Source organism: Hydrogenophilus islandicus, from assembly GCF_054657095.1.
In genome coordinates this window covers 1-41,696 of the sequence record NZ_BAAHXE010000018.1, presented here as the reverse complement: position 1 = coordinate 41,696, position 41,696 = coordinate 1, and the positions used below count along the sequence as shown (strand labels likewise).

Sequence of the window (41,696 nt, the reverse complement as noted above, 5' to 3'; positions counted from 1 at the left end):
TAGCGTGATCGACAGCATTAGCGATGTGCTGGTCGTTTGCGACCTCGAGTGGCGGATTGAAGCGGTCAACGAATCTCTCTGTAAGCTGGTTGGCCAGCCGTGCGAGGCGCTGACCGGTCAGCCGTTCTTTCATTTGCTGGCCGAGAAAGATCGTGCGCTCTTCTGTGGTCGAGGCACGATGCCGCCTCAGGAAAAAAACGATTGCGAGTGCCAGATGGTGACGGCCGACGGCACTCTTACTCCGGTTTCATTCAATTGCACCGTGCGGCGCGACGCTTCCGGGCGGATTTCCGGTGTGGTGATTACCGGGCGTCCCGTTGGGGAGCTGCGCCGGGCGTATGAACAGCTGCGGCAAGCGCACGAGCAGCTCCAGCGCACGCAGCGACAACTTGTCCATTCTGAAAAAATGGCGTCACTTGGCCGTTTGGTCGCGGGGGTTGCCCATGAGCTCAACAATCCGATCAGTTTTGTGCTCGGCAACGTCTATGCGCTGAAGCGCTACGCGGAGCGGTTTCGTCGCTTCTTCGCTACCTGCGATGAATACGGCGCATTGCCCGAGGAGTTGCAACGGTTACGCGAGGATCTCAAACTCGACCGGACGCTGGCTGACCTGCCCCGGCTCATCGCCGGGCTTGAGGAGGGCGCGCAACGCAGCCGTGACATTGTCGACGCTTTGAAACGTTTCTCTGCCGTCGACGGAGGAGAGCGGCACGAGGTTGATTTTGGCGAGGTCATCCGGCGATCGGTTCATTGGGTACAGTCGGCAGTGCGCGGCAATTTCCGAGTCACGCTCGACTTGCCCGACGGTTTGCGGGTCTGGGGCAACAGTGGCCAGTTGCAGCAGGTGGTGATGAATCTAGTGCAGAACGCTGCTGACGCAACTGCCGGCCAACCGGACGGGCGGCTCACAATTACCGCGGCGGTGGAAGGAGATGGGTGGCGAATCGATTTCGTCGACAACGGGCCGGGCATCGCGCCGGAACATCTCCCTCATATTTTCGAGCCGTTTTTCACGACGAAACCGGTTGGACAAGGGATGGGACTTGGGCTGGCAATTAGCTACGGTTTGGTCGAGAAGATGGGCGGGAGGTTGTCGGCAGAAAACAACCATGAAGGTGGTGCGATATTTACTTTGTGGTTACCTATGGTAACCGAGTAATCAAGAATGCCTTGACATTAGTGTTGTTTCTTGATTTATCTTTTTGATTGATCGACATTTTTTGTCGGGATCTTTTCTGGCACACTTTTTGCTCTAGCCTTCGTGTGGATCAACACGGAGGAAGACCATGCACAGCAGCAAAAGGTGGTTTGTCGCATTTTTCTTTTCCCCAGCTTTAGCTTGGGCCCACGTTGGGGCGCATCCGGTTTCCGGCTTTTTTTCCGGACTTATCCATCCGCTGACTGGTCTGGACCATCTTCTGGCAATGGTTGCAGTCGGGCTGTGGGCGGGGTTGATGGGCGGTAGCGCCTGGTGGCGTCTGCCCATTGCCTTCGTTGCCGCATTGGTGGCCGGTTTCTGGGTTGCGCTTGAGGGCTTGGTTATTCCAGCCGCAGAGACGGGGGTGCAGCTGACACTCCTCGGGCTCGGGCTTCTTTTGGCTGCCGCAGTTCGCTTTCCACAGGTGGTCGCGATATTGGTAGTCGCCTTTTTTGGACTTTTTCACGGCTACGTTCATGGGTTGGAGGTTCCCGGAAGCGAGGTGGCGGTGGTCTATACCATGGGAATGGGGGTAACGAGCTTGGCGCTTCACCTCTCAGGAGTCGCTCTCGCGCACGGGCTCGTGCAACTCACCCGCGGGAAATTTTGGGCAGTGCGCACAGCTGGCATGGCAATCGCCGGGGTTGGTGCAGTTCTTCTTGCCTCTTGAGCGAAGAAAAGGAGAAAGGTGGTGGAAACATTCTACGAAGTGATGCGCCGTCAAGGGATCACGCGGCGCAGCTTTCTCAAATTCTGCAGTCTGACCGCTACCGCGTTGGGGTTGGGGCCAAGCGCGGTGCCGCGGATTGTCCATGCGATGGAGACGAAACCGCGCACGCCAGTGATCTGGGTCCATGGGTTGGAGTGCACCTGCTGTTCGGAGTCGTTCATCCGTTCGGCCCATCCGCTCACCCGTGACGTGGTGCTTTCAATGCTGTCGCTCGATTTTGACAATACGCTGATGGCAGCGGCCGGACATCAAGCGCTCGCGATCATCGAAGAGGTGCGGCAGAAGTATAAGGGACGCTACATTGTGGCCGTCGAGGGCAATCCTCCCCTCAACGAGGATGGTGTCTTCTGCATTCACGGTGGCCGACCTTTCATTGAGGAGCTCAGAGAGGTATGCGCCGACGCTAAGGCGATCATCTCCTGGGGAGCGTGCGCCTCGTTCGGGTGTGTCCAGGCCGCGAAACCCAATCCGACACAGGCTACACCGGTCCACAAGGTGATCACCGGCAAGCCGATCATCAATGTGCCGGGGTGTCCGCCGATTGCCGAGGTGATGACTGGTGTGGTCACCTACATGTTGACCTTCGACCGAATCCCTGAACTCGACCGCCAGTTGCGTCCAAAAATGTTCTATGGGCAGCGGATCCACGACAAGTGTTACCGCCGCGGCCATTTCGACGCCGGACAGTTCGTCGAGGCGTGGGACGACGAAGGTGCACGCAAAGGGTATTGTCTTTACAAGATGGGGTGCAAAGGGCCCACGACCTACAATGCTTGTTCCTCGATCCAGTGGAATGGGGGGGTGAGCTGGCCTGTGCGCTCCGGTCACGGTTGTATCGGTTGCTCGGAGGATGGTTTCTGGGATAAAGGGAGTTTCTACGATCGCGTCACCCAGATTCAGCCCTTCGGCGTCGAGGCGAACGCTGATCGTGTCGGCAAGATGGCTGCCGGTGCTGTCGGCGCGGCGGTGGCAGCCCATGCGGCGGTCTCTGTCCTCACGCGTCTGCGCAAGCAACCCGAGACAACGGAAACGGAATGAGTAGGGAGGACCCACAATGGCACAGATGACCACTCCACAAGGCTTTCAGCTCAACGACTCGGGGCGGCGGATTGTCGTCGATCCAGTGACGCGGATCGAAGGGCATATGCGGGTCGAAGTCAATATCGACGAGAACGGCGTGATCCGCAACGCGGTATCGACAGGAACAATGTGGCGCGGGCTCGAAGTGATCCTCAAGGGGCGCGACCCGCGTGACGCCTGGGCCTTTACTGAGCGAATCTGCGGGGTATGTACCGGCACCCATGCGCTCACTTCGGTGCGGGCAGTGGAGGATGCGCTGGGCATTACGATTCCGGAGAATGCCAACACCATCCGCAACCTGATGCAGCTTAACCTCCAAGTTCATGACCAACTGGTGCACTTCTACCACCTGCACGCACTCGACTGGGTCGACGTGGTTTCGGCTCTCTCTGCCGATCCGAAGGCCACTTCGGAGATCGCCCAGAAGATCTCCTCTTGGCCGCTCTCCTCTCCCGGCTATTTCCGTGACATTCAAAACCGATTGAAGCGTTTTGTCGAGTCGGGGCAGTTGGGGCCGTTCATGAACGGTTACTGGGGCCATCCGGCTTACCGTTTGCCGCCGGAAGTCAATCTCCTGGCGGTGACCCACTACCTGGAGGCGCTTGATTTTCAGAAAGAGATCGTGAAGATCCATACGATCTTCGGAGGCAAGAACCCCCACCCGAACTGGCTCGTTGGCGGGGTACCTTGCGCAATCAGCCTTGAACAGACGGGAGCGGTTGGCGCGGTCAATATGGAACGCCTCAATTTGGTGCAATCGATCATTGACCGTGCGGCTGAATTTATTGAAAAAGTTTATATTCCTGACCTGCTGGCGATCGCTTCTTTCTACAAAGATTGGCTCTTCGGTGGGGGGCTATCGTCGAAGAACCTCCTCTCTTACGGTGATATCCCGCACCGCGCGAACGATACCCGAAGTGAGAACCTACAGTTGCCGCGCGGTGCTGTGATCAATGGTGACTTTACCAAAATCCATTCCGTCGACCTGCGCGATCCCGAGGAGATCCAGGAGTTTGTTGCCCATAGCTGGTACACCTATCCGGACGAATCGAAGGGACTCCATCCGTGGGACGGCGTGACCGAGCACCACTTCGAACTTGGCCCGCGCACCAAGGGATCGCGCACGCGAATCGAGCAGATTGACGAAAACGGCAAGTATTCCTGGATCAAATCCCCGCGCTGGCGTGGCCATCCGATGGAGGTTGGACCATTGGCCAGGATGGTGCTCGGTTACCTCCAGCCGAAACAGTATCCCGAGATCCACGGATTGGTGGACATGGCGCTCAAACAACTCGATCTGCCGGTGCAGGCGATTTTCTCGACACTCGGCCGGACCGCAGCTCGCGGACTCGAGGCGCTCTACTGCGCCCATCTGCAGCAGCGTGAGTTCGCCAAGTTGATGGCTAACCTGAAGGCGGGCGATCTCACCACCGCGAATGTCGAGAAATGGGATCCGAGTACGTGGCCGCGTGAGGCGAAAGGGGTGGGATTCACCGAGGCGCCGCGTGGTGCCCTGGGTCACTGGATCCGCATCCGCGACGGCAAGATTGAGAACTACCAGTGCGTGGTGCCGACCACCTGGAACGGCGGACCGCGGGATCCGAAGGGGCAGATCGGGGCGTTCGAAGCGTCGCTCCTCGACACACCGATGCTGGTTCCCGATCAGCCACTTGAAATCTTGCGTACGCTCCACTCATTCGACCCGTGTCTGGCTTGTTCTACCCATGTGATCAGCCCCGATGAGCGCGAACTGATCACAGTCACCGTGCGCTAGGAGGTGCGCCATGTTGGCCAACGAAGACCAGCTCGAGATCGAACGGCGGGGCCGCCAGGTCAAGAGTGTCTATGTGTATGAGGCGCCGGTACGGTTATGGCACTGGATCAACGCAGCCGCGATCGTGGTGCTCGCTACTACCGGCTATTTCATTGGCCTGCCGCTTCCTTCAGTACCCGGGGAGGCGGCGACCAATTTCCTGATGGGCTATGTGCGGTTTGCCCACTTTGCTGCCGGCTACGTGTTCGCCATCGGCCTGCTCGGTCGCATCTACTGGGCGTTCGTCGGCAACCACCACGCGCGGCAGCTATTCATCCTGCCAGTGTGGAAGCGCGAGTGGTGGCGCGAGGTCGGGTACGAACTGCGCTGGTACCTCTTCCTTGAACGCCAGCCGAAAAAATACGTCGGCCACAACCCCTTAGCGCAGTTGGCGATGTTCTTCCTCTTCTTTTTGCTTGCGCTCTTCATGATCACCACCGGTTTCGCCCTTTACAGTGAGGGTGCTGGTCAAGGCCACTGGAGCGATACCCTCTTCGGCTGGGTGATTCCAGCTTTCGGCGGTTCGCTGCAGGTCCATATGTTGCACAGGACAGGAATGTGGCTGATGGTGATCTTCGTGATGGTGCATGTCTATGCAGCAATCCGCGAGGACATCATGAGTCGGCAGTCGCTCATCTCGACGATGGTGAGCGGTTGGCGGATGTACAAGGAGTGACGACAGTGGGCGAAAAGAGCCTCGATGCGTTGCTCCTTGGGATCGGCAACGTGCTCTGGGCCGATGAAGGTTTTGGCGTACGCTGCATCGAACACCTCCTTACCCGATGGATGTTGCCGGAGAGGGTGCAGGCGATGGACGGCGGGACGCAAGGGCTCTACATGCTTCCCTATGTTCAGCAAGCCGAGCGGTTGCTTGTCTTTGATGCAGTCGATTTCGGTGATGCCCCAGGGGCGTTGCGTGTCGTGGTGGGCGACGAAGTGCCCCGTTTTCTCGGCGCGAACAAGATGAGCTTGCACCAGGCGGGGTTCCAGGAGGTGCTTTTCGCTGCTGAGATGACCAACTCCTATCCCAGGGAGGTGGTGCTCATCGGGGTGCAACCTGCCGAGCTCGAAGACTACGGCGGCAGCCTCACGCCAGCTGTCAAGATGCAGGTACCGCGTGCAGTGGAGCTAGGGGTGACCTGGCTCGAGCGGTGGGGTTTGACGCCACAGCCGCGCACCGACGGGGAGATACCGCTGCCGTTTGACGCGGCGCTCGCGCTCGAAGCCTACGAGGTTGGGCGCCCGTCCCCGGAGGCGGCATGCCGTTTCGGTGACGAACGCTTTCTCGCGCTCGCTCTGCGGAGGTAACAGGGATGTGCCTGGGTGTGCCGATGGAGGTGATCGAGGCCGAAGGGTGGAGGGCGCTCTGCCGAGGAGATAACGGTACCATCGAGTGGATCGACTGCGCACTAGTCGGCCCGCAACGGGTTGGGACCTGGTTACTGGTCCACTTGGGAGTGGCGCGGGAGGTGCTTGAACCGGAGCGCGCCGCGCTGGTTCGCCAGGCGTTGGCGGCGCTCTCTGCTGCTCAGGCGGGTGCGTCGATCGATGTAGCCGCATTCTTTCCTGACCTCAATCGGGAACCGCAACTTCCTGAATTCCTCAGAGAGACAAGATCATGAATGAAATCTTGCTGGCACCTATTGATTCACGGGCTAAATTGGCCAAGGTGCTCACCCGGATGGAAAAAGGGGGGGCACGAATCGTCGCTGAAAATGATTACAGATGGCCCAATGGGCTATGCTGGGTACTCCTAACCGGTGACCCAACCAAGCAGCCCGAAGTCTTCGATGCGTGCGTGATTGTGCCTGAGGTGCTCGCTTCGCTCTTTTCTGGTGGAAGTGAGCCGCTTTTTGTTGTTAGCCCTGAATTTTCGGCTTATTGGCAGAAAGAGTGGGGCATCATGCGGGTACCAGCGTTGCTCCTCCTTCAGGACGGTAGGGAACAGAAGCGAATCGAAGGACTGCGTGATTGGGCCGAATATTGTGCTGAGGTGGCCGAGGCATGGCGTCACTTGGAACGTGACCCAGTCCCAGGAGAAAAGGTATGACGGCTTCCCATCCCTCTACTTCTCTGGTTTCCTTGGGGGGGCGGCGCCGTACTTTTCCGATCCCGGTGGTGGCGGTTGGACCCAGCACACAAAATGACGAAGCGCCAGACTTCCCCTTGCTCCCCAAAGAGATGCACACCTTTTCCGCCCCGCGAGGTTGGGAGTTGGGGCGAGAGGGATCCGCGGTCTCTTGGATGGAACGGTTCGTCGCAGCGATTGCGGCAAACCCCGGGGGACCAGTCGTTGCCTCAGTGATGACGGAGACACCCGAAGCTCGGCGTTGGATCGAGGACGCCTTTGGTGTCGGCGAAGTGATTGCCCAGGCAGCGGCGCCTATGACCTTGCGCGTTCGCGAAAGTGCCTTTCCTGGAATCTGGCACGAGATGGTTCTGGGCGAGGGTGGTGTTGTCCTTTGCGACGAGTGGCGCTATGCGCCAGAGGTGGAGTCGCTGATAGCGGCAATGGTGGCGACGTCGCTTACCGATATGCCTCCGCCCCGCTACCCTGAGGGATGTATGAATGCTCCCGCACTGGTCGAGGAGTTACGCTACTGGGCAGGTCGCGGCGTACTCGGGCGGGCTGTTCACGTCCTCAACCTGACGTTGCTGCCACTTACTGCTACCGACTTGAAGGTGATTGACGAGTGGCTTGGACCACCAATGGTTGCGGTGTCGATCCGCAGTTATGGTCAGTGTCGGGTCTCGAATACGCGGTTGCGCGATGTTTGGCGGGTGCGTTATTTCAACAGCATGGACGCCCTGATTCTCGACACCATCGAGGTGACCGCTCTCCCGGAGGTGGTTCGTGCAGCGCCAGAGGATTTGGCGCTGTCGCGCGAGAGGTTGGCCGATTATCTGGTGGAGTTGAGGTCATGACCCGTGAACCCATTTTCGAAGGGAGCTTTCGAGATGCTTCTGCCGGTGCAGTGTTGGAGTGTGGGGTCTGTTGGTGGCAGTATCGGCCCGAAGTAGGCGACCCGGAGCACGGGGTCCAGCCTGGCACTCCTTTTTCTGCTCTGCCGGAGGATTGGCGATGCCCCGAGTGTCAGGCACCAAAAATGAAATTCATGGTGACTTGCGAGTGACCTTGTGGCGCGAATCACCCGAATCAGCACTGGTGGCGGCGTGGCGTGCCACGGCGCAGCGGATGGCGGACGTGCCGATCTGCAATCCGGCGCTGATGGTCGAGGTGGTAGGGTTGCAACGCAGCGCGGTGGTGGACGATCACTGGGTGGCGGTGGTGATTGCACCGTGGACGGTGAGCATAGTGATCGTGCCGGCGCATGATCGGTGGCCGCAAGTCGCTCCAGGGGATCGCCACTTATGGCGTTTCCCGGCCGGTGCTTACGAATTTTTGGCCGCTGAGATGACCGGTGTGGGGATCTATCACACCTGTTCGCTCTTTTCTCCCCCAGTGGAATTCCCCGATCAAGATCAGGCGCGGCTTACCGCGTGGGCAGTACTCGCAGCGTTAACTCGCCCCCCAATTTCGTTGCCAGATGGTGTTTCAGAAGGGCAAAGATGATTGAGGTCGGTTTTTTTCGCCTCTCTCTGGCCTGGCAGCAGGCCTCGCACACCGTTGCAGTGGCTGAGAGCCGCCTGGTTCGTCCGCCGGTGGCGCGCCGCTTCGTTGGTCAGACGCCCGAATCGGTTGTCGAATGGGTCGGGTTGCTTTACGGCGTCTGTCGAACCGCGCAGCAATTGGCGGCAGAGGTCGTGCTCACTGCTGCCACGGGGCGTCAGGTGACGGTTCTGCCTGCGCGCGTTTCTGAGGTCTGGAAAGAGGCGGCGCGCGAACATTTGATACACTTGCTTCACCGCTGGCCGGAAGTTTCTGGGGAATCCCCCCAGTGGCACTTGTGGCATGAGTGGAGGGATGTTGAATCCTCAGACGAGACGCATCGGCGTCGCTGGGTCGAATCCTGTTTGGTGCCAGTGATTGCACCCTACCTGGCGCACTGGAAGAAAGCCGCCCCAAGGATTGGAGCGCGCCTTCGCTGCCGCTGGCAGCGGATCGTACACGATCTCGTTTTGCCAGCGGAGGCGCTCGTCGAGTGGCTGGCACTGAGCATCCGCCAGGAAGCCGGGGAGGCGGAGGTAGCGCTTACCACCGCGCGCGGGAAGCTGATCCATCGTGCTCGAGTGTGTGACGATCGGGTGGCGTGCTACGCGGTCGATGCTCCCACCGACCGTCTCTGTTTCGATGCGGCGGTTGTGCGCGAACTGATTGAACCTGTGGCCTGTTCTCGCCGCGAAGAGGTCGTTGAACTGGGACGGGCGGCTCTCGCGGCACTCGATCCGTGCGTCCCTTGCGAGCTGGAGGTGCGCGATGCATGAGATGGCGCTTGCCGAGAGCGTGGTTCGCTTGGCCGAAGAGAGTGCGCTGGCCGAAGGGGCGGCGCGGATTCGCAGCGTCATTCTGGAGATCGGCGCCCTGTCGTGCGTTGCACCCGAAGCGCTCCAGTTCTGTTTTGACGCCGTTTGCCGTGGCACCCTGGCGGAAGGGGCGGAACTTCGCATCGAGCGGGTGGAGGGTGCCGCCTACTGTTGGGATTGTCAAAAGCAGGTAGCGATCGCCGACCGCACCGATTCGTGTCCTCACTGCGGCGGCTATCGCCTGCAACCCACTGCCGGTACCGAAATGCGGGTGCTGGCAATCGAAATCGAATAGGGAGAGCAAAGATGTGCACTGTTTGCGGCTGTGGCTCCACCACGATCCAACCCCATACGCATGGCGGCGATGAGCATGAGGCTCTTTTGCACGAGCACCATCACGGGGATGATCACCCTCACCATCACCACCACCATGATCATCACCACCATCATCATCACGATGACGTTGATCACTCCCACGCTCATTACCCTCACCCCCTCGATTTCGGTGCGGGAGCGGCGCGGGCTCATGCGCCAGGGATGAGCCAGGCACGGATGGTCCAGGTGGAACAAGATATCCTGGCGTACAACAACCGCTTTGCGAAGGAAAATCGGCGCTATCTTGCTGAGCGGCGGATCCTTGCGCTCAATCTCGTCTCCAGTCCCGGTTCTGGGAAGACGACGCTCCTGGTGAAGACGATAGAAGCGCTCAAAGGGCGCTACCCGATCGCGGTGATCGAAGGGGACCAGCAGACGTCGAACGACGCGGAACGGATCCGCGCCACCGGCGTGCCGGCAATCCAGATCAACACCGGCAAGGGGTGCCACCTCGACGCCCACCAGGTGAGCCACGCGATCGAGGCGCTCGCCCCCCTTGAGGGGTCGATCCTCTTTATCGAGAACGTAGGGAACTTGGTCTGTCCGGCGGCGTTTGACCTCGGCGAGCACGCCAAGGTGGTTCTCCTCGCGGTCACCGAAGGGGAGGATAAGCCCCTCAAATACCCCGACATCTTCGCCGCTTCCGAACTGATGTTGGTCAATAAGAGCGATCTCCTTCCCTATGTGCCGTTCGACGTCGCGAAAGCGTGCGCCTACGCGGCGCGCGTCCGTCCGGGGATCGAAGCGATTCCGCTCTCGGCTTTGACAGGGGAAGGATTCGAGCAGTGGCTGACGTGGATCGAGACGCGTTGCGCGGCGCTCGCCGCTTCCTGATCCGCGGGCGGGTGCAGGGGGTTGGCTTTCGCCCCTTCGTCGTCCGTTTGGCGCAGGCGCTCGGGGTGCGCGGGTGGGTTCGCAACGTCGGTTGGGGGGTGGAAGTGGCGCTGACTGACGGCGATCCCCTCCGGTTCCTTGCTGAGCTCCGGCAAAAGGCTCCCCCATCGGCCGAGATCGAAGCGATCGAACCGTTCCCGGACACCAGCGCGATCGACCCTGCTCCGCTCGGTGCAGGGCGTGAGGATGATGCCCCTTTCGCGATTTTGCCTAACGTATCGGCAGGGGGAGTGGCGCTCGTCCCCGACCGCGCTGTTTGCCCCGACTGCCTTGCTGAGCTCTTTGATCCCAACGACCGGCGGTGGCGTTACCCTTTTCTCGCCTGCACCCAGTGCGGACCGCGCTACACGGTGAGCAGGTCTCTTCCCTACGAGCGAGCAGGGACGACGCTTGCCGCCTTTCCCCTCTGTGCCGCTTGTCATGCGGAATTCACCGATTGGAGCAACCGCCGTTTCCACGCCGAGACGACCGCGTGCCCGAGGTGCGGACCGAAACTCACCTTCCTCGACGGCGCGGGCGAGCCGCTTGCGGGGGACCCGATCGCAGGCGCGCTGGAGGTGGTGCGTGCAGGCGGCATCGTCGCGCTCAAAGGGTTGGGTGGCTTTCAATTGATGTGCGACGCCAACAACCCTGAGGCGGTGGCGCGGTTGCGGGCGCGCAAGCGCCGCCCAAACAAACCCTTCGCGGTCATGGCGCTCAACGTGGCGTCGCTTGAAGAGTGGCTGGCGTGGGATGAGGCGGCGCGCCGTTCCTTCGAAAGTGTGGTAGCGCCGATCGTCCTTGTCCCCCTGCGCCGAGAACTTCCTCCCTTGGCCGACCCAGCGCTCATGCAGCTTGCCCCGGGGCTTGCCTGGTTGGGGGTGATGCGGCCGACAACGCCACTCCACTATCTCCTGTGGCACGAGGCAGCAGGGCGGCCGACGGGGACCGCGTGGCTCAATGAGCCGCACCCGCTCCGTTTGGTGATGACGAGCGGCAACCGCAGTAGCGAGCCGATTGCCGCGGACGACGCCGAGGCGATTGCGATGTTGCGCGCCATCGTCGACGGCTACCTCACCCATGACCGTGCGATCGCCCAGCGGGCCGACGACTCGGTGGTACGCTTGACTGCCACGGGAGCACCCCTCATGATTCGGCGGGCGCGCGGTTTTGTCCCCGAGCCGGTTCCCTTCCCCGAAGATGGGGAGCCGGGTGTGGCGCTGGGCAGCGACCTCAAGATGGCGGCGGCGTTTGTCGTCGATCGCGCCGCCTACCTGACCCCTTACCTTGGCGAGCTTTCAAACCGCGCGACCTTCGACCATGCGTGGCGGACACTGACCTACTGGCAGCAGTGGCTGGGGGTGACGCCCCGCTGGATCGCACACGATGCCCACCCCGACGCGCTCTCACGCCGCTTAGCTGAGCTGCTCGCTGACCATTGGCGCGCAAAGCTCGTTCCGGTGTGGCACCACCCTGCCCATCTCGCGGCAGCAGTGGCCGAAAAGGGAGCAGTGACTCCGGGTCCGTGGCACGGTTGGACCCTCGACGGTTTTGGTTTTGGCGCTGACGGGAGCGCATGGGGGGGCGAATTGCTCCGCCTGGAAGCAGACGGATCGTGGCAACGTCTTGCCCACTTGCCGAGGTTGCCGTTGCCGGGAGGGGATCGCGCGACACGCGAACCGTGGCGGCTCGCGGTGGCGGTGCTCCATCGATTAGGCTACAGCGAAACAGCGGTAAGGCAGTGGTGGGAGCGGCGGGGCGAAGCGGTGGCGCAGCGGGGGTACCGGTGGCCGCAATGGGGTGAGGTGGTCCGGTTGTGGCAGTGGTTGCGCTCGGGAGGAGCGGTGGCCGAGACGACAAGCATGGGCCGTTGGTTTGACGCGATCGCCGCGCTTCTGGGGCTTTGTGGCTACAACACCTTTGAGAGTGAAGCGGCGATGCGCCTGGAGAGCGCCGCGTTTGCCGCTACAGGAGACGAGAAGGCGGTGGCTGCACGCGTTGCGTGCGCTCGAGATCGGCAAAGCGGGAATGGTTCCGTGCTCGACGAGGCCAACTGGTGGCACTGGGTGGCAGAGTTTGTGCTCGCCGAACCGATTGCCGCTGCCGTGGCCTTTCACCGCGGGGTCGCTGAACGGTTGGTTGCGGCGGCGCTTCCCCATCTCGGGTCTCAGTCGGTGCTCTTTGGCGGCGGCGGCTGCTGGCAAAACCGGCAGCTGGTGAGTGAAATGGCGGCGGTAAGCGCCCGCTATGGCGTGGTGCTCACGCTTCCCGAGCGCCTTCCGGCGAACGATGGCGGCATTGCGCTTGGGCAGGCGTGGTTGGCGCATCGTGCGCTTGAGCGATCGGGTAAAACGGAAAAGGAGCGAAGCGATGTGTCTGGCAATCCCTGCCGAAGTGGTTGCGCTCTTGCCTGAGAATCAGGCCGAAGTGGTCGTGGGCGGTACGAAACAGGTGGTGAGTACGGTGCTCTTGGATGAGGTGGCGGTGGGGGACTATGTGATCGTCCACGTCGGTTTTGCTCTGACCCGACTCGACCCCCAAGAGGCTGCGCGTACGCTCGCACTCATGGCGGAATGGGAAGAGGGGGAGGCGTGATGGCGGGGCTACGCTACATCCGGGAGTTTCGCGACCCGGCGCTGGCAAGACAGCTCGCGCGCGCCATCGCCGCCGAGGTCGACCCCGCCCGGACCTACCGCTTCATGGAGTTTTGCGGCGGTCACACTCATGCGATCGCCCGCTACGGTATTCCAGCGTTGCTGCCCGCGAACGTGCGCATGATCCATGGCCCCGGATGCCCGGTCTGTGTCTTGCCGCCGGGGCGGGTAGCGCAGGCTATCGCGATCGCTACACTGCCCAATACAACCCTGTGCGCCTACGGCGACGTGCTGCGGGTCCCCGCAGGCAAAGGGGAGTCGTTGCTTGCAGCAAAAACGCGCGGCGCCGACGTGCGGATGGTCGGATCGGCGCTGGAGGCTGTGGCGCTTGCAGAAGCGGAACCGGCGCGCGAGGTGGTCTTCTTCGCAATCGGCTTTGAGACCACGACGCCGCCCACTGCGGCCGCGATTCTTGCCGCCGAGGCGAAGGGGTTGCGCAACTTTTCGGTGCTCTGTTGCCATGTTTTGACGCCGTCAGCAATTATGAGCATTCTCGAATCGAGTGAGGCTCGGCGATGGGGAAGTGCGCGGCTCGATGGCTTTGTTGGGCCGGCCCACGTATCGGTGGTGATCGGGTCTCGTCCCTACGAATTTTTTGCCGAAGAGTACCAGAAACCGGTAGTGATTGCTGGCTTCGAACCGCTTGACGTTCTCCAGGCTCTCCATATGCTGGTGCGGCAGGTCAATGCGGGGCGCGCCGAAGTGGAGAACCAGTACACGCGGGCGGTAACCCGCGACGGGAACCAGAAGGCGCAGGCGCTTGTTGCTGAAGTCTTCGAATTGCGTAAGACATTCGAGTGGCGCGGCCTCGGGGTGTTGCCTTACTCGGCATTGCGGATTCGTTCTTGCTATGCCCAGTTCGACGCCGAAGTGCGCTTTGGCGTCGCAGCGCCGTCTATCCCTGACCACCCGGCGTGCGAGTGCGGCGCAATCCTGCGCGGCCATAAGGAGCCTCGCGACTGTAAGCTCTTTGCTAAAGCGTGTACCCCTGAGCGGCCGCTCGGTTCATGCATGGTCTCGTCCGAGGGGGCTTGCGCCGCCTACTACCACTATGGTCGTTTCCACGAGCGGGCGACACATGCCGAAGCGGAGACCGTCTAATGCGTATCCTCATGCTCGTTCACGCCTTCAACAGTCTGAGTCAGCGAATCTTCGCCGAACTGCGCCGCGATGGTCATGAGGTGAGCATCGAGTTCGACATCAGCGATGCGGTCACCGAAGAGGCGGTGGCGCTGTGGCAGCCGGAGGTCATCGTTGCGCCATTTCTCAAACACAAAGTGCCGGAGTCGGTATGGCGGGCGGTACCAACGCTGATCCTCCATCCTGGCCCTCCGGGCGACCGCGGTCCGAATGCGCTTGACCACGCCATCCTCCGCAACGAGGCGCAGTGGGGGGTGACAGTCTTGCAAGCGGTGGCAGAGTACGATGCCGGGCCAATCTGGGCGGCACTCAGCTTCCCGATGCGCCAAGCGCGCAAAGCCGATCTCTACCGTCGCGAAGTGACCGAAGCTGCGGTAACTGCATTCCGTGAAGCGCTGGCACGCCTGGCGCGTGGCGACCACCCGGAGCCGTCTCCCCCCGGTATCTTTCGGCCGGCACTTTCTGCAGCCCAGCGTACGATCGACTGGGCCGCAATGACAACCGACGAGATCTTGCGTATTGCCTGCGCCTCCGACAATGCACCCGGTGCGATTACCTCCCTTTTCGGCGAACAATGCCGGATCTTCGACCTTCATCCCGAAGAGGGGGGGGGCGGTAAGGGGAAGCCCGGCGAGGTGGTGGCGCGGCGTGACGAAGCCCTTCTCGTTGCCACCCGAGACGGTGCGGTTTGGGTTGGGCAGGTGCGGCGCACCGGTGGTCTCAAACTCCCTGCGCTGGTGGCTTTTCCCGAAGCAGCCGAACTTCCGCAATGGTCCCTCAACGGTTATTGGGAAGCAACTGTTCCTACTTGGCAGGAGATCGCCTATCGCGAAACAGGGGCGGTGGGGTTCTTGCGTTTTTCATTCGCTAACGGCGCCATGAGCACAGCGCAGTGCCGTCGGTTGCTCGCGGCGCTCGAATGGGCATTTTCTCGCCCCACGCGGGTATTGGTGCTGGAAGGGGGCGAGGGGTTCTGGAGCAATGGCATCCATCTGCATGTCATCGAGGCGGCTGAGCGGCCTGCCGATGCGTCGATGGCCAACATCGAGGCGATCGACGACCTTGCCGAGGCGCTGATCCGTCACACTGGCCAAATCACTATTGCCGCGCTCGCCGGGAACGCCGCGGCGGGTGGCTGTTTCCTCGCCCGGGCATGCGATATCGTTTGGGTGCGCCGTGGTGTGGTCCTCAACCCCCACTACAAGAACATGGGCAACCTTTACGGCTCAGAATTCTGGACTTACCTTTTGCCCAGCCGATTGGGTAATGACGGCGCAAAGCGCCTCATGGCCCACCGTCTGCCGATCCTCGGCGAAGAGGCGGTGGAATTGGGTTTCTATGACGCAGTTTTACCTTCTGAGGGATTTTCTGAGGGGGTAGCGGCCCGCGCCGCGGCGTTGGCAGCAGACGAAACAGCGGTGACTACTTTTCTTGCACGCAAGGTGGCGCAACGCGCCGCTGACGAGGCGGCGAGACCCCTTGCCGATTACCGCCGCGAAGAGCTCGAAGCCATGGCGCGCAACTTTTACGGCTTCGACCCGGCTTACCATGTGGCCCGTTACCACTTCGTCCACAGAACCCCCCACTCGTGGACACCACTTCATCTCGCCCGCCACCGCCAAGGAAATCGCATCGCAGTGAGGCAACTCAACGCTCACCTTGCTTGAAATCTTGAGGAAATAGAACAATGCCGACCAAACGGTGGTCAAGAACGCTCGATCGGGAAAAAGGCTTGGTGTCGCTCGCCCACGGGGCGGGGGGACGTGCGACGGCGGAGCTCATCGCCGAACTCTTCGTCCGCTACTGGCACAATGAGTGGCTTGCCCAGGCGGAAGATGCGACCCGTCTTCCGCCGCTTCCGCTAGGGCAAGTGCCGGTGGTGAGTACCGACCTCCACGTGGTGACGCCGCTCTTTTTTCCCGGCGGAGACATCGGGACGCTTGCCGTCAATGGCACGGTGAACGACCTCGCGGTGCGCGGGGCGATTCCCCTCTATTTGACTATTGGCGTACTTCTTGAGGAGGGGTTTCCGCTCGCGACGCTCGAAGAGGTTGTCGCGAGCGTTGCCCGGGCGGCGCAAACGGCGAACGTCGCGATCGTTGCTGGCGACACCAAAGTGGTCGAACGGGGCAAGGGGGACGGAGTTTACCTTGCGGTGACTGGGATCGGGAGCGCACCTGCAGCGTCCGAATGGCGGGCGCGGCAGATCCGTCCAGGTGACCACGTGATCGTTTCAGGTACGTTGGGCGACCACGGCATCGCGATCATGGCAGCGCGCCAGGCGGTATCGTTAGAGGCGCCCGTTTGCTCCGATTGCGCGGCGCTCACTCCGCTCATTGCCGCGATGCGGGCCAGTGGCGCTGCGATACGGGCGATGCGCGACCTCACCCGTGGGGGGCTAGCGGCGGCGGCCAACGAGATTGCGCAGCTTGCCGGGGTCGGGTTTGTCTTCGACGAAGCGGCGATTCCCGTTCGCGACGCGGTAGCCGGCGCTTGCGAACTCTTGGGCATCGAACCGTGGCACCTCGCCAACGAGGGCAAACTCCTCGTGATTTGCGCGCCGGAGTCGAGCGAAGCGCTGCTGGCGGCGATGCGCGCTCATCCCTTGGGGCGCGAGGCGACGCTGATCGGCGAAGTCGTGGCGGACGAGCACTGTTTCGTTCAGTTGCGCACCCCTTTTGGCGGGTTGCGACTGCTCGACTGGCTCCACGCCGACCCCCTCCCCCGGATCTGCTGACCCGCTCCGTGTTAGCCGTTCGCGCGAAGTGCCGCGAGCTTCTTGTCGCGAAACTCGGTAAGCCAAGCGGAATTTCCGCTAAAATCCGGCTATTTGTGTTGAATGAACGACGATGAGCGAATCGATCTGGGAAGCGCTCCTTCTGGGGCTTCTGGAAGGGGCAACTGAGTTTTTGCCGATCTCCTCGACGGGCCATCTGATTCTGGCACAGGCGTGGCTGGAGAAAACGAGCGACGCCGACAAGAGTTTCGCGATCGCGATCCAGCTCGGGGCGATCCTCGCCGTCTGCTGGCACTACCGGGGGAGAATCGCCGCGGTGGTGCGCGGCTGGTTCGTGCGTGAGCCGGCGGCGGTGCGCTTGACGGTGAATCTTCTCCTCGCGTTTCTGCCTGCAGCTGTCGTCGGTCTGCTTGCCGGCAAGGCGATCAAAAATTATCTCTTTTCCCCTGCGGTCGTCGCGACGACGCTGGCGTTGGGGGGCGTGGCGATCCTGCTCATCGAGCGCTTTCGCCCGCAGCCGAGGATTTCGACCGTCGACGAGATGGATTGGCGGGACGCCCTCAAGGTGGGGTGCGCACAGACGCTCGCGCTGATTCCGGGGACGAGCCGTTCGGGGGCGACGATTCTCGGGGGGCTGCTCTTTGGCCTGTCGCGTACGGCGGCGACCGAGTTCTCCTTCTACCTCGCGATTCCGACGATGTTCGCAGCGACCCTCTATACGCTCGCGAAGGATTGGTCTGCGCTCTCAACAGCACAGCTCGGTGAGATCGCGGTGGGGTTTGTCGCAGCCTTTCTCTCTGGACTCGTCGCGGTGCGTTGGCTGTTGCGCTACATCAGCCACCACTCGTTTGCCCTCTTTGCCTGGTATCGCATCGCGCTCGCCGCGGTGGTGTGGTGGGTCCTCATTCGGTAAAGGAGCAGGAGATGCGTGAAAGCATGCGCGGTGTTGAGAAAGCGCTTGAACATACCCTCTTTGCCTCCCGTTGGTTGCTCGCGCCGGTCTATTTGGGGCTCGTGGGGGCGCTTCTCGTGATGCTCTACAAATTTGCGAAGCAGGGGTGGGGGATCGTCGCGATTCTGCCGACGGCATCCTCGTCGGAAGTAATCGTCGGGGTGTTGTCGCTCGTGGACGCGGCGTTGGTGATGAACCTGATCCTCATCATCATCTTTAGCGGCTACGAGAACTTCGTCTCAAAGATGGACGACCTCCACAACCACGAAGACCGCCCCGACTGGATGGGGCATATCGGTTTTGCCGATATCAAGATCAAACTGATCGGGTCGATCGTCGCGATCTCGGCGATTGAGCTCCTCAAGTCCTTTCTCAACGTCCAGCAGCTCGAAGACCGCGTATTGATGTGGCAGACGGGGTTGCACCTCGTCTTTGTTGTTTCAGCGCTCCTCTACGCGATCATGGATCGGGTACAGCGCGGGGGGGAGAGCGGTCACTGAGCTTCACCCAGCCGCTCGAGCACGCGGGTAAGGGCCTGCACGATCGCGTTTTGCCGTTCGGGTCGTTCAAGGCCCGGACCGCTCACAACGAAGGCGTCCTCGATCCGCTCGCCAGCGGTATGAATCCGGGCGAGGTGGATCGAGACGTCCCAGTGGGCGAGTGCGGTGACGAGCGCAAGAAGCGTCCCGGGGCGGTCGAGTGCGACCACCGTGAGGACAAAGCGGTTGCCGCTCTCATCAGGTGCAAGCGTAATTTGCGGCGGAAAGCCGAAGTGGCGCACCAAGCGCGGTAACCGCCGCGGGGCGCAGCGTATCGGCGTGAGCGGCTGGTTGCGGTCGAGCGCTGCGAGCAGTTCGTATTCGAGGAGTGCGAGCGACTCGCGTGGGGCGTGGTCCGGGGGGAAGTCGAGCACGAAGGTGTCGAGCGCCCAATGGTCGGGCGTCGTGTAGATGCGCGCTTCCCAGATGTCGGCGTTGAGGCAGTAGAAGACGTCGAGGAGCCGCACGAGGAGCTGGGGCGCGTCGGGGGCGAAGACCATCACCTGCACGCCGCTGCCGTCGGGGAGGAGCCGCGCCCGCACCACCGGTTCGCGTTGGCAATGACGCCAGTAGAGGAGACGGGTGTGCCACGCGATCGTCTCGGGGTGGTGGCGGAGGAAGTAGTCGGGGCCGAGGCGCTGCCATAGGCTCGCCTCTTCGCCGGGGCGAATGCCGTGAAAGCGCAGAATCGCGCGCGCCTGCTCCTGCCGCTCCGCGAGGGGGTCGGGGCGGGTGGTGGGTGCGCCGAGGCCGCTTCCTTCGCGCCGCAGCCAACTGCGCGTCGCGTGGAAGAGGTCCGAAAGGAGCCGCGCCTTCCACGGGGTCCACACCTTGGCGCTCGTCCCGCGGATGTCGGCGTGGGTCAGCAGGTAGAGGGCGATCAGCCGCCGCTCGTTCCCAACGATCGCGGCAAACCGTTCAATCGTCGCCGGGTCGGAGATATCCTCCTTCTGCGCGATGCGGCTCATCGTGAGGTGTTCGGCGACGAGCCACGAGACGAGCTCCACCGCTTCCGGGGCGATCGGGTGGGTGGAGAGAAAAGTGCGCGCGAGTTCCGCGCCAATCACGCTGTGGTCGCCCCCGCGCCCTTTGCCAATGTCGTGGAAGATCGCCGCGAGGTAGAGGAGCCACGGTTCGCCAAATTCGCCCATCAGCGCGGTCATCTCGGGATATTCGTGGGCGTGCTCCTCCATGGTGAACCGCCGCAGGTTCCGGATCACCATCAGAGTGTGGAGGTCGACGGTGTATTCGTGGTAGAGGTCGTACTGCATCTGGCAGACGATCTTGCGCCACGGCGGGAGGTAGCGCGAGAGGATCCCGAACTGGTTCATCCGCCGCGTCTCATGGACAATGCCGCGCGGCTGCTTGAGGAGCTCGAGAAAGAGGCGTTGATGTTCGGGAACGAGGTGGTACTCGGGGGTGATGCGGTCGCGTTCGGCCCAGAGGCGCCGTGCCGCCCGCGCGGTGAGCCCCGAGAGTTCAGGGTGTTGCGCCATGCGGAGAAAAAGCGCCAAAAACGCCTCCGGGTGGTCGGCGAAGAGGTTGTCGTCCTTGAGGTCGAGGCGGTTGCCGCGGCGCACGAAAAAGCGGTCGAGCGGTTCAATCGCCTCGTCCGCGGGCGGTGCAAGCCGTTCGGCAAACGACGCCATCAGCACGGTGTTGAGCTGCAGGACGATCTTGGCGTTGAGGAAGTAGCGCCTCATGAACCGTTCGGCGGGGCGCTGCTCGCCAGTATGCTTGATCCCGAGCCGCTCTGCGAGCGCACTTTGGTAGTCGAAGAGGAGCCGATCCTCGCGCCGCCGACTGAGCAGATGGAGCTCGATCCGAACCCGCGCCAAAAACCGTTGGCAGCGATCGAGTTCCCGCGCTTCCTCAGCGAGCAGCAACCCCGCTTTCGCGAGCGCCGCCCACCGGCCACGGTAGCCGAGCGCCTGGGCGATCCAGAGCAGCAGGTCGAGGTCGCGTTGCCCCCCCGGGTGCTCTTTGAGGTTCGGTTCGAGCGCATACGGGGAGAGCCAGCGGCTGTGGCGCCGCTCCTGTTCTGCCGCTTTGGCGCGGTAGAAGGCAAGCGGCTCGAGCTGGGCGCGCAGGGCCCGCGCCAGGCGGGTCGCAAGTGTCGCACTCCCCACCACCCTTCGCCCCTCGAGGAGGTTGGTCTGCACCGTGATCTCCTCGGCGGCAAGTTCGAGCGCCTGGTCGACGGTGCGCACGCTCATGCCGACCTCGAGTCCGACATCCCAGAGTGCTGCGACAAACTGCTCGGCTTGCGCCTGCTCCTTCTCATCGAGCTCGTGGGGGACAAGGAGCATCAAGTCGACGTCGCTCATCGGAAAAAGCGCCCGTCGGCCGTACCCCCCGACAGCCAGCAGCGCTGCGCCGCGCGGCAACGGCACCACGTGGGTGAGCCCGGCAAGGGTCGCATCGACGAGCCGCGCGTGGGCGTGGAGGTAGCGAAACGGGGTGAGAGTCCCGTTCAGAAACGCGGCCGCAAGTTCCTTTCTTCCCTCAGTGAGGCTTTGGGCGAGCGCGGCGAACGGGCGATTCACGAGCGGCTACCCGAGGGAGATGAACCCGTCGCCGAAGCGGCTGCGGACGATTTCGGGGGGTTTGGGGCAGTGCGCCGAGGTGGTGAGCACCTCGACCCCCGTTTCGGTCACCAGCACCGTGTGTTCCCACTGCGCCGAGAGGCTGCGGTCTTTGGTGACCACCGTCCAGCCGTCGGCAAGGACAGAGGTGGGCGCTTTGCCGGCGTTGATCATCGGTTCGATCGTAAAGGTCATCCCGGGCTGGAGCTCAATGCCCGTTCCCGGTTTGCCGTAGTGGAGCACCTGCGGCTCCTCGTGGAAACGCCGCCCTATTCCGTGACCGCAATATTCGCGTACTACCGAAAAACCGTGGTGAATCGCGTGCCGTTCGATCGCGGCGCCAATATCCCCGAGCCGCGCGCCGGGTCGGACGGCGGCGATCCCGAGCCAGAGGCACTCGTAGGTGACCTGGACGAGCCGCCGCGCGAGGATCGACCCCTTGTCGCCGACAATGAACATGCGGCTCGTGTCGCCGTACCACCCATCCTTTTCGACGGTGATGTCGAGATTGATGATGTCGCCCTCTTTGAGGGGCTTTTCGTTGGGGATGCCGTGGCAGACGACGTGATTGACCGAAGTGCAGATTGCGTTGGGGAACGGGTTGGCGCTTCCGGCGGGGTAGTTGAGGGGGGCAGGGTAGGCCTGTTGCACGTCGACGATGTAGCGGTGGCAGAGGCGGTCGAGCTCAGCGGTGGTGACCCCTGGCTGGACGAATGGGGCGATGTAGTCCAGCACCTCTGAGGCGAGGCGACACGCGACGCGCATCGCGGCGATCTCCTCAGGCGTTTTGATGTCGATGGCCATGGCTTCTCTCGTTGGGGGAAAATCGGGTTAGCTCTCGTCGGTGGCACTACTCGCGCTGCTGTTCACCCCTTGTTTCAGCGCTGCTTCGATGAAGGGGTCGAGGTCGCCGTCGAGGACCGCTTGGGTGTTGCCGATCTCAACCCCCGTGCGCAGATCTTTGATGCGCGACTGATCAAGCACATAAGAGCGGATCTGGTGACCCCAGCCGATGTCGCTCTTCGTCTCTTCGAGCGCCTCCTGCTGCTCGCGCCGTTTGCGCAGCTCCAGTTCGTAGAGGCGGGACTTCAACATCGCCATCGCGGCCGCTTTGTTCTTGTGTTGCGAGCGGTCGTTCTGACACTGCACGACGATGCCGGTGGGGAGGTGGGTGATGCGCACCGCTGAGTCGGTTCGGTTGACGTGCTGCCCGCCAGCGCCCGATGCGCGGTAGGTGTCGATGCGGAGATCCGCGGGGTTGATCTCGATCTCGATCTTGTCGTCGACTTCGGGATAGACGAAGACCGAAGCGAAACTGGTGTGGCGGCGGGCGTTGGCGTCAAAGGGGCTCTTGCGCACAAGGCGATGGATCCCCGTCTCGGTACGCAGGTGCCCGTAGGCGTGGTCGCCCGTGACCTTGACCGTCGCGCTCTTGATGCCGGCGACCTCTCCCTCGGACTCCTCGAGAATCTCGGTCTCGAACCCCTTCTGCTCACAGTAGCGCAGGTACATCCGAAGGAGCATCGCCGCCCAGTCTTGCGCCTCGGTGCCGCCAGCCCCCGCCTGAATCTCGATGAAGCAGTTGTTCGGATCCATCGGGTCGCTGAACATGCGCCGAAGTTCCAGTTTGGCGAGGGTCGCGTCGAGCCGTTGGGCGTCGTCGCGAAGCGCAAGGAGCGTCGCCTCGTCGTTCTCGTCGCGCGCGAGCTGGAGCAGCTCGAGGAGGCTCTGTGCTTCCTCGCGCGTCGCTTCGAGCGGCTCGATCACCGCTTCCAGTTCCCGTTTCTTCTTGCCGAGCGCTTGCGCCTTTTCGGGGTCGTTCCAGACGGCCGGATCCTGGAGCGCGAGGTGGGTCTCTTCGAGCTGCCGTTTCAGGTCAGGGTAGTCAAAGATACCTCCGCAATTCGTCGTTGCGCTCCAGGATCGAGCGCAGCTGCCCTTCGATCGCGTTGATCGTTTGCGGGTCCATCATCGGTGTTTATCCTTTAGGGTGTTGCTTTTGAGGGTGGAATTATCCCAGATTTTCGCAACGCTCGATGAGCGCCTCGATCTGCAGCCGCAGCCGTGCCGCGCTGTTCCAGCGGTCGATCGCGAGGCGGTAGGCGGCGGTGAAGGTCTCGGGGAGGGGCTCGGCGTGGCGAAAGAGGATCCCGGAACAAGGTGGAGCTGGACGGGGAAGATCGCGTTGCAGCCGCAGCTGCAGATGGGCGTTGCCGACGAGCCGCTGCTCGATGAGGCGAAAATCGTCGACAAAGAGTGGCGGAGGAAAGCCCGCGCCCCAGACGCCAGTAGCGAGCTGCTCGGCAGTGGCGAGCGACATCGCGGCGACGGGGAGCGAGCCGTCGGCGACGAGGGTGTCGCTGTCGATGCCGTCGGGTGCGAGCGTCGCGGCAGCCTCTTCGAAGAGCGCAGCGAACTGGGAGAGGTCTTGGGCGCGCAGTGTCGCTCCTGCAGCCATCGCGTGCCCCCCGAAGGCGACAAGTAGCCCCGGCGCGCGTTTGCTCACGAGGTCGAGCGCGTCGCGAAGGTTGAGCCCCGGGACGCTTCGGCCCGAGCCCTTCACCAACGCGCCGTCGTGGGGGGCGAACGCAAAGACCGGTTTGCGGTACTGCTCTTTGAGCCGCCCGGCGACGATGCCGATTACCCCTTGGTGCCACTCGGGGTGAAAGAGGGTGAGCGTCTGTTTACCAGAGCACGTCTCCCCTTCGAGGAGCGCGAGCGCCTCCTCCTTCATCTTCGCTTCGATGTCGCGGCGGTTGCGGTTGATCGCGTCGAGCGTCGTCGCAAGCGCAAGCGCCCGTTGCGGGTCGTCGCACAGCAGCGTCTCAACCCCCACCGTCATCTCCTCCAAGCGTCCAGCGGCGTTGATGCGGGGCCCAAGGAAAAAGCCGAGGTCGTCGGTGGTGGCCGTCCGGGGGTCGCGCCGTGCCGCGTGAAAGAGCGCCGCGATCCCCGGGGTCATCTGGCCTTTGCGGATCCGGGCAAGCCCTTGCGCAACGAGGATCCGGTTGGTGTGGTCGAGCGGGACGACGTCGGCAACAGTACCCAGCGCAACAAGGTCGAGCCACTGCGCGAGATTGGGTTCCGTTCTCGTGCCCTGGAACCAGCCGCGGGCACGCAGTTCGGCGCGAAGCGCGAGCATGACGAAGAGGATCACCCCGACGCCGGCGATCGCTTTGCTCGGGAAGGGGCAACCCGGCTGGTTTGGATTGACGATCGCCGCAGCGTCGGGGAGTGTCGCCCCGGGCAAGTGGTGGTCGGTGATGATCGTGGCGATCCCCCGCCGTGCGGCGGCGGCGACCCCTTCGTGGCTCGCGATGCCGTTGTCGACGGTAATCAGCAGCTTGGGAGAAAAGCGCTCGGCCGCCCGTTCGACGATCACCGGGGTGAGGCCGTAGCCGTCGGTAAAGCGGTTGGGGACGAGGTAGTCAACGCGCGCCCCCATCGCGCGCAGCGCCCGGATCGCCAACGCGGTTGCGGTGGCGCCGTCACAGTCGTAGTCGCCAACGACAACCATCTGCGCCCCTGACTCGATCGCGTCGGCAAGGAGCGTCGCCGCTTGCTCAGCTCCTTTGAGCGCAGCGGGTGGGGGGAGGTGCACGAGTTCGGTGCTGAGTTCGGCGGGGTCGCTCACCCCCCGCGCGGCATAGAGGCGTGCAGTCAAGGGGTCGGCGCCCGCCTGCTCAAGGCGGTAGATTGCGCGGGGAGAAGCTTGGCGAAGGCGAACTTGGGCGCGGATCATCGGGTCACACCTCCAGCGCGTCGAGCGGCCGTGCTTTGGCCCACCGGCGCCACCAGCGGGGCGTCGCGGCGACGCTCGCGCGCGCGGCAGCGAGGGTTATCTGGCGCACGGGAGTGGCGAGGCGAGCGAACCAATGGCGTTCGAGGCGAGCGAGCGCCTCTTGCCACTGAGCGAGGTCGAGACGGCGCGCCGGTTCGGCAAGCGCGTCGAGGATAAGGAGCGTCGGGGGCGTTGGGTGATCGTCCGGCCATGCTTCGGTGGCACTCCAGGGGATCTCTAGGCTCATCAGCCAGCCGCGCAGCATCGGGTCGCTGGGGTCACTGATCAGCACCGTGGGTCTCTCGCTCGGCCTCTTTTCGCCGGGCGCAGGGGTGGGCGGCGCCGGGAGGGGCGATTCGCCCCACAGCCAGAGAGCGTTGACGGTGGGAAGCCCCCGCGCCTCCCGCGCGCGGTTCACCGGGTGGTGGGTGAGCGCCACCTGCCACTCGTTCATGCGCCGCAACCACGCGCGCGCCTCACCGCCGTACGGCGTGACTTCAGCAAAAGGGCGACTCGACGCTTCCGCCAAGGGGACGAAGTGGGTGTCGCGCAGCGCCGCTTCCGGAATGCCGGTGAGATACCAGCGGGTAGGGGTGACCACTGAGAGTGCCGCCGAGGGCCACTCCTCGCGTACGATCTCGGTCACCGCGCGCGCAAGCGCCTCGGCCTCAGCAAGCGTCGGTGCGGTTTCGCCCAGTTCGGTGACGACGAGGCGGTCGCGCGCGAGCATCAGATGGACCGGATCGGCGCAAAGGAGCGGCAAAGAGGGGGCAGCTGTTTGAGGCGAAGAGGCTTGCGGACCCATTTCGCCCCGCCAGCGCAGCTGCGCGACCGGTAGCAAGGGTGCGCCGAGGCGGGCGACGAGGATTTCCTGGTACGATTGGGCAATCGGCTGCAGGGTGCTTCTCCCCAGCCAGCGGGCGAGGGTCGGGTGGTGGTCGAGCGGGGCAAAAGTGTGGGCGTTGGGGTTGGGCCAGAGTGCACCAGGTAGAATCAGCTCCATAACCGTTATCTTACCGGAAAGGGGAGTGCGTTGCCGTTTGAGTGGTGGATTGGCTGGCGCTACGTTCGTAGCCAGCGTCACGGAAAAGGGGGATTTGTCTCGTTCATCGCCGCGACTTCGATGCTCGGGATGATGCTCGGAGTGGCGGTGTTGATCGTGGTGCTTTCGGTGATGAACGGTTTTCAAGAGGAGTTGCGCGCCCGGATTCTCGGGGTGGCGTCGCACGTCGAAGTGACGGGGATCGCCGGGCGGCTCGCCGATTGGCCGCAATTGAGCCGGCGGCTTGAAGAGGATCGAGCGGTGGTCGCGACCGCACCCTTCGTGACGGGGCAGGGGCTCGTCAGCCACGCGGGGGCGGCGCAAGGGGTGATGGTGCGGGGCATTATCCCTCAACGGGAGGCCGAGGTGGGGGCGTGGCGCGACTTCATCCGCGCCGGGTCGCTCGAGGCGCTCACCCCGGGGTCGTTCGCGGTTGCGATCGGGCGGGACCTCGCGCGGCAACTGGGGGTCGATCTGGGGGACTCGGTGTTGCTCCTTGCGCCCGACGCCCTCTTGGGGCCGACCGGGGTGCAGCCGCGCATCCGCGCGTTTCGCGTCGCGGCGCTTTTTGACTCCGGGATGTACGAGTTCGATTCCAGCTTGGTGCTGATGGCGCTTGCCGACGCGCAGGCCTTTTTTCGCATGGGGGATGCGGTGAGCGGCGTCCGGGTGCGGTTGGCCGATCCGCTCGTCGCGCCGAGGAAGGTGCGGGAGTGGGCCCCCCGGTTGCCGGCTGGGTTGTGGCTTGCCGACTGGACGAGCCGCCACGCCAACTTCTTTCGTGCCGTTCAGTTGGAAAAGACGATGATGACGCTCATTCTCTTTCTAATCGTCGCCGTCGCGGCGTTCAACCTCGTTTCGTCGCTGGTGATGGGGGTGCAGGAGAAGCAGGCCGACATCGCAATTCTCCGTACGATCGGCGCGTCGCCGGCGTCGATCATGGCGATCTTCGTCGTCGAGGGGGCGGCAATCGGCGTGATCGGCCTTGCAGCAGGGACGCTGTTGGGGCTGTGGCTTGCGCACCATGTTTCTGAGGTGGTCGCCTTTCTGGAGAAAGTGACCGGCGCGACGCTGTGGAACAAGGAGGTCTATCTGATCAGCGACCTGCCGTCGAAGGTGCTCGCAAGCGACGTGGTCTTGGTCGTTGCGGTGTCGTTGGTGTTGACGTTGGTTGCGACTCTCTACCCGAGTTGGCGCGCCGCCCATGTGCAACCGGCCGAGGCGTTGCGCCATGAGTGAGCCGGTGGTGGTGGCCCAAGGGCTGGTGAAGCGTTACCAGGATGCCGGGACGGTGGTAACGGTGCTCGCTGGGGTGGACCTCGTGGTGCGGCGGGGCGAGTCGGTGGCGGTGGTCGGGGTGTCGGGCTCGGGGAAGAGTACGCTGCTGCATCTCCTTGCAGGGCTTGAGCGGCCGACAAGCGGCGAGGTGGTGTTACTGGGCGAGCGGCTCGCGACGCTCTCAGAGCGGGCAAAAGGGCGGTTGCGCAACCAGGCGCTCGGGTTTGTCTATCAGTTTCACCATCTCTTGCCAGAGTTTTCGGCGCTCGAGAATGTGATGATGCCGCTCCTCATTCGGCGGGAGCGGCGCACGGTTGCGGCAGAGGCGGCCGCAAAGATCCTCGCTGCGGTGGGGCTCTCTGAACGGCTCCACCACCGCCCAGCGGAGCTCTCCGGAGGAGAACGGCAGCGGGTGGCGATCGCCCGCGCGCTCGTGACGCAACCGGCGTGCGTCTTGGCCGATGAGCCGACGGGGAACCTCGACCGGGCGAACGCCGAGCAGGTCTTTGCGCTGCTCCAGGCGCAAGCCCACGAGCGGGGCGCGGCGCTCATTGTGGTGACCCACGATGAGCTGCTTGCCGCCAGGCTCGACCGCCGCTGCCACTTGGTCGCGGGGCGGCTCGTGGAGGTGGCCGGTTCGGAGGTTTCAGGGACGGCGCACTTCGACCTCAGCCGAGGAGAAAATCGCTGACCACGGCGATCTCCTCGCGCCGCATCAGCGATGGCGCGTGGCCCACCCCAGGGAATTCGATGAGCGCTGCTTTCGGTCCCCGCTCGGCCATCGCGCGGGCGACCTCCGGTGAGAGGAGGTCTGACTCCATCCCGCGGAGGAGGAGCGTCGGGCACGGAATCGCGTCGTAGAGGTCCCACAAGAGGAGATCTTGCGCGGGAAACAGCGTGCGAAACGGCTCGGCAATGCCGGGGTCGTAATGGAGCACCCAGCTCCGGTCGCGCTCTTGACGGACGCTATGCCGGGCGAGATGGCGCCAGGCGGCGGCGGAGAGGGGGCCGAAGGGGGCGCAGATCGTGCGGATGTAGCCTTCGGCTTCGCGAAAGGTCGCAAAGCGTGGGGTGGCGCCGACATACTCCCCGATCCGCTGCAGTGCCGAGCGGCTCAGAAGCGCCCCAACGTCGTTGAGGACGAGCTTTTCGATCGGAATCGCCCGTTGCGCGGCAATCGTCATGCCGATCAACCCCCCCATCGAGGTGCCGACCCAGAAGAGACGCTGCGGGGCAATTTTCGCGATCAGCGTCGTCATGTCGCTCACGTAGCGCGGGAGCCCATATTCGCTTTTCACTGGGAGCCAGTCGGAGAGACCTCGTCCGGCCACGTCGGGGCAAATGACCCGGAAACGGCTGCTCAAGTGGGCCGCGAGCGCGTCGAAATCGCGCCCGGTGCGCGTGAGCCCGTGGACGCAGAGGACCACCTCGGGGTTTTCCGGATCGCCCCACTCGGTGTAAGCCATGCGGTGGGTGCCGGCGCTATTGAGGCATAGGACCGAGTCGATGCGCGGCGTGACGGGGAGAGGTTCGTCACCCTGAGCGTCCGGAGCGATCGGTTTGGAGGGGCTCGCGGCGGAGGTTTTTTCAAAGCGGGGGGAGAAGAGGGCGGTGAGCGATTGCCAGAGTGCCATCGTGGGTTACCTGTGGAATAGATAAGCGCTTTTTACCACGAAAGGGGCGAAAAGAGGGCCACCGCGATCACGGGCGACAAGCGGCAAAGGGCGGCAAGGGGCGGTGCCAGTAGCGCGGGGCGCTCTCCCGAGCGGTGGTGACCACTGGCGAGGGCGAATCGGCGGGTAACACCGCCCGGATCGCACCGTCGCGGTCGGTCCGCAGAAGCTGCGCGCCACTGCGTTCCCACCGGTCGACGACCGCACAACGGGGGTGGCCAAAGCGGTTGAATGCCCCGACGCTCACAACCACCTTTTGGGGGCGGAGCGCTTGCACCCATTCGCTGCTCGACGAGGTACTGCTCCCGTGGTGGCCGGCAACGACGAGGTCGGCGGAGAGCTTCGGCTCGAGGGTGAGGAGCTGCCGCTCCTCGCGAACGCCGAGGTCGCCGCTCACCAAAAAGCGGCTGCCGCCGCGGCTTTCGATAAGGAGCGTACAGGAGTGGGCGTTGTCGTCGCGCAGTCGGGCGTCGGGCGGTGGCCAGAGGAGGGTGAAGCGCACACCGTCCCACTCCCAGGTGGTGCCGCGCGCGCACGTTGAGACGGGGAGGCGGCTCAGGGGCGCGGTGAGTGGTTTTGGCGGTTCTGTATCCCGTGCAGCTCCGACCCAAACGGCACCGATCGGCAGAGCTTCGGCGAGCGTCGCAAAGCCTCCGGTGTGGTCGCTGTCGAAATGGGAGAGGACCACCCCGTCGAGCCGCTTCACCCCGGTGTAGCGCAAATAGGGGAGAACGACCGTTTTGCCGCTGTCGGACCGCCCCCAAGCCGGTCCCGCGTCGTAGAGGAGGGTGTGGCGCGAGGTGGTCACCAAGATCGCCTGCCCCTGGCCGACGTCGAGGAGCGTCACCCACGCCGCTCCTTCATGGGGCCGATCGGGGGTCGCAGCAAAAAGAAGGAGGAGTGCAGGCAACGCGAGCAGCCGCACCGCCAACCCCTTGGGCAGCAGCAGCGCGGCAAGGAGCGCGACGAGTGCAACCAGCCAGACCCAGAGGGGGAGTTGCGGCGCGCTCGCTGTGGCAAGCGGGAGCTGCTCCGCCCAGGCGAGCACGGCAAGCGTCCGGTCGATCAGCGCATCGAAGAGCTGGCCAAGGGGCGCGAGCGGCGCAACGAGGAGAAGCAGCGCAAGGGGTGTCGCGAGATAGGCGACAAGCGGGATCGCGACGAAGTTCGCGATTGCGCCGAAGAGCGCTGCTTGGCCAAAAAAGAGGAGGGTAATCGGCACGAGCGCGAGCGTCATCGTCCCTTGCACAGTGAAAAAGGGGTGAAGCGCATCGCGAAGCCGCTTCAGGATCGCGCGCAGCGACCCTTGTCGGGTCTCATGGAGATCGCTCTGGATGCGCTCGCCGAGCCCGCCGCCGAGCGCAAGGAGGATCGCGACTGCGGCAAAGGAGAGCCAGAATCCCGCGTCCCCCACTGCCCACGGATCCCAGAGGAGCACCACTGCGAGCGTGAGGAGTAGAAGACTTGGAGTGGGGAGACGCCGCGCAACGAGCGACGAGAGCCCGGCGAGCGTGAGCATCAACGCCGCGCGTACCGCGGGGATTCCGAGACCGGCAAGCGCCGCGTAACTCCACGCGACCGCGATTGCCGCCGCCCAACCGAGCCGCGGCGCGGGGAAGTGGAGCGTCAACTGCGGAAAGCGGCGCGCGAACCGCTGCACCAAGCCGCCGATGAGCCACGCGACGAGCGCGACGTGCATCCCGGAGATCGCGATCAGGTGCGCGGTGCCGGTCCGTTGCACCCGTTGCCACGTTTCGTCGTCGAAGCTCGAGCGGTCCCCGAGCGCGAGCGCCCGCAACCACGCCCCGTGGCGCGGGGCAACGGCGTCGAGCCGTTCGGCGAGGTGGGCGCGCAGGCGGGCGAACGCAAGGAGACGATCGGGGGTAAGACCGAGCGGCTGCGCTTCCACCACGCGGCCCGACGCGGCGATTCCGTTCCGAAAGGCCCACCATTCGCGGTCAAACGTTCCGGGGTTGATGGTGGCACGAACCGGCCGAAGGTGCACCGAGGCGGCGTAGCGCTCACCGGGGAGCCAACGGTTTCCCACCCCTTCGGGAACGGCCAGCCGCACCTTGGCGTTCCAGGGACCATGCTCGAGACGCGCGACGATCGATTCGCTCGCTCCCGCCAAGGGGATGCGGTCGACAACGGTGAGCGTCACCGCGACTGACGGGGTAGTGAAGAGCGTCCAGGGAAGGGGTTGGCGAAGATCATCGCGGCTGCGCTCCGCGGCGCTTCCCCAAGAGAGAAGCGTCGCGCCAAGGAAGAGGAGGATCTGCCGCCCGCTGCTCCTACCCCACCCCAGCCAGAAAAGGAGCAGTCCCGCCCCGCACGCCACCCAGGTGACGCTTGCTTGCGGCAGCGCCGGGGTGTGGTGCCAGAGCACCGCCCCAAGGAGAATCCCCAGAGCGGTGGGCACAACTGGCATCATTTTCTTCTCGTGGAGAAGATGAAGCCCCGGTCAGTGGAGGTAGCGGGGTGGTGGGGTGGTGTGGTCGAACGGCTCGTCGCTCGAGCGGTTTTCCCCCGGTATTTCGGCGTGAACGAGCTCCCCTTGCGCGTTGGGGAAGAGCGGCGCACCGCAATCTTCGCAGAATTCCATCGGGAGGGTGCGACGCAAAACGAGCGTATCGGTGACGCCGCAGTCACGCAGGGTCGCGACAATCTGCTCCACCGTCTCCTCTTCGTTCTCGTCGGTGCCAATCAGCGGCCACGGTACGCCGTGGACCACCTCCCCGCTCGGTTTGAGGCAGAGGCTGATGCGGAACTCAAACTCGCCATCTCCTTCGCATGGGGCGATCACCGCGCGCAAGCGGCTACTGGCGATGTCGTATTCGGTGGCGAGAAAGGCGACCGCGGCATAGATCGCAAAGAGGCGCGACTGGCGGTTCGCTTCGCGGCTTGCCGTGAAGAAGGCGTCTGGGGGTTGTAACTCGATGCCGCAGCCGACAAGCAGCCGCTCGAAGACCGGAACCGCCCGTTTGCGCCAGGCGTCGAACGACTGGCCCCGCTCCCCTTCCGGCAGGTGCCAGCGAAAGATCGCCTCCCCTTTGGGGATCGCTGCTGCAATCAGGAGATAACGGATGTCGGAGAGGAAGACCATCGTCTCGTTGAGGCGGCTCGCGTCGATCGCGTAGTCCTCGTTTTTGCGCGCCGCCTCCTGCATCCCTTGGAGGAATCGATGGGTGAGGAGGTAGCTCTCGGGAAGCTGATCGGGGCTGAAGAGGTGGTTGGCGATCGCAAAGCGCACGCCCGGCGCAAAGACGTTGGTCGCAAGCGCGGTGCGCAGGTGCTCCAGGGCCGCAGGGGGAACCGTTTTCGCTGGCACCGAAAAGCGGGACCAGGCGAGCACCGGCGCGGCGACGAGGAGCAGCGTTTCGTGTTCGCTACGGAACACCTCGCTTTCGCTCTCCACCGCGTCGAGGAGTTCGCCGTAGGCCGGTTCGTCGCTCCGGTAGAGGTGTTCGAGCGCTTGCTTGAGCACCTCGTCGTTGCCCTCGGCAAGGAGCTGCCGCACCGCCGCCTCGAGGTGGGTCTCCCACCAGCGGTCTTCGACGCGGCTTCCCGAACGGGAGAGTCCGTGCGCGAGCCAGCAGAGGTGTTCAGCGCTCGGGGCCATTGCGCTTGGGTGGTTACGCCGTTTTTTCGGTTGCGACGGTTTCTTGCTCATCGGTTTTTTCTCCTTACAGATCCGCGTAGCGGCGAAGTTTCTCCAGGTGGAGCATCACCACAGCGGCGATCTCTTCGATCGACTTGGTCGTGGTGTCGAGCCACGGAATCCCTTCGCGCCGCATCAGTTCCAAAGCGCGCTCCACCTCTCTGCGACAGTTTTCCAAAGAGGCGTAGTCGCTGTTGGGGCGACGTTCCGCGCGAATCTGCGCGAGCCGCTCGGGGGCGATCGTCAGCCCAAAGAGCTTTTTGCGGTGGGGGCGAAGTGCCTCGGGGAGGCGCATCCGTTCCAGATCCTCGGGAATCAGCGGGTAGTTGGCCGCTTTGATCGCATAGGTCATCGCGAGGTAGAGGCTGGTTGGGGTCTTCCCTGAGCGGGAGACGCCGACCAGAATGATGTCGGCGTCGATCAGGGTGTGATCTTGCGTGATGCCGTCGTCGTGCGCGAGCGCGAAGTTGATCGCCTCAATCCGGCGGTGGTAGCCGTGGTTGTCGCGTATGCCGTGGAAACGCCCCACCGTGTGGGTGCTCTCTTGGCCGAACTCGCGTTCGAGCGGCTCGATGAAGGCGCCAAAGAGGTCGAGCACCCGCGCGGAACTGGTGCGGATCACCGCCAGCACCTCCGGTTTGACGAGCGTGGAGAAGACGACCGGTCGGTAACCACTCTCCTGGGCGATGCGGTCGATTTTGCCGACGAGTTCGCTCGCTTTCTGCTCCGAGTCGATAAAGGGGGCCCGGACCACCTCGTAGTCGAGATCGGGAAATTGCGCAAGGAGGCTCTCGCCCAGCATCTCCGCTGTGACACCCGTGCCGTCGGAGACGTAGAAGACGTGGCGTTTGCGCAGAATCGGCATGAAGTTTTCCTGAGCGGCAGTAAAGGGGGGTAAAAACGCGGCCAAAGCCATTAGAATAACGGTGTGTTATTTTATCCGATCCTCCAGGGAGTATTGGCATGACCCGTTACGTGATCCCATTGCGCGAGTTGCGCATGTCCGATGTGGCCCAAGTCGGTGGCAAGAACGCGTCGCTGGGTGAAATGATCAGCCAGTTGCCTGACAGTGTCCGCGTGCCGGATGGTTTCGCCACGACCGCCGAAGCCTTCTGGCGATTCCTCGACGACAACGGGTTGCGCCAGAAAATCTACGATCTGCTCGAAGGGCTCAACGTCGACGACGTCGTTCAGCTCGCCCAAACCGGCGCAGCGATCCGGCAGATGATGATGGAGGCGCCATTCCCCGCTGAGCTGGAAGCGCAGATTCGCGCCGCTTACGCCGAGATCACCCGTGACGGGGAGGGGAGCTTCGCCGTTCGCTCGTCGGCAACCGCCGAAGATCTCCCCGACGCCTCGTTTGCCGGTCAGCAGGAGACGCTGCTCAACGTCAGCGGCATCGAGAACATCCTTCACGCGATCAAAGAGGTCTTCGCGTCCCTCTACAACGATCGCGCGATCGCCTACCGGGTGCACAAGGGATTTCGCCACGCCGAAGTGGCCCTCTCTGCCGGGGTGCAGCGGATGGTGCGCTCCGACGTCGGCGCCTCTGGCGTGATGTTCACACTCGATACCGAGTCGGGCTTCCGCGACGTCGTCTTCATCACCGCCTCCTACGGTCTGGGCGAGATGGTGGTGCAAGGGGCGGTGAACCCCGACGAGTTCTACGTCCATAAGCCGACGCTCGCTCAGGGGAAACCGGCGATCATCCGCCGCTCACTCGGCTCCAAAATGGTCAAAATGGTCTTTACCGCTCCGGGTGAGCCGGGGCGGGTGAAGGAGGTCGAGACGACGCCAGAGGAGCGCAACCGCTTTTCGCTCCGCGACGAAGAGATTCTGGAACTTGCCCGCTACGCGCTCATCATCGAGCAACACTACGGTCGGCCGATGGATATCGAGTGGGGCAAAGACGGGATCGACGGCAAGATCTACATCCTTCAGGCGCGGCCCGAAACGGTGAAATCGCAAGAGAGCGGCCGCGTGCTCGAAAAGTATCGCCTGAAGCAACATGGCAAACCCGTTGTCCAGGGGCGGGCGATTGGCCAAAAAGTTGCGGTGGGCAAAGTGCGCGTCGTCCATTCGATCCACGAAATCGATAAAGTCCAGCCAGGCGACGTGCTCGTCACCGACATGACCGACCCCAACTGGGAGCCGGTGATGAAGCGCGCCGCGGCGATCATCACCAACCGGGGGGGGCGCACCTGCCACGCGGCGATCATCGCGCGCGAACTGGGTGTTCCGGCGATCGTCGGTTGTGGCGACGCCACCGAGGTGTTGAAGGACGGTGAAACGGTCACCGTCTCGTGTGCGGAGGGGGATACCGGTTACGTCTACCGCGGCGAACTCGCCTTCGAGGTGCAGCGGACCGACCTCGGGGAGCTTCCGGATCTGCCGGTGAAAATCATGATGAACGTCGGTAACCCGGAACTCGCGTTCGAATTCGGCCAGATTCCGAACGCCGGCGTGGGTTTGGCGCGGATCGAGTTTGTGATCAACAACGTGATCGGGATCCACCCGCGGGCGATTCTCGAAATCGACCGCGTTCCTGCGTCGATCCGCGAGGAGATCGAACGGCGCGCCCGCGGCTACGAGAGCCCGCGCGCCTTCTTCGTCGAGAAGCTCACCGAAGGGGTGGCGACGATTGCCGCAGCGTTCTATCCTAATCCGGTGATCGTACGCCTTTCGGACTTCAAATCGAACGAGTACCGCAAGCTCCTCGCTGGTGAAATCTACGAACCGGAAGAGGAGAACCCGATGCTCGGCTTCCGGGGTGCGGCGCGCTACATCGCCCCGAGTTTCCGCGACTGCTTCGAGATGGAGTGCGAGGCGCTCAAGAAGGTGCGGGACGTCTTGGGGCTTACCAACGTCAAGATCATGGTCCCCTTTGTCCGTACCGTGAAAGAGGGCGAACGGGTTCTGAAGCTGCTTGCCGCCAATGGCCTGGTTCGTGGCGAGAATGGCCTTGAGGTGATCATGATGTGCGAGGTGCCGAGTAACGCGCTCCTCGCCGAGGAGTTCCTCAACCACTTCGATGGCTTCTCGATCGGTTCGAACGACCTCACGCAGCTTACCCTGGGGCTCGACCGCGACTCCGGGTTGGTGGCCGAATCGTTCGACGAGCGCGATCCGGCGGTGCGGATCCTCTTAGGGATGGCGATCGACGCTTGCAACAAGCTCGGGAAGTATGTCGGCATCTGTGGCCAAGGGCCGTCGGACCATCCCGACTTTGCCGAATGGCTGATGGATCGCGGCATTCAGACGATCTCGCTCAACCCCGACACCGTCGTCGACACCTGGCTGCGGCTTGCTGCACACCGTAAAGGGTAGGCGGTAGGGGTGCCCCGCGAAGGAGGGGCCGCTTACGGCTCCTCCCGCGTGCTTACCCCCAGGCGGCGCAGTTTCTCCCAGAGCGTCTTGCGGGTGATGCCAAGCGCTTCGGCGGCGCGGGTCATGTGGCTGTCGTAGCGCTTGAGCGTCACGAGCAGATAGTCCCGTTCGCACGCCATCAGATATTCGGCGAGCGACGTCGCGGGGAGGTTTTCACCGTGGGCAGTTGCCGCAAGGTTAGCATCTGCGTCATCGAAGAAAGCTTCGGGGCTGAGTAACGGACCGGGGGAGAGGATACAGGCGCGTTCCACTGCATGTTTGAGCTCCCGGACATTGCCGGGCCACGGGTAGCTCAGGAGCAGCTCTTCGGTGCGGGGATCGATTCGGCGCTTCTCTTCGGGGTGGTCGCGGTTGAACGCTTCGATAAAGCGGTGCAAAAGCCACCGGATATCTTCCGGCCGTTCGCGCAGGGGCGGAATGCGCAGATGGATCACGTGGATGCGGTAGTAGAGATCCTCGCGAAACTCCCCCCTTTCGACCATCGCCTTCAAATCGCGGTGGGTGGCGCAAACGAGGCGAAAATCGCTCGTCTGAGGTTTCTCACCCCCGAGCCGGGTAAATTGTCGATCTTGCAGCACCCGAAGGAGCTTCGCCTGCATCGCGAGCGGCATCTCGCCGATCTCGTCGAGAAAGAGCGTACCCTGATGGGCCAGTTCGATCAATCCTCGCTTCGCCTTGACTGCGCCGGTAAAAGCCCCCTTCTCATAACCGAAAAGCTCGGCTTCCATCAGTGACTCGGGAATCGACGCACAATTGACCGCGACAAATTCCCCTTTCTCGCCCACGGCAAAGCGGTGAAAGAGGCGGGCGACATGCTCTTTGCCCGAACCCGACTCACCGGTAATGAGGAGCGTCTGCACGTGGCGCGCAAGGCGCGGGAGCTGCTCAGCAACGCGGCGCATCGCAGGTGAGACACCGAGCGCATCCTCTTCTGCCTCGCACCCGAAACCGTACCGCTCGGCAAGACCCCGTACTTTCGCGATCAACAGGTCGACGTCAAAGGGTTTCGTGATGTAGTCGGCGGCCCCTGCTTTGAGGAGCTCGACCGCCTGATCGATCGTCCCGTAGGCGGTCATGAAGAGAAAAGGGGGGAGGTGATGCTCCTCTTCGACCAGATCGCGGAAAAGATCTCCGCCGCTCTGGTCAGGCAGACGAATGTCGCTCACTACTACCGCGTAGCGTTGCCGTTCCAGGGCAGCGCGCGCCTCCGCCGCGGTGCGCCACCAGTCGACGGCAAAACCTTCGAACAGAAAAAGCTGCACGAGCGATTCGCCCATAATCGCGTCGTCTTCGATGAGACAGATGCGGAAATGCGCTTCAGATCGGTTCGACATAGGGGATCTCGACGGTAAAGATGGTGCAACCCGGTTCGCTCTCGACGGTCAGACCGCCGTTCAGTTGCTGAACGATCTGATAGACAATCCACAGACCCAGGCCGTGGCCCTGCGGGCGGCCGGTTGCGAAGGGTTCGAAGAGGTAGGCCATTCGCTCCTCCGGGATGTGGGCACCGTCGTTACAGACCGCCAAGTGAAGGCGCCCGTCGCGCGCAGCGACGGTGAGTTGGACTTTGCCCCCCTCGTCTGCGGCGGCCACGGCGTTGAGGAGGAGATTGAGCAGAATCTGCCGGATCAGGGTGGCCGGAAGCGGGATGGGCGTTGCCAGAGCGCCCTCCCGCAGCACCGCTACCGAGCGCAGATGCGCTTCTGATTCGACAAGGATCAGAAGATCGTCGATATCGGCGGGTTCAAAGGGGCGGTCCTCGGTCTTTGTTTCGACCAAGAGCGCCGAGACGGTCTGGCGGATCTGCATCAACCCCCGCTCAAGCAGCGAAAGGGTCTGATGGGCAACCGGATCGGCGCTCCCGTGGCGCTGGTAGGTTTTGACCGCGGTGAGCATCCCACCGAGCGGGTTGTTGATCTCGTGCGCGATCGCCGCAGCGAGGCGCCCCACGGCCGCCAGGCGCTCCGAGACGATCATCTGCTTTTCGAGTTCCTCTTTGACTTTGAGCTCTTCGACCATGCGGCGAAATGCTTCGGCAAGCTGGCCGATCTCGTCGCGGCTCTTGGGGAGTGTCGCCAATTGCGCCGATTCGAGCTGCGCCGGGATCAAGCGCATCGCATCGGCCAACGCCAAAAGGGGTTCCCCCGTGCGCCGCGCCCAGACCCAGGAGATCGGCATGATGATCGCAAGCACCACAAAGGTCACCAGAACCGCCCGCCCGACGAGGCCGAGAAAGCGGGGCAGAAATGAGACTTTCGAATAGCCCAGAATCACGTAACCCAGGGGAATGCCGTCGGCCACAAGGGGAGACATGATGAAGTAGTTGGTCGAGTCGGCCGGTTCCACCACCTGCTGCTCATTGGCTTTGCCCTCAACGAAAGCTGCGCGCAGACGCGCCAACGCCCCCCCTTGGCTCGCTGGGCTGCTGCCAATCGGAAAATCGCGCGGGCGGGTCGAGACAAAGACGCGAAACTCGTTGTCGGTAACCAGCAGAACGTCTGCCTGGAGTTCTGGCGCGATCGACGCCGAATCGCGCGCCGACTGTAGAATCTCAAATGCCCGCCAGATGTCGTCGTGGAGCACCGGCGTGACCAGCGTGTTGGCCAAGACGCGCGCAAGGCTCTTGGCGTGGGCGTCGAGGTTGCGCCGCATCTCGTCATATTCGCGCGCCACGAGCGCTGCGGTCACCGCGAGCGCGGTGCCCACCACCGCCGCCATCACCCGCAAGGGGATCTTCCAGCGCAAGGAGAGATCGGCGAACACCGCTACAACCGTCCGGTCTGTTCGGCCATCTCCGCGATGGCGTCGTAGAGGGACGGCTCGCCGGCGGCAAAGCCGTCGAGCCGCATGAGGCGAAGGAGCGACGCCCCTTCCGGGTCAGTGGCCATCGTGAAGAGTAGCGACTGAAACTGCTCCAGCTCCGCTTGACCGAGATCCCGCCGTGCGACAAAGGGGGGGTGCCCGAGGTCGGGCGATCGGGCGAAGATGCGGGTCGCTGCGGTAATTTGGGGATGGAATTCGGCGAGTGTCTCCCAAACGTACCCATCGACCGCCCCGCCATCGGCAAGACCCACCCCCACCGCTTCGATCACCTTGCGGTGAGCCCAGGTGTAGAAGGTCCGAGAAAAGAAGGTGACGGGGTTTTCGCCGTGGAGGGTGAGGAGGTATTGCGGGTAGAGGTAGCCGGAATTGGAGTCGGGATCGGAATAGGCAAAGACCTTGCCCCGCAACTCGATGATGGAGGTGGTTTTCCGATCGTCGGCAGGGACAATGAGGTAGGACTGGTAAAGGGGCTGCCCGCGCCACAACGGAACCGCCACCAGACGCAACACGTGGCGATAGCGGACATAGGGGTAACCGCAAATCCAGGCAAAATCGAGTTTCCCCCCTAAAAGAAGATCGACCACTTCGCGGTAGCTTCCCCGTTGGACAAAGTGAACAGGGCGCTCGAGCCGTTCTTCGAACCACCTCCGCCACCGGGTGAGAAAGCTCACCTGGTCGTCGAGAAAAACGGGGGTGATGCCGATGCGCAGTGGTTCGAGATCGGCACGAACCGCAAACGCGGGCGCCGCTGCAAGGGCGACGGCCGTGCGCAGGAAGAGGCGGCGAGAGCGAAGGGGGGAGGGGGGTGTCACAGACCTCCGGCTCAGCGAAAAGGATATTGCGGGGTTCGTTTGTAATGGGTTTCCCCCCTTTTTGTCAAGAGCCCTCTTTCGCCTCTGTTACCAAAAGGTAACATCGTGCAGCGCAGCAAATCGGCTAGGTGTTACCTCCCGGTAACAACACGCCCCCTTGGGACGATCAAGGAGAAGGCCCATCTCCTTTCCCGCAGCCCTCTTCGGTCACTCCGTCGGAACTTGGCACAAACCTTGCTTAGAAAAGAGTGGTGCAGTCGTCCGCACCTCTACACCACCCCCCTTCGAGTGGGGGGCTGTGAGGCTCTGAAACGGGATAGCTCTTTGATGAGCTTTTGACGTGAAAGGAAATGACCCATGACTCAAATTACCCGGAGGACTTTTCTCAAGCTCGGAGGTGCCGCGGCAGCGGGCAGTGTCGCTACCGTCGTGGCGCCCACGGCTGGAGCAGCGGAACGTGCCGAAGTGGGCCGTGTCACCCTCCCTTATCCCCAAAAAGTGGTCGCCAAGGGGAAGGAGCTGCGTGAGAATCAACCCGTCACCTTCAACTATCCCGATGGCGATTCCCCTTGCACGCTGGTTAAAGTGGGACATCCTGTGCCGGGCGGGGTCGGGCCGGATAAAGACATCGTCGCATACAGCACGCTGTGCACCCACATGGGCTGCCCCCTTGCGTATGACACGGCTACCCGCACCTTCCGTTGTGGGTGCCACTACAGTGTGTTCGACGCCGAAATGGGCGGACAGATGGTGTGCGGTCAGGCAACGGAAAATTTGCCGCGCGTTGTGCTCCACTATGACGCCAAGTCGGACACGGTCACTGCTGTAGCGGTCGAAGGTCTCATCTACGGCCGTCAAGCTAACGTCCTGTAAGGAGAGGAACATGAGTCTTCACGCTGATCGAATCGTTTTGCCACCGGTGACTGCCCAGAAAACCAACATGACCTGTCATTTCTGCATCGTGGGTTGCGGCTACCACGTGTACAAATGGCCAGAGAACGAGGAGGGCGGGCGCGCGCCGCATCAAAACGCCCTTGGGCTCGATTTTCGCAAACAGTTGCCCCCCCTTGCAGCAACCCTCACGCCGGCAATGACCAACGTCATCACCGATCGTGACGGGAAGCGTTACAACATCATGATCGTGCCGGACCGCGAGTGTGTAGTGAACCAGGGGCTTTCCTCCACGCGTGGTGGCAAGATGGCCTCCTACATGTACCAGCCGGAGGGGCTCACCAAAGAACGGTTGGCTTATCCCAAGTTGCATACGGGTGACCAGTGGTTGGATACCACATGGGAAAAGGCGCTTGCCATCTATGCCGGAGTGCACAAGGCAGTTCTTGACCGGGAAGGGCCGGAGTGGATCGGATTCAACATTTTCGACCATGGGGGCGCTGGAGGCGGCTTCGAGAACACCTGGGGTACCGGCAAGCTGCTGTTCTCGGCGTTCCAGACCCCCTTCGTGCGCATCCACAACCGGCCTGCCTATAACTCGGAGTGCCATGCCACGCGGGATATGGGTATCGGCGAGCTCAATAACTCCTATGAAGACACAGAAATCGCCGACTGCATCGTCTCGATTGGTGCGAACCAGTACGAAACCCAAACCAACTATTTCCTCGCTCACCTGCTGCCCAACATGCAAGGGGCGACGCGCGACAAGAAAAAGTCCTTTTTCGACAAGGATGAGCCGATGCTCGATACCCGCATCGTCTTCATCGATCCGCGTCGCACACCGACCCTCACCATTCTGGAAACGGCGGTCGGCAAAGACCGCATCCTGCACTTGGAGATCGAGCCGGGTACCGACATCGCGCTCTTCAATGGCGTGTTCACCTATGTGGTGGAGCAAGGTTGGATCGACCGCGACTTCATCGCCCAACATACCACCGGTTTTGAGGAAGTGGTGAAAGCCAACCGCATGAGCCTTGAAGAAGCGAGCCGGATCACCGGCGTGCCGGTGGAAAAGATCAAGCAGTATGCTGAATGGGCCTACAAGCCCAAGGCACCGGGCATGTTGAAGCGGACTTGCCACACCTACGAAAAGGGCATCATCTGGGGTAATGACAACTACCTCATCCAGTCGGCGCTGCTCGATCTCGTGATCGCCACCCACAACGTCGGCCGCCGGGGCACTGGCTGCG

38 protein-coding genes are annotated in these 41,696 nt (G+C 63.1%); 26 read left to right on the top strand and 12 right to left on the bottom strand.

Annotation, left to right across the window (positions count from 1 at the left end; genetic code table 11):
• The 21 genes from ACYQ6T_RS06835 to ACYQ6T_RS06735 form a co-directional block, all read left to right on the top strand.
• On the top strand, nucleotides 1-1,159 hold a 1,159-nt coding region (locus ACYQ6T_RS06835), incomplete at its 5' end, for a PAS domain-containing sensor histidine kinase (RefSeq protein ID WP_459829159.1).
• 127 nt (nucleotides 1,160-1,286) lie between these two features.
• Entirely contained in the window at nucleotides 1,287-1,868 is a 582-nt protein-coding gene (locus ACYQ6T_RS06830) for a HupE/UreJ family protein (protein WP_459829156.1), read from the top strand.
• Nucleotides 1,869-1,889: 21 nt separating this feature from the next.
• The gene (locus ACYQ6T_RS06825) at nucleotides 1,890-2,966 is read left to right on the top strand and encodes a hydrogenase small subunit (protein ID WP_459829154.1); all 1,077 of its coding nucleotides are present in this window, start codon (nucleotides 1,890-1,892) and stop codon (nucleotides 2,964-2,966) included.
• Nucleotides 2,967-2,982: 16 nt separating this feature from the next.
• Nucleotides 2,983-4,782, top strand: a complete 1,800-nt coding sequence (locus ACYQ6T_RS06820) for a nickel-dependent hydrogenase large subunit (protein WP_459829152.1) — start codon at nucleotides 2,983-2,985, stop codon at nucleotides 4,780-4,782.
• A 10-nt stretch (nucleotides 4,783-4,792) separates the two neighbouring features.
• A complete protein-coding gene (cybH, locus tag ACYQ6T_RS06815) occupies nucleotides 4,793-5,497 on the top strand; it encodes a Ni/Fe-hydrogenase, b-type cytochrome subunit (RefSeq protein WP_459829149.1) in 705 nt (234 codons plus the stop codon).
• A gap of 5 nt (nucleotides 5,498-5,502) precedes the next feature.
• On the top strand, nucleotides 5,503-6,129 hold the full coding sequence (locus ACYQ6T_RS06810; RefSeq protein WP_459829147.1) for a HyaD/HybD family hydrogenase maturation endopeptidase: 627 nt from the start codon (nucleotides 5,503-5,505) through the stop codon (nucleotides 6,127-6,129).
• A 5-nt stretch (nucleotides 6,130-6,134) separates the two neighbouring features.
• Entirely contained in the window at nucleotides 6,135-6,443 is a 309-nt protein-coding gene (locus tag ACYQ6T_RS06805) for a HypC/HybG/HupF family hydrogenase formation chaperone (RefSeq protein ID WP_459829144.1), read from the top strand.
• Nucleotides 6,440-6,871 (top strand): thioredoxin domain-containing protein, encoded by a 432-nt coding sequence (locus tag ACYQ6T_RS06800; RefSeq protein WP_459829142.1) that lies wholly within the window; start codon nucleotides 6,440-6,442, stop codon nucleotides 6,869-6,871. Before ACYQ6T_RS06805 ends, ACYQ6T_RS06800 begins: the two co-directional genes overlap by 4 nt.
• A gap of 194 nt (nucleotides 6,872-7,065) precedes the next feature.
• Entirely contained in the window at nucleotides 7,066-7,746 is a 681-nt protein-coding gene (locus tag ACYQ6T_RS06795; protein WP_459829140.1) for a hydrogenase expression/formation protein, read from the top strand.
• On the top strand, nucleotides 7,743-7,955 hold the full coding sequence (locus ACYQ6T_RS06790) for a rubredoxin (protein ID WP_459829137.1): 213 nt from the start codon (nucleotides 7,743-7,745) through the stop codon (nucleotides 7,953-7,955). Before ACYQ6T_RS06795 ends, ACYQ6T_RS06790 begins: the two co-directional genes overlap by 4 nt.
• Nucleotides 7,952-8,395, top strand: a complete 444-nt coding sequence (gene hybE / locus ACYQ6T_RS06785) for a [NiFe]-hydrogenase assembly chaperone HybE (RefSeq protein WP_459829135.1) — start codon at nucleotides 7,952-7,954, stop codon at nucleotides 8,393-8,395. The genes ACYQ6T_RS06790 and hybE overlap by 4 nt, the downstream gene beginning before the upstream one ends.
• The gene (locus ACYQ6T_RS06780) at nucleotides 8,392-9,207 is read left to right on the top strand and encodes a hypothetical protein (RefSeq protein WP_459829133.1); all 816 of its coding nucleotides are present in this window, start codon (nucleotides 8,392-8,394) and stop codon (nucleotides 9,205-9,207) included. Before hybE ends, ACYQ6T_RS06780 begins: the two co-directional genes overlap by 4 nt.
• Entirely contained in the window at nucleotides 9,200-9,541 is a 342-nt protein-coding gene (gene hypA / locus ACYQ6T_RS06775; RefSeq protein ID WP_459829130.1) for a hydrogenase maturation nickel metallochaperone HypA, read from the top strand. The genes ACYQ6T_RS06780 and hypA overlap by 8 nt, the downstream gene beginning before the upstream one ends.
• Before the next feature lie 11 nt (nucleotides 9,542-9,552).
• Nucleotides 9,553-10,455, top strand: a complete 903-nt coding sequence (gene hypB / locus ACYQ6T_RS06770) for a hydrogenase nickel incorporation protein HypB (RefSeq protein ID WP_459829128.1) — start codon at nucleotides 9,553-9,555, stop codon at nucleotides 10,453-10,455.
• Nucleotides 10,407-12,908 (top strand): carbamoyltransferase HypF, encoded by a 2,502-nt coding sequence (hypF, locus tag ACYQ6T_RS06765; protein WP_459829126.1) that lies wholly within the window; start codon nucleotides 10,407-10,409, stop codon nucleotides 12,906-12,908. Before hypB ends, hypF begins: the two co-directional genes overlap by 49 nt.
• A complete protein-coding gene (locus ACYQ6T_RS06760; RefSeq protein WP_459829124.1) occupies nucleotides 12,865-13,089 on the top strand; it encodes a HypC/HybG/HupF family hydrogenase formation chaperone in 225 nt (74 codons plus the stop codon). The genes hypF and ACYQ6T_RS06760 overlap by 44 nt, the downstream gene beginning before the upstream one ends.
• Nucleotides 13,089-14,249: a hydrogenase formation protein HypD gene (gene hypD / locus ACYQ6T_RS06755; protein ID WP_459829122.1), complete on the top strand. Its 1,161-nt coding sequence runs from the start codon at nucleotides 13,089-13,091 to the stop codon at nucleotides 14,247-14,249. The genes ACYQ6T_RS06760 and hypD overlap by 1 nt, the downstream gene beginning before the upstream one ends.
• On the top strand, nucleotides 14,249-15,955 hold the full coding sequence (locus ACYQ6T_RS06750; protein WP_459829119.1) for an enoyl-CoA hydratase-related protein: 1,707 nt from the start codon (nucleotides 14,249-14,251) through the stop codon (nucleotides 15,953-15,955). Before hypD ends, ACYQ6T_RS06750 begins: the two co-directional genes overlap by 1 nt.
• A gap of 20 nt (nucleotides 15,956-15,975) precedes the next feature.
• On the top strand, nucleotides 15,976-17,025 hold the full coding sequence (gene hypE, locus ACYQ6T_RS06745; RefSeq protein WP_459829116.1) for a hydrogenase expression/formation protein HypE: 1,050 nt from the start codon (nucleotides 15,976-15,978) through the stop codon (nucleotides 17,023-17,025).
• A gap of 112 nt (nucleotides 17,026-17,137) precedes the next feature.
• Nucleotides 17,138-17,938 (top strand): undecaprenyl-diphosphate phosphatase, encoded by an 801-nt coding sequence (locus tag ACYQ6T_RS06740; protein ID WP_459829114.1) that lies wholly within the window; start codon nucleotides 17,138-17,140, stop codon nucleotides 17,936-17,938.
• 23 nt (nucleotides 17,939-17,961) lie between these two features.
• Nucleotides 17,962-18,477 carry a TIGR00645 family protein gene (locus tag ACYQ6T_RS06735; RefSeq protein WP_459829165.1) on the top strand — a complete coding sequence of 172 codons (516 nt, stop codon included), beginning with the start codon at nucleotides 17,962-17,964 and terminating at the stop codon, nucleotides 18,475-18,477.
• Here ACYQ6T_RS06735 and ACYQ6T_RS06730 read toward each other — a convergent pair.
• The 5 genes from ACYQ6T_RS06730 to ACYQ6T_RS06710 form a co-directional block, all read right to left on the bottom strand.
• On the bottom strand, nucleotides 18,471-21,062 hold the full coding sequence (locus ACYQ6T_RS06730; protein ID WP_459829112.1) for a [protein-PII] uridylyltransferase: 2,592 nt from the start codon (nucleotides 21,060-21,062) through the stop codon (nucleotides 18,471-18,473). The genes ACYQ6T_RS06735 and ACYQ6T_RS06730 overlap by 7 nt on opposite strands.
• 6 nt (nucleotides 21,063-21,068) lie before the next feature.
• Nucleotides 21,069-21,905, bottom strand: a complete 837-nt coding sequence (gene map, locus ACYQ6T_RS06725; protein WP_459829110.1) for a type I methionyl aminopeptidase — start codon at nucleotides 21,903-21,905, stop codon at nucleotides 21,069-21,071.
• A gap of 27 nt (nucleotides 21,906-21,932) precedes the next feature.
• Nucleotides 21,933-23,070, bottom strand: a protein-coding gene (prfB, locus tag ACYQ6T_RS06720) for a peptide chain release factor 2 (RefSeq protein WP_459829163.1) whose coding sequence is annotated in 2 segments (ribosomal slippage) — nucleotides 21,933-22,988 and nucleotides 22,990-23,070 — 1,137 coding nt in all. Because the reading frame shifts where the segments join, the coding sequence is not laid out codon by codon here.
• A 42-nt stretch (nucleotides 23,071-23,112) separates the two neighbouring features.
• Nucleotides 23,113-24,843 carry a single-stranded-DNA-specific exonuclease RecJ gene (gene recJ / locus ACYQ6T_RS06715; protein WP_459829107.1) on the bottom strand — a complete coding sequence of 577 codons (1,731 nt, stop codon included), beginning with the start codon at nucleotides 24,841-24,843 and terminating at the stop codon, nucleotides 23,113-23,115.
• A gap of 4 nt (nucleotides 24,844-24,847) precedes the next feature.
• Nucleotides 24,848-25,885, bottom strand: a complete 1,038-nt coding sequence (locus ACYQ6T_RS06710; RefSeq protein WP_459829104.1) for a hypothetical protein — start codon at nucleotides 25,883-25,885, stop codon at nucleotides 24,848-24,850.
• Nucleotides 25,886-25,915: 30 nt separating this feature from the next.
• On the opposite strand from ACYQ6T_RS06710, the gene ACYQ6T_RS06705 reads away from it, so the two are divergent.
• Nucleotides 25,916-27,163, top strand: a complete 1,248-nt coding sequence (locus tag ACYQ6T_RS06705; protein ID WP_459829101.1) for a lipoprotein-releasing ABC transporter permease subunit — start codon at nucleotides 25,916-25,918, stop codon at nucleotides 27,161-27,163.
• Entirely contained in the window at nucleotides 27,156-27,893 is a 738-nt protein-coding gene (lolD, locus tag ACYQ6T_RS06700) for a lipoprotein-releasing ABC transporter ATP-binding protein LolD (protein WP_459829098.1), read from the top strand. The genes ACYQ6T_RS06705 and lolD overlap by 8 nt, the downstream gene beginning before the upstream one ends.
• Here the strand turns inward: lolD and ACYQ6T_RS06695 are convergent.
• The 4 genes from ACYQ6T_RS06695 to ppsR form a co-directional block, all read right to left on the bottom strand.
• Complete coding sequence (locus ACYQ6T_RS06695; protein WP_459829095.1) at nucleotides 27,871-28,836, bottom strand: alpha/beta fold hydrolase; 966 nt, start codon at nucleotides 28,834-28,836, stop codon at nucleotides 27,871-27,873. The two genes, lolD and ACYQ6T_RS06695, sit on opposite strands and share 23 nt — an antisense overlap.
• A 67-nt stretch (nucleotides 28,837-28,903) precedes the next feature.
• Nucleotides 28,904-31,306, bottom strand: a complete 2,403-nt coding sequence (locus tag ACYQ6T_RS06690; protein ID WP_459829093.1) for a DNA internalization-related competence protein ComEC/Rec2 — start codon at nucleotides 31,304-31,306, stop codon at nucleotides 28,904-28,906.
• Nucleotides 31,307-31,336: 30 nt separating this feature from the next.
• Nucleotides 31,337-32,545 (bottom strand): DUF2863 family protein, encoded by a 1,209-nt coding sequence (locus ACYQ6T_RS06685; RefSeq protein WP_459829090.1) that lies wholly within the window; start codon nucleotides 32,543-32,545, stop codon nucleotides 31,337-31,339.
• 13 nt (nucleotides 32,546-32,558) lie between these two features.
• A complete protein-coding gene (ppsR, locus tag ACYQ6T_RS06680) occupies nucleotides 32,559-33,398 on the bottom strand; it encodes a posphoenolpyruvate synthetase regulatory kinase/phosphorylase PpsR (RefSeq protein ID WP_459829161.1) in 840 nt (279 codons plus the stop codon).
• A 98-nt stretch (nucleotides 33,399-33,496) separates the two neighbouring features.
• On the opposite strand from ppsR, the gene ppsA reads away from it, so the two are divergent.
• A complete protein-coding gene (ppsA, locus tag ACYQ6T_RS06675) occupies nucleotides 33,497-35,860 on the top strand; it encodes a phosphoenolpyruvate synthase (RefSeq protein WP_459829087.1) in 2,364 nt (787 codons plus the stop codon).
• Between the two features lie 32 nt (nucleotides 35,861-35,892).
• Here ppsA and ACYQ6T_RS06670 read toward each other — a convergent pair whose 3' ends face one another.
• From ACYQ6T_RS06670 to ACYQ6T_RS06660, 3 genes are read right to left on the bottom strand one after another with little or no spacing between them, the layout of a single operon-like run.
• The gene (locus tag ACYQ6T_RS06670; protein WP_459829084.1) at nucleotides 35,893-37,254 is read right to left on the bottom strand and encodes a sigma-54-dependent transcriptional regulator; all 1,362 of its coding nucleotides are present in this window, start codon (nucleotides 37,252-37,254) and stop codon (nucleotides 35,893-35,895) included.
• A complete protein-coding gene (locus ACYQ6T_RS06665) occupies nucleotides 37,238-38,683 on the bottom strand; it encodes a sensor histidine kinase (protein ID WP_459829081.1) in 1,446 nt (481 codons plus the stop codon). Before ACYQ6T_RS06665 ends, ACYQ6T_RS06670 begins: the two co-directional genes overlap by 17 nt.
• A gap of 2 nt (nucleotides 38,684-38,685) precedes the next feature.
• Nucleotides 38,686-39,555 carry a substrate-binding domain-containing protein gene (locus tag ACYQ6T_RS06660; RefSeq protein WP_459829078.1) on the bottom strand — a complete coding sequence of 290 codons (870 nt, stop codon included), beginning with the start codon at nucleotides 39,553-39,555 and terminating at the stop codon, nucleotides 38,686-38,688.
• Nucleotides 39,556-39,912: 357 nt separating this feature from the next.
• On the opposite strand from ACYQ6T_RS06660, the gene ACYQ6T_RS06655 reads away from it, so the two are divergent.
• The gene (locus ACYQ6T_RS06655) at nucleotides 39,913-40,428 is read left to right on the top strand and encodes an arsenate reductase (azurin) small subunit (protein WP_459829076.1); all 516 of its coding nucleotides are present in this window, start codon (nucleotides 39,913-39,915) and stop codon (nucleotides 40,426-40,428) included.
• Nucleotides 40,429-40,438: 10 nt separating this feature from the next.
• A partial coding sequence (locus ACYQ6T_RS06650) for an arsenate reductase (azurin) large subunit (protein ID WP_459829073.1) occupies nucleotides 40,439-41,696 on the top strand: 1,258 nt, incomplete at its 3' end.

Coding starts and splice junctions, on each gene's coding strand:
- ACYQ6T_RS06830 (WP_459829156.1), top strand. CDS start 1,287: ATGCACAGCAGCAAAAGGTGGTTTGTCGCATTTTTCTTTTCCCCAGCT.
- ACYQ6T_RS06820 (WP_459829152.1), top strand. CDS start 2,983: ATGGCACAGATGACCACTCCACAAGGCTTTCAGCTCAACGACTCGGGG.
- cybH (WP_459829149.1), top strand. CDS start 4,793: ATGTTGGCCAACGAAGACCAGCTCGAGATCGAACGGCGGGGCCGCCAG.
- ACYQ6T_RS06805 (WP_459829144.1), top strand. CDS start 6,135: ATGTGCCTGGGTGTGCCGATGGAGGTGATCGAGGCCGAAGGGTGGAGG.
- ACYQ6T_RS06800 (WP_459829142.1), top strand. CDS start 6,440: ATGAATGAAATCTTGCTGGCACCTATTGATTCACGGGCTAAATTGGCC.
- ACYQ6T_RS06795 (WP_459829140.1), top strand. CDS start 7,066: ATGGAACGGTTCGTCGCAGCGATTGCGGCAAACCCCGGGGGACCAGTC.
- ACYQ6T_RS06790 (WP_459829137.1), top strand. CDS start 7,743: ATGACCCGTGAACCCATTTTCGAAGGGAGCTTTCGAGATGCTTCTGCC.
- ACYQ6T_RS06780 (WP_459829133.1), top strand. CDS start 8,392: ATGATTGAGGTCGGTTTTTTTCGCCTCTCTCTGGCCTGGCAGCAGGCC.
- hypA (WP_459829130.1), top strand. CDS start 9,200: ATGCATGAGATGGCGCTTGCCGAGAGCGTGGTTCGCTTGGCCGAAGAG.
- hypB (WP_459829128.1), top strand. CDS start 9,553: ATGTGCACTGTTTGCGGCTGTGGCTCCACCACGATCCAACCCCATACG.
- ACYQ6T_RS06760 (WP_459829124.1), top strand. CDS start 12,865: ATGTGTCTGGCAATCCCTGCCGAAGTGGTTGCGCTCTTGCCTGAGAAT.
- hypD (WP_459829122.1), top strand. CDS start 13,089: ATGGCGGGGCTACGCTACATCCGGGAGTTTCGCGACCCGGCGCTGGCA.
- ACYQ6T_RS06750 (WP_459829119.1), top strand. CDS start 14,249: ATGCGTATCCTCATGCTCGTTCACGCCTTCAACAGTCTGAGTCAGCGA.
- hypE (WP_459829116.1), top strand. CDS start 15,976: ATGCCGACCAAACGGTGGTCAAGAACGCTCGATCGGGAAAAAGGCTTG.
- ACYQ6T_RS06740 (WP_459829114.1), top strand. CDS start 17,138: ATGAGCGAATCGATCTGGGAAGCGCTCCTTCTGGGGCTTCTGGAAGGG.
- ACYQ6T_RS06735 (WP_459829165.1), top strand. CDS start 17,962: ATGCGCGGTGTTGAGAAAGCGCTTGAACATACCCTCTTTGCCTCCCGT.
- map (WP_459829110.1), bottom strand. CDS start 21,905: ATGGCCATCGACATCAAAACGCCTGAGGAGATCGCCGCGATGCGCGTC.
- recJ (WP_459829107.1), bottom strand. CDS start 24,843: ATGATCCGCGCCCAAGTTCGCCTTCGCCAAGCTTCTCCCCGCGCAATC.
- ACYQ6T_RS06710 (WP_459829104.1), bottom strand. CDS start 25,885: ATGGAGCTGATTCTACCTGGTGCACTCTGGCCCAACCCCAACGCCCAC.
- lolD (WP_459829098.1), top strand. CDS start 27,156: ATGAGTGAGCCGGTGGTGGTGGCCCAAGGGCTGGTGAAGCGTTACCAG.
- ACYQ6T_RS06695 (WP_459829095.1), bottom strand. CDS start 28,836: ATGGCACTCTGGCAATCGCTCACCGCCCTCTTCTCCCCCCGCTTTGAA.
- ACYQ6T_RS06690 (WP_459829093.1), bottom strand. CDS start 31,306: ATGATGCCAGTTGTGCCCACCGCTCTGGGGATTCTCCTTGGGGCGGTG.
- ACYQ6T_RS06685 (WP_459829090.1), bottom strand. CDS start 32,545: ATGAGCAAGAAACCGTCGCAACCGAAAAAACGGCGTAACCACCCAAGC.
- ppsR (WP_459829161.1), bottom strand. CDS start 33,398: ATGCCGATTCTGCGCAAACGCCACGTCTTCTACGTCTCCGACGGCACG.
- ppsA (WP_459829087.1), top strand. CDS start 33,497: ATGACCCGTTACGTGATCCCATTGCGCGAGTTGCGCATGTCCGATGTG.
- ACYQ6T_RS06670 (WP_459829084.1), bottom strand. CDS start 37,254: ATGTCGAACCGATCTGAAGCGCATTTCCGCATCTGTCTCATCGAAGAC.
- ACYQ6T_RS06655 (WP_459829076.1), top strand. CDS start 39,913: ATGACTCAAATTACCCGGAGGACTTTTCTCAAGCTCGGAGGTGCCGCG.